This is a genomic window from Paenibacillus pabuli NBRC 13638 (genome assembly GCF_001514495.1).
Classification (GTDB): Bacteria; Bacillota; Bacilli; order Paenibacillales; family Paenibacillaceae; genus Paenibacillus; species Paenibacillus pabuli.
This window is the reverse complement of record NZ_BCNM01000036.1, coordinates 1-46579: the sequence shown is the minus strand read 5'-3', so window position 1 is coordinate 46579 and position 46579 is coordinate 1. Positions and strand designations below refer to the sequence as shown.

At 44.3% G+C, this 46579-nt stretch carries 43 protein-coding genes; 42 read left to right on the top strand and 1 reads right to left on the bottom strand.

Annotation, left to right across the window (positions count from 1 at the left end; genetic code table 11):
* Positions 1 to 7: 7 nt before the first annotated feature.
* From PPA03S_RS30775 to PPA03S_RS30605, 35 genes are all read left to right on the top strand, one after another.
* A complete protein-coding gene (locus PPA03S_RS30775; protein WP_082704371.1) occupies positions 8 to 1147 on the top strand; it encodes a helicase-related protein in 1140 nt (379 codons plus the stop codon).
* A gap of 311 nt (positions 1148 to 1458) precedes the next feature.
* The gene (locus PPA03S_RS30770; RefSeq protein WP_167666125.1) at positions 1459 to 2394 is read left to right on the top strand and encodes a ComF family protein; all 936 of its coding nucleotides are present in this window, start codon (positions 1459 to 1461) and stop codon (positions 2392 to 2394) included.
* A gap of 285 nt (positions 2395 to 2679) precedes the next feature.
* On the top strand, positions 2680 to 3087 hold the full coding sequence (locus PPA03S_RS30765; protein ID WP_062329759.1) for a TIGR03826 family flagellar region protein: 408 nt from the start codon (positions 2680 to 2682) through the stop codon (positions 3085 to 3087).
* Positions 3088 to 3356: 269 nt separating this feature from the next.
* Complete coding sequence (gene flgM / locus PPA03S_RS30760; RefSeq protein WP_062329757.1) at positions 3357 to 3641, top strand: flagellar biosynthesis anti-sigma factor FlgM; 285 nt, start codon at positions 3357 to 3359, stop codon at positions 3639 to 3641.
* Between the two features lie 8 nt (positions 3642 to 3649).
* On the top strand, positions 3650 to 4150 hold the full coding sequence (locus tag PPA03S_RS30755; RefSeq protein WP_062329755.1) for a flagellar protein FlgN: 501 nt from the start codon (positions 3650 to 3652) through the stop codon (positions 4148 to 4150).
* Between the two features lie 18 nt (positions 4151 to 4168).
* The gene (gene flgK, locus PPA03S_RS30750) at positions 4169 to 5731 is read left to right on the top strand and encodes a flagellar hook-associated protein FlgK (protein WP_062329753.1); all 1563 of its coding nucleotides are present in this window, start codon (positions 4169 to 4171) and stop codon (positions 5729 to 5731) included.
* Between the two features lie 23 nt (positions 5732 to 5754).
* On the top strand, positions 5755 to 6663 hold the full coding sequence (flgL, locus tag PPA03S_RS30745) for a flagellar hook-associated protein FlgL (protein WP_062329752.1): 909 nt from the start codon (positions 5755 to 5757) through the stop codon (positions 6661 to 6663).
* 89 nt (positions 6664 to 6752) lie between these two features.
* Positions 6753 to 7202 (top strand): flagellar assembly protein FliW, encoded by a 450-nt coding sequence (fliW, locus tag PPA03S_RS30740; RefSeq protein WP_062329750.1) that lies wholly within the window; start codon positions 6753 to 6755, stop codon positions 7200 to 7202.
* Entirely contained in the window at positions 7202 to 7435 is a 234-nt protein-coding gene (gene csrA / locus PPA03S_RS30735; RefSeq protein WP_062329748.1) for a carbon storage regulator CsrA, read from the top strand. The genes fliW and csrA overlap by 1 nt, the downstream gene beginning before the upstream one ends.
* 186 nt (positions 7436 to 7621) lie before the next feature.
* A complete protein-coding gene (locus PPA03S_RS30730; RefSeq protein WP_062329746.1) occupies positions 7622 to 8389 on the top strand; it encodes a flagellin N-terminal helical domain-containing protein in 768 nt (255 codons plus the stop codon).
* Positions 8390 to 8542: 153 nt separating this feature from the next.
* Positions 8543 to 8920, top strand: coding sequence for a flagellar protein FlaG (locus tag PPA03S_RS30725; RefSeq protein ID WP_062329744.1), 378 nt, complete (start codon positions 8543 to 8545; stop codon positions 8918 to 8920).
* A 19-nt stretch (positions 8921 to 8939) separates the two neighbouring features.
* Entirely contained in the window at positions 8940 to 10484 is a 1545-nt protein-coding gene (fliD, locus tag PPA03S_RS30720; RefSeq protein ID WP_062329742.1) for a flagellar filament capping protein FliD, read from the top strand.
* A gap of 13 nt (positions 10485 to 10497) precedes the next feature.
* Positions 10498 to 10881, top strand: a complete 384-nt coding sequence (gene fliS / locus PPA03S_RS30715; RefSeq protein WP_062329741.1) for a flagellar export chaperone FliS — start codon at positions 10498 to 10500, stop codon at positions 10879 to 10881.
* The gene (locus PPA03S_RS30710; protein WP_062329740.1) at positions 10878 to 11225 is read left to right on the top strand and encodes a hypothetical protein; all 348 of its coding nucleotides are present in this window, start codon (positions 10878 to 10880) and stop codon (positions 11223 to 11225) included. Before fliS ends, PPA03S_RS30710 begins: the two co-directional genes overlap by 4 nt.
* Positions 11226 to 11336: 111 nt before the next feature.
* Complete coding sequence (locus PPA03S_RS30705; protein ID WP_062329738.1) at positions 11337 to 13127, top strand: motility associated factor glycosyltransferase family protein; 1791 nt, start codon at positions 11337 to 11339, stop codon at positions 13125 to 13127.
* Positions 13128 to 13179: 52 nt separating this feature from the next.
* The gene (locus PPA03S_RS30700) at positions 13180 to 14199 is read left to right on the top strand and encodes a UDP-N-acetylglucosamine 4,6-dehydratase family protein (protein ID WP_062329736.1); all 1020 of its coding nucleotides are present in this window, start codon (positions 13180 to 13182) and stop codon (positions 14197 to 14199) included.
* On the top strand, positions 14196 to 14897 hold the full coding sequence (locus tag PPA03S_RS30695) for an acylneuraminate cytidylyltransferase family protein (protein ID WP_062329734.1): 702 nt from the start codon (positions 14196 to 14198) through the stop codon (positions 14895 to 14897). Before PPA03S_RS30700 ends, PPA03S_RS30695 begins: the two co-directional genes overlap by 4 nt.
* A gap of 36 nt (positions 14898 to 14933) precedes the next feature.
* Positions 14934 to 15962: an N-acetylneuraminate synthase gene (gene neuB, locus PPA03S_RS30690; RefSeq protein ID WP_062329732.1), complete on the top strand. Its 1029-nt coding sequence runs from the start codon at positions 14934 to 14936 to the stop codon at positions 15960 to 15962.
* Positions 15959 to 17098 carry a UDP-N-acetylglucosamine 2-epimerase gene (neuC, locus tag PPA03S_RS30685; RefSeq protein WP_062329730.1) on the top strand — a complete coding sequence of 380 codons (1140 nt, stop codon included), beginning with the start codon at positions 15959 to 15961 and terminating at the stop codon, positions 17096 to 17098. Before neuB ends, neuC begins: the two co-directional genes overlap by 4 nt.
* Before the next feature lie 52 nt (positions 17099 to 17150).
* Entirely contained in the window at positions 17151 to 17792 is a 642-nt protein-coding gene (locus PPA03S_RS30680; protein WP_062329727.1) for an acetyltransferase, read from the top strand.
* A gap of 7 nt (positions 17793 to 17799) precedes the next feature.
* Positions 17800 to 18945, top strand: coding sequence for an aminotransferase class I/II-fold pyridoxal phosphate-dependent enzyme (locus PPA03S_RS30675; RefSeq protein ID WP_062329726.1), 1146 nt, complete (start codon positions 17800 to 17802; stop codon positions 18943 to 18945).
* 58 nt (positions 18946 to 19003) lie between these two features.
* Positions 19004 to 19846, top strand: a complete 843-nt coding sequence (locus PPA03S_RS30670; RefSeq protein ID WP_062329724.1) for a TylF/MycF/NovP-related O-methyltransferase — start codon at positions 19004 to 19006, stop codon at positions 19844 to 19846.
* Between the two features lie 29 nt (positions 19847 to 19875).
* Positions 19876 to 20985, top strand: a complete 1110-nt coding sequence (locus PPA03S_RS30665) for a GNAT family N-acetyltransferase (RefSeq protein ID WP_062329722.1) — start codon at positions 19876 to 19878, stop codon at positions 20983 to 20985.
* 14 nt (positions 20986 to 20999) lie between these two features.
* Positions 21000 to 21242 carry a phosphopantetheine-binding protein gene (locus PPA03S_RS30660; RefSeq protein WP_062329720.1) on the top strand — a complete coding sequence of 81 codons (243 nt, stop codon included), beginning with the start codon at positions 21000 to 21002 and terminating at the stop codon, positions 21240 to 21242.
* Entirely contained in the window at positions 21239 to 21982 is a 744-nt protein-coding gene (locus PPA03S_RS30655) for an SDR family NAD(P)-dependent oxidoreductase (protein WP_062329718.1), read from the top strand. Before PPA03S_RS30660 ends, PPA03S_RS30655 begins: the two co-directional genes overlap by 4 nt.
* Positions 21979 to 23340 (top strand): AMP-binding protein, encoded by a 1362-nt coding sequence (locus tag PPA03S_RS30650; protein WP_062329716.1) that lies wholly within the window; start codon positions 21979 to 21981, stop codon positions 23338 to 23340. The genes PPA03S_RS30655 and PPA03S_RS30650 overlap by 4 nt, the downstream gene beginning before the upstream one ends.
* Positions 23327 to 24403 (top strand): LuxE/PaaK family acyltransferase, encoded by a 1077-nt coding sequence (locus tag PPA03S_RS30645; RefSeq protein ID WP_062329714.1) that lies wholly within the window; start codon positions 23327 to 23329, stop codon positions 24401 to 24403. Before PPA03S_RS30650 ends, PPA03S_RS30645 begins: the two co-directional genes overlap by 14 nt.
* A gap of 22 nt (positions 24404 to 24425) precedes the next feature.
* Entirely contained in the window at positions 24426 to 25652 is a 1227-nt protein-coding gene (locus PPA03S_RS30640) for an acyl-CoA reductase (protein WP_062329712.1), read from the top strand.
* Between the two features lie 26 nt (positions 25653 to 25678).
* The gene (locus tag PPA03S_RS30635; protein ID WP_062329711.1) at positions 25679 to 26572 is read left to right on the top strand and encodes a polysaccharide deacetylase family protein; all 894 of its coding nucleotides are present in this window, start codon (positions 25679 to 25681) and stop codon (positions 26570 to 26572) included.
* 54 nt (positions 26573 to 26626) lie between these two features.
* On the top strand, positions 26627 to 27721 hold the full coding sequence (locus PPA03S_RS30630) for a DUF2920 family protein (protein WP_062329709.1): 1095 nt from the start codon (positions 26627 to 26629) through the stop codon (positions 27719 to 27721).
* Between the two features lie 453 nt (positions 27722 to 28174).
* Positions 28175 to 28372, top strand: a complete 198-nt coding sequence (locus PPA03S_RS30625) for a cold shock domain-containing protein (RefSeq protein WP_024631599.1) — start codon at positions 28175 to 28177, stop codon at positions 28370 to 28372.
* A 418-nt stretch (positions 28373 to 28790) separates the two neighbouring features.
* Entirely contained in the window at positions 28791 to 29354 is a 564-nt protein-coding gene (gene hpf / locus PPA03S_RS30620) for a ribosome hibernation-promoting factor, HPF/YfiA family (RefSeq protein WP_062329707.1), read from the top strand.
* Between the two features lie 833 nt (positions 29355 to 30187).
* Positions 30188 to 32692, top strand: a complete 2505-nt coding sequence (gene secA / locus PPA03S_RS30615; RefSeq protein ID WP_062329705.1) for a preprotein translocase subunit SecA — start codon at positions 30188 to 30190, stop codon at positions 32690 to 32692.
* 241 nt (positions 32693 to 32933) lie between these two features.
* Positions 32934 to 34047, top strand: a protein-coding gene (prfB, locus tag PPA03S_RS30610) for a peptide chain release factor 2 (RefSeq protein ID WP_157284435.1) whose coding sequence is annotated in 2 segments (ribosomal slippage) — positions 32934 to 33005 and positions 33007 to 34047 — 1113 coding nt in all. Because the reading frame shifts where the segments join, the coding sequence is not laid out codon by codon here.
* Positions 34048 to 34145: 98 nt separating this feature from the next.
* Positions 34146 to 35051: a YitT family protein gene (locus tag PPA03S_RS30605; RefSeq protein WP_062329702.1), complete on the top strand. Its 906-nt coding sequence runs from the start codon at positions 34146 to 34148 to the stop codon at positions 35049 to 35051.
* Between the two features lie 217 nt (positions 35052 to 35268).
* Here PPA03S_RS30605 and cls read toward each other — a convergent pair whose 3' ends face one another.
* Entirely contained in the window at positions 35269 to 36717 is a 1449-nt protein-coding gene (gene cls, locus PPA03S_RS30600) for a cardiolipin synthase (RefSeq protein ID WP_062329699.1), read from the bottom strand.
* A 331-nt stretch (positions 36718 to 37048) separates the two neighbouring features.
* On the opposite strand from cls, the gene argC reads away from it, so the two are divergent.
* From argC to argH, 7 genes are all read left to right on the top strand, one after another.
* Complete coding sequence (gene argC / locus PPA03S_RS30595) at positions 37049 to 38098, top strand: N-acetyl-gamma-glutamyl-phosphate reductase (RefSeq protein ID WP_062329698.1); 1050 nt, start codon at positions 37049 to 37051, stop codon at positions 38096 to 38098.
* A gap of 115 nt (positions 38099 to 38213) precedes the next feature.
* Entirely contained in the window at positions 38214 to 39452 is a 1239-nt protein-coding gene (gene argJ, locus PPA03S_RS30590) for a bifunctional glutamate N-acetyltransferase/amino-acid acetyltransferase ArgJ (protein WP_062329696.1), read from the top strand.
* A gap of 321 nt (positions 39453 to 39773) precedes the next feature.
* On the top strand, positions 39774 to 40613 hold the full coding sequence (gene argB, locus PPA03S_RS30585) for an acetylglutamate kinase (RefSeq protein ID WP_062329694.1): 840 nt from the start codon (positions 39774 to 39776) through the stop codon (positions 40611 to 40613).
* A gap of 396 nt (positions 40614 to 41009) precedes the next feature.
* Positions 41010 to 42266 (top strand): aspartate aminotransferase family protein, encoded by a 1257-nt coding sequence (locus PPA03S_RS30580; RefSeq protein ID WP_245683771.1) that lies wholly within the window; start codon positions 41010 to 41012, stop codon positions 42264 to 42266.
* Between the two features lie 235 nt (positions 42267 to 42501).
* Complete coding sequence (argF, locus tag PPA03S_RS30575; RefSeq protein WP_062329692.1) at positions 42502 to 43470, top strand: ornithine carbamoyltransferase; 969 nt, start codon at positions 42502 to 42504, stop codon at positions 43468 to 43470.
* Between the two features lie 328 nt (positions 43471 to 43798).
* Complete coding sequence (locus PPA03S_RS30570; RefSeq protein ID WP_062329690.1) at positions 43799 to 45034, top strand: argininosuccinate synthase; 1236 nt, start codon at positions 43799 to 43801, stop codon at positions 45032 to 45034.
* Between the two features lie 105 nt (positions 45035 to 45139).
* Complete coding sequence (gene argH / locus PPA03S_RS30565) at positions 45140 to 46543, top strand: argininosuccinate lyase (RefSeq protein ID WP_062329763.1); 1404 nt, start codon at positions 45140 to 45142, stop codon at positions 46541 to 46543.
* Positions 46544 to 46579 lie beyond the last annotated feature (36 nt).

Genomic DNA, 46579 nt, shown 5'->3' with positions numbered 1-46579 from the left:
ATGGGCCGTGCCGCGCGGCGATGCACCGCGTGGCACGGCCGTTGGCCCCACCGAGGGCGGACTTGCCCGGTGGGGGCTGAGCCCGGCGCAGAGCGCGGCGGCTGCCGCGGCGCTGGCGTTTTTGGCCCGGTCATCCGCAGGGGATGGGCCGGGGCGGTTTTTGCTGTGGGCCGTGACCGGGGCCGGCAAAACCGAGATGATATTCCCGTTGCTCCAATACATATTGGAGCGGGGTGGACATGCGCTTGTCGCTACGCCGCGCCGGGACGTCGTGCTGGAGCTGGCTCCTCGCCTGGCGAAAGCATTCCCCGACATCTCGCTCGCTACGCTATACGGAGGCAGCACCGAGCGCTGGAAAGACGCGCAGCTCACACTCGCGACCACACACCAGTTAATGCGTTTTTATCAGGCGTTCGATCTGGTCATCATCGATGAGCTCGACGCGTTTCCCTACCATAATGATCCCATGCTTGCTCATGCGGCGGCGTCCTCGTGCAAGCCTGATGGCCATTTTGTGTACTTGTCTGCTACGCCACCAGCCCGACTGCAGCGGGAAGCGGCACGAGGGAAACTCAATTACGCCAGAGTTCCGGTACGCTTCCACCGCTATCCTTTGCCCGTGCCACGTTTGTTGAAGATGCCCACAGTCGCCGAATGTATTCGGAAGCGCGAACTGCCCGCTTCTCTTACAAAGAGCATCCAGACCTCCTTGCAACGAGAAGCTCAGGTATTTGTATTTGTGACACGAATCGCTCAGATTGAGGCATTTGTAACGCTCATGCGTCGCCTGTTTCCGCAGATCCATATCGAAGGAACATCATCCCAAGATCCGGACCGTGCGAGCAAAGTTATTGCTTTTCGTGAACGGTCGATCCGTCTGCTCGTGACCACCACCATTCTGGAGCGGGGCGTCACCATTCCGCGCAGCGATGTATTTATTTTGGATGCGGATAACGGTCTCTTCGATGAAGCTTCTCTGGTACAGATGGCGGGCAGAGCAGGTCGCTCCATGGATGATCCGGCAGGAAGGGTCGTCTTCGCATCATCCCGTCGTACGCGCTCCCAGGTAAAAGCGGTGGCACAGATTCAAAAAATGAACACCATCGCAAGGCGCAAAGGCTACCTCCATCCCCCATCACACCCATAAATACGAAAGGAGGCTGCAGTCCGATGTCCAACTGGTTAACTAACCTGACCGACCATCTTCACCATCTCACCCATCGTCTGCATGGCTTGTTCGCCCCACCGGGAGCAACTTGTCTAACCTGTGGTACCCGAGCGTTACTATCTCCAGTCTATCCCGGCATCTGTCCGCGCTGTGTGCAGCAAATTCCATGGATTCGTTCCATCCGCTGTCTGCGTTGTGGTCGGGGGATCGGCTGCCCGGACTGCGTTCGCCCACATATGCAAAACCGTTCTTTCATATGCAACCGCAGCGCCGTCCAGTATAACGCTCTTATGAAGGAATGGATTGGAATGTATAAATTTAGAGGACACGAGCGTTATGCGCCATTATTAACTGTTCTTATTGTTCAAGCCTTCCAAGCCATGAGTGAAGAATTCAACCCTGTTTTGGCAAAAGAAACCCTCGCCCCCACGGCTCATCCTGCCACGCCTGCTCAGTACCATGTGGATGCCAGCTCACATCCACCCGGCTCGATTGCGTCAACAACCGCACTCGTTCACCGACCCGACGGGCGCGAAGCAGCAGCCGCGCCCGTCCACGAAGCTGCTGCGCGTAAAACAATCAGCGAGCCCGTTCACTCGCCTACCGTGTTTGCGCCCGCGCAGACACACGCACAGCATAATAGCTCATACGCGTGCTGCACACACGCTTATCCCGGAGCAGCGCCGCGCAGCCGCCAGTCGCTGCTTCAACACAATAAGCCGCGATGGCGGCCAGACGCGGTGACCTATGTCCCCGTCAGCAACGAACGCCTGGCCGAGCGCGGCTTTAACCAGGCCGAGCGGCTCGCTGCAGGACTCGCCGCAGCCGTCCGACTACCTGTGGTTGATCTGCTGCAGCGTCGGATCAACACCACCAAACAAAGCTTCAAGACACGCGGCGAGCGCCTTCAGACCATGCAGGATGCATTTACAATGCAACGTGGTGGAATGGAGGCGATGTTTGATCTCTATAAGGCTACTTCTTATCTCAAGCAAAAGGACATGCAAACACAGCGAGCAATTTCATACGCTAGTGGGGAGGAAGTATCTTCGCATAGCAGATCAACGGCACAAGCTTGGCCTTTAACCCCCTTACGCTTGTTGGTGATTGATGATATTTACACAACGGGTAGCACCTTGGATGCATGTGGACAGGTGATCCTGAACGCTGGATCTTCCATGAATATTCCAATCGAGATTTACACGCTGACGTTGGCCAGATCTTAAGTTTGAAGAATCCATATATTGACTAGATTATCTGTCTGATATATAGGGGATCGTTTTACTGATTCACGAATACATACCTGAATTTATGTTCATCAGTTCTTTAGCTGAGACTAATTAATGTGTATTTCTGCAAAATAACTTGTTTAAGTATCTATAAGATTGCGCATACATGCATTTTGAGTCCTTGCTTTGTTTGTAATAGACTATGGACTTGATGAGAGAAAATAAGGTAATGTATAGTTATTATCCATCCGGAAAAGGAAGTTTGAGAGGGGCGTTTTAGCAATGAATCTGGGTAATTGTCCTCGCTGCGGCAAATTATATGCGTTAAATTTTCGTGATGTATGTTCAAGCTGTATCAAAGAAATTGAGAAGGAATACCAAGCTTGTGTAGACTATCTACGCGAGAATAAAGGCACTAATATACAGGAATTATCCGATGCAACAGAAGTTTCAATTAAAAATATTACCAAGTTCATACGTGAGGGACGGATTTCCATCGAAAACGCCCCCAATATGATGTATCCTTGTGAAGTATGTGGAACGTTGATCCGCGAAGGGCATATGTGCGACTCTTGTAGAAGTCGCTTGACGAAGGACCTGGCTGGGGCAGCGCGTGAGGTAGGCCAGAAGGATAACGGCAATATAGGCGGACGAACCTACAATGCTGTCGACAAACTGCGCGATTCATAGGAACGAGGGCTTAAATACAGTTTTTGCTATAACAAATGTTTTGGAACGTACCGATAAACTTATTAAAGATTATCGGTTTTTTTTATTATCCTAATTGTTCGTTAACATAAAGATAATGTAAGAAGAAACATTGATCGACGAATGTTCAAGGGAGACAGACCGCATTTCAGCAGTAGTTTTTCTTGCGATTATAGAATTTTTCAGCTTGGCTGAAAACGTCTGAATTCTATAATCTAATAAAATCCTAAGGTAAAGGAAGTGTAGTTCGTATGAAAATCAATGAACCGAATAGAATTGGTGCTATCAATTCCTATCAGAGGAACGTTGAATCCAATCAGCAGGCTGATGCCAAAAAGAGCCGCCGTAAGGACGAAGTATCCATTTCTCCGGAGGCGATGAAGATGCTTGAGGAACAAGGTCGTACACAGGATGCAGGACGTATACAACGTATTCAAGAATTAAAAGAACAGGTAAATTCGGGAACTTATCAAGTAGACAGCCAGAAGCTTGCCGAGAAGCTCGCTCCATACTTTAAGAACTTCCCTAATCAATAGGAGGACACATGGCAATTGAATCGATAATTGATGTACTTGAACAGCTGGAAGCCGCACATGTGGATATGTTTGAGCTGGGGGAGCGGAAGAAGGAAGCGGTAGTTGCCAACAAAGTTGATATACTGATCTCTCTAATTAATCATGAATCCAAACTTCTTAAAAGGATTGAGTTGATCGAGCAGCAAAGACTTCAGGCTGTCCACCAGTTTCTGGAGGGGCGTGGCATCAAGTCCAAGTTGAATCTGACTATTAGTGAGTTGACGAGACTGGTTTTTGATGCGGCCGAGAAAAAGAAGCTTCTTCAGGCTCAAACTTCATTAACAGATGTGTTGCAAAAGGTGAAACATCTTAATGAAGCCAATCAGCAGCTTATTAAGCAGTCGCTCTCGTACATCGACTTTTTTATTGAGACAATGTCATTTCATTCTGAATCAGAAGCTACGTATCAGAATCCTTCTGAGAAGCCTTATGGTATGGCTCGCTCCGGACTCTTTGATACTCGGGCTTAATAATGGGGGAAAAACAACATGGCTTCAACATTCCATTCAATTGAAACGGCCAAACGCAGTCTGATCACACAAACGGCCGCTTTGAACACAACAGGACATAACGTTGCCAATGCGAATACACCAGGTTATTCACGACAAGTTGTCAACATGACGGCAGCAGATCCAATTGATGCAGTGGCATTTTACCGTACAACAGCACCAGGTCAGCTTGGAACGGGTGTGGAGTTCAACTCAATTATGCGTGTTCGTGAATCTTTTTTGGACGGGCAATTCCGTAATGAGAACACCTCACTTGGAGGATGGACCATTCGTAATAGTACACTTGAAAAGCTTGAAACCATCATGAATGAGCCTTCGGATACGGGGATTCGCACAGTGCTGAATAACTTCTGGAACTCTTGGTCCGATCTTAGTCAAGATCCACAGGATGTTACAAACCGCAAAATTGTGAAAGAGACAACTTTGGCGTTAACAGATGGTTTAAATCAAATCAGTCTCCAATTGGATGCACTGACTAGTGATTTGACCAATAACGTTTCGTTAAAAACCACTGAGATCAACTCATATTTGCAGTCCATAGCGGATCTGAACAACAACATCGTAAAAGTGGAGCAACTCGGAGACAATGCCAATGATTTGCGTGACCAACGTGATTATGCCGTAGACCAGCTTTCCAAGATTGCAGGCGTTCAGATAACAGAACTGGACAGTGGCTACCAGGTAACGATTGCAGGTCAAGTAGCGGTCACTGGAGCTGCGGTGGTTCCTGTCACGGCTGATATTCTAGAGAATGCCTATCAAGCGGGGACTTTAACTGGCGGCGAAGTTTACGGAATGATCCATTCCCGTGATCAATATGTAGCAGACTATCGTAATCAAATCAATCAACTGGCGAATACGCTCGCAACCGGGGATATTGAGATTACCATTCCTGCTGGATCCGTATTGCCTAGCGGCACGGTTTTCAACAATGTGACCTATTCAGATGCCAATAACAATAGAACGTTAACGTCAGATTTGAAAGTGACGGTTCAAGGGATTAATGGGCTTCATAAACTGGGTTATACGCTTAGTGGTAATACACCAACTGCGGGCGGGGACTTTTTTACAACCAAAGACGGTTCAGGAACGATCACGGCTGGAAATATTACATTAAGTAAAGATATCCAAAATGATCCGAATAACATCGCGACTTCGATGCGTACGACCGGAACAGGTACAAGTGAGAGTGTAGTACTGGGGAATAATAGCCTGGCGCTGGCTTTAGCTGGCTTAAAAGATGCGAAATTTGATTTTGGATCAGCATTGTCCAAACCAACCACGGTAGATGACTTTTTCGGCGCAATTGTAGGACAACTTGGTGTACAGACCCAAGAAGCTAACCGTCAAGCAAAAAATGCTCAACTCCTCACTGAACAGGTTGACTTGAACCGTCAATCGGTAAGCGGAGTATCGCTAGATGAAGAAATGAGTAACTTGATCAAGTTTCAGCACGCGTATAGTGCAGCTGCTCGTTTTATGACTGCTTACGATGAACTGCTGAACAAACTCATTAACAGCACCGGTGTAGTCGGTCGCTAAGACGTAGAAAGGGGGAACCAATAATGGCTATTCGCGTAACCTCAGGAATGATGAGCACTCAGATGCTTAGCAACCTGAACCGCAACCTGAACCGAATGGATAACATGTCCAACCAGATTTCCACAGGGCGCAAAATCAATAAACCATCCGATGATCCCGTTGGTGTGACTTACGCGCTCCGTTACCGTGCAGAGTTGGCGGCGAATGAGCAGTACCAATCTAATACGGATGCAGCGGTAAGTTGGCTGGATGCGACGGATTCAAATATGCAGCAAGCTAATGATGTAATGAAAAGGTTGAAAGAACTGGCAGTCCAAGGATCTAATGGAACGTTGTCTGACTCAGATCTTGAAGCTGTTAACCTTGAAGTAGAACAATTGAAGAAACACCTTGTGGATATAGGTAATACGCAGATTCGTGGAAAGTTCATCTTCAATGGTCAAACGTATGACAAAGCCCCTTATGAATTAACGGGTACAGTGACAGATTATGCGGATGTAGAGACAGATACACAAGGAGTGCTGTATTCTATTAGTGAGCAGGTTACTTTTCAAATTAATACTTCAGGTTCCGAATTTTTTGGTAATAAAGGCGAGACCGATAATGTCTTTAAAATTATTGATGATCTTTCAACAGCCTTAAATAGCGGGAGTAATACTGCAGTACAACAGCAATTACAAAATATTGAGTCGCGTTCCACCAAAATGCAAGCATGTCTTTCAGAGGTGGGTGCACGAACCAACCGTATTGAATTGGTACAAAATAGGTTACAAGATCAAGATTTGAATTTTACTACTCTTCAATCCAAGACAGAGGATGCCGATGTGGCTAGTCTTATGATTCAGGCTACTTCCGCGCAGACGATCTATGAAGCGGCGTTGAAGTCTTCTGCTCAAATCATGCAACCATCGCTGATGGACTTTATGAGGTAACCATTTGATTTTAATCCAGTATAGACTGTAAGCTATGGACAGTAAGTAGTCCGTAGCTTTTTTTACGAATTTGGGGGAGGATGAACATAATGAGTCAACATAACAGAACGGAGACTCCACAGGAGCAATTGGTGAAAGAAACATACATTTTCCCGAAAGGAATCCTAGGTTTTGAAGAACTGAAATCATTTGAGTTGCAGCAACATGATGAAGTATTTAGCTTGTTTGGTGCAGTTGAAGAACATTCAGTGGCCTTTGTGACTGTAAATCCATTTGATTTTGACCCGGAATATGAGTTCGAACTTTCTCCTGAAAGTGTAGAAGATCTCGGTGTAACAGATGCAAGTGATATACAGGTTCGATGCATAGTCACGTTGCATGAAGAGATTCGACATGCAACAGCTAACTTATTGGCTCCCGTTGTGTTTAATACACACAAAAAAATGGGCAAGCAAATTGTACTGCAAAATACATCATACAAAACAAAACATGCATTATGGAGAAATGAAGGTTTTCTCAATAAGGACGGTGGTATCTGATGCTGGTACTTACTCGCAAAAAAGGGGAATCTATTGTCATATCAGATGATATCGTATTGACAGTGCTATCTGTAGAAGGGGAGAATGTGAAACTTGGTATAGCAGCCCCAAGGGATATTGATATCTATCGTAAGGAAGTTCTCGACGCGATTGAGCAAAACAATCATAATGCGGCTATGAATCTAGAGGAATTGCAAAAAACGATAAAAGACTTGGGAGAGCTAACTAAATAACGTTTAAAAAAGTGCCTCCCTAGAACGATGTTAAAAAAACAGAAAAAAAATTGAGATGGCTATAAACAAATTATGTCATGTCGTCGATATATATATTAAGGCGGTAATCTTCAGGGCGGCCGACCTGTGAAGACGCTAATACCACATGGATGTGGGCATATAACCATTTCAGGGAGGAAATAAACAATGATTATCAATCACAACTTACCAGCGGTTAACACACACCGTAATATGGGTCTGAACAACTCTGCAGCAAGCAAAAACATGGAGAAATTGTCTTCCGGTCTGCGTATCAACCGTGCGGCTGACGATGCTGCAGGTCTCTCCATCTCCGAAAAAATGCGCGGTCAAATCCGTGGTTTGGAGCAAGCTCAACGTAACGTTCAAGACGGTATCTCATTCGCACAAACAGCTGAGGGCGCAATGAACGAAGTATCCTCCATGTTGACTCGTATGAAAGAACTGTTGGTACAAAGCTCTAACGGTACCTACCAAGCAAGTGACAAATCCAATATCAAAATGGAACTTGGGCAACTGGGCGCACAAATTGATGCAATCACTTCTAATACAAAGTTCAATGGTATCAAAATCACTTCCAATGTATCTATTCAAGCGGATGATAGTACTTTTAAAATTACAATTAGTGGTATTAGCACTTCCGGTTTCAAAGGCTTGAAGTCGGGTGTATCGCTTGATAGCGCAACAAAAGCAATTGAAACTGTTGCGAAACAACGTGCTAAACTGGGTGCTGTACAAAACCGTCTGGAGTATACCTCCAACAACTTGGGTACAACTGTTGAAAACCTGACTGCATCCGAGTCACGTATCCGTGATACTGACATGGCTAAAGAAATGGTTGCTTTGTCCAAAAACAACATCTTGCTGCAAGCTTCTCAATCCATGCTTTCCCAAGCAAACTCTGCTCCACAAGGCGTTCTGTCCTTGCTTCGTTAATTTTCGAATGTTTTTTAAAGTCCTGTATTTCTTATACAGGGCTTTTTTTTATTTTGAATTTACCATAAAAGTTCCCATGTCTTTAGCCGATATATATAGTAATGAATTAATTAGTCATAAAAAAAAAATAATATAAAATTGTGGAGGATTCAAATGGAGCCAGTTAAATCGACAGTGCCATTGACAAAGGGTGTTTTGTCGCATACCTCTGTTTCCCCAACGAAAGATTTAAAAGAAAAAGCTACTTCTTCCGATTTTCCTTTAATTCTTTCAGGAAACGGACGTACAACCAATAATACAATTGAGAACCAAGAGATGGCTATTGAAGAGCTTAATAAAGCTATAAACGCGATTCAAGGACCTCAAAGATCCCTTGAGTTTTCCATTCACAAAGAAACACATGCTGTTATGATTAAAGTTATGAATAAAGAAACAGGAGAGCTCATTCGTGAAGTTCCGCCTGAAAAAATTTTAGATGTTGCTGCAAAAATGATGGAATTTGCTGGTTTAATGGTTGATAAGAAAATTTAGTGTGAAAGGATGGTTTAGAATGGCAGTTACTAGAATTTCTGGTCTGGCATCCGGTATGGATATTGATGCAATGGTTAAAAAGTTAATGCAGGCAGAAAGCCAACCATTGAACAAGCTTAATCAGAACAAACAACTTATGGAATGGAAACGTGAGGGGTATCGTGAAACTAGTGTGAAATTAGTTACATTTGCTCAAAATAAAATCAATGATACTTTCAGTAAGTTAACCTCTCTTAATGCTCAAAAAGCTTCGGTTAGCGGCAATACAAGTGCAGTAACCGTAAAGGCATCTACATCTGCAGTAGGTAATATGGAAATAGAGGTTACACAATTGGCCAAAGCTGCTTCTACTAAGTCTTCATCGGTACCAACTAAGGGAGGTTCGGAGAACGATTGGGGTAAGGTGCTGTTATCAGATATTAGTGGATCAGGAGTAGCAAGTAGTGGAACTTTAAATGTCCAAATTAATGGAGTTGATATTGCGATTGATGGCGCAACAGAGACCTTGGATTCTTTCGTGAAAAAAATTAACGCTAACACCAAAGCTGGTGTAACAGCAATATATGATTCCGCTACAGGAAATATGTCGATCTCTAGCAAAACAACAGGTGTTGATTCCAATAGCATTACTCTTAATGGAGATGTTTTTACAGCTTTCAAGCTAAACAGTCAACTTTCTGGTGGTGTTGATGCGAAAGTTAAAATCAACGGTCTTGAAGTAACTAAAGCATCAAATAGTTTTAACATAAATGGGGTTGATATCACACTTAATACGTTGAGTAACGGTGAAACTACACGGGTTGCAGTTACAAAAGATATTGATAAAATTGTGGAGACTGTTCAAAGTTTTGTTGATTCTTACAACGAACTTATGTCTTTCTTGAATGGGAAAGTCAATGAAGAACGTTACTCAAAATATACTCCATTAACTAGTGACCAAAAAAGTGATATGTCTGATGATGAGGTTAAACTGTGGGAAGATAAAGCTAAAAGCGGGATGCTAAAACGTGATAGTATCTTAGAGGGTACCATTTCTCAAATGCGTACTGCACTTGTCCAGACTGTCAAGCTGGACAGCCCCATAACATTAGAAAACGGGGCTAAGACAACAAGTGAAATTAACATGACTCACATCGGTATTACTACAGGCACATATGAAACTAAGGGGAAATTAATTCTTGATACTGACAAGTTGAGAGCCGCTCTTGAAGAGAATCCCGATATTGTTAGTAGTTACTTGGGAAACAATTATTCTTCCTCATATCTCAACAACGATTATAATTCTTCTGATGGAGTATTCTCCCGATTACGTAAAATATCGAATAAAACATTAGATAGTTTAGCAAATACAGCTGGGACTTCTAGAGTTAGTACGGAACTTACTGCTTCATTTAATGTAAGTAGTAGCATGGGGGAATCATTAAGGCTGCTTGATATCCGCATAAGTGATTTCACAGCAAGATTAAACATGAAAGAAACAAACTATTTTAAAAAATTCACTGCTATGGAAACTGCTATTAATAAGTACAATAATACCTCATCAAGTTTGTCCAGTTTTATGTAAGGAGGGCGGCACATTGATTAATTCTCCATACCAGAAGTATCAGCAAACTCAGGCTCAAACCGCTTCAAAACCTAAGTTGCTAATTATGTTATATGATGGGGCAATTCGTTTTGTTCAGGCTGGTATTGAGGGTATAAAACAAAAGGATTATGAAGTAGCAAATCGTAATTTGATTAAGGCCCAAGCTATTGTTCACGAACTTATATCATCCTTAAACTATGATTACTCTATTTCCAACAATCTAGTGGCTGTCTATGAGTATATGCTACATCGATTAATTGAGTCTAATGTAAATAAAAAGACCGATCCAGCGGAAGAGGTATTGGAACATTTAAAAGAACTTAGAGATGCGTGGGTGGAAGCGAGTAAATCTTTAGGAACAGGATATGCTTTATGACTGATCAAGAAAAATTACAGATCTTCGTTAATGAATATAGTCAATTATCCCATTCCACCATCGCGAATATTTCGGAATTGAATGAAGATCAATTGCTGGATTATGCTGAGCAAAGAGAATATATTGTTAACGAGATGGAGGCCTATCGCTCGTTGATAACAGATGAGATAAAAACCAGGATTAATGAGTTGATCATTGAGGAAAGAATTATCGTTGAAAGAATGTTGGAAATAAAAGATGAAGCAGCCGAATGGCTGGAAAAACGGGGGAATATTCGGTCTCAACAGATTGCATATCAACAATCGTATTCTGCAGACAGCGTCTTTATAGATTATCGAAAATAGTTAGAGTAAAGCGTCGGTTAAAGACCGATGCTTTTTCTATTTTGCTTCATTATTGACAAAGAAAGGCCGATAATAATTAATATGAAGAAAAAGCAGATGGGTGGATGATTTATGAATCAGGCTAATCTCGAAGTATTGGAGCACAGGTTTCCGCATATATCAGAAAAATTGAAGAGTGCCAATCCATCGAAATTACGACAAGAGAGAGTTGTATATGAGCGATTTGACAAAGATGAGTTATGGCTACAGGCGGTAAAGGAACTGGTAGAAGAATCAAAAATCGTATTTGTATACGGTTTTGGGCAGGGATTAAGTATCGCTGATCTTTTAGAAGAGTTTCCAGATCGGTGGCTGTTTGTATACGAACCGGATGAAGCATCCTTCAATAGCGCTATGACCGAATATGATATTAGCCTATTATTAAGTCATCCTAATCTATATTGGATTTCTGTTGGCGATGATCAACTGAGAATGTTGTTTCATTTATTGTGCAGTTATATGCAAGAAAAACTAGCTTTTATTGGATTACGTAAGTTTTTGGAAGATCATATTGAAGTACTTCATGATGTGAAAAAAGAGTTTTTAGTTTACAAAAATGATTATCATTCCAATAAATACGTAGAAAACCGTTTTAGAAATGAGTGGACACAAAACTATCTTTATCATTTGCATGAGTCACTTACAACCCAATCTATCGAAAAAATGTATGAAGCTTTTAAAGGGAAAACGGCTATTATTGTATCGTCAGGTCCTTCCTTAACAGAAGATATAGAATGGATTAGGAAAATCTCAAAACATGCACTGATTATCGCAGCTGGTTCGAGTGTACAGGCTTTGGTGAAACACGGAATTGAGCCTCATTTATGTGTTATCATGGATGGCCATGAAGTAAATAATAAAATTTTCTCTAATGAAAAAACCCTCCAGCCCACGTTGTTATTCACTTCATCGTCTTATTATGGAATTTCTGAGCGAAAAGAGAAAAATAAAATTTATAGCATCATGGAAAATGACCAAGTTTCCCAATACTTTCTGCAAATAAACAAAAGCAATCTCTTAATGCTGCCTACGCCAAGTGTTGCAGGAACTGCAATTCAGACTGCCATATTTTTGGGCGCAACACAGGTTGTCTTTGCTGGACAGGATTTATCTTACCCGGGACTAAAGGTCTATAGCGATGGGGTGGAGCATTTTTCTCAGGACACTAAAGTTGAAATGCTACAAAGAGCTGTTAGACAAATTGAGAATGTGCAGGGCGGTATGAATTCGACAGACGCAAGCTTTATGTCCATGAAGGAATCAATTGAAAGTTTAATCAAGTACTTCGATCATATTGATTTCTATAACTCGACTCGTCTTGGAGCTGTCATTGAAGGTGCTCCTTTCCAAGCTATAGAAGAAATTTATGAAGGTCTTAAGGGTGAATTGATAGAGAAAGACGTAATTGAAAACTGGATGAACGATCATCCAGTAGCAATAAACCATGAACAATTCGCAAGTGTGAAGGCGAGGATAGAACTCGTAGCAACAGAGGTAGTCCATTTAAAGCCAGAGATCAGAGTCCTTCGTAAATTGATAAACAATGTTGAAGGACTTAGTAGAACTAAGCCATTAAAATGTCATAATGTGATATTCGATATAGAAGAAAAGTGGGGAAGCATAGTAAACAGAGAATGGTTTGCACCAATTTTTGAATCTTTGATTCCACTACAGCTTGCACGTTTTGATCGGATGCTGCCTACAATTGTTGTTGAACAGAATATCATTCTCAAAGCAAGTTATATACGGGAATACCTTGGTGGAATTTTAGAGGAACTGGAAGAACAACTTCCTCACTTGGAAGAGCTTTTGTTGGAAAGTGGGAGAAGAATGGATAGTATTCATAATATAATGGATGCCTAGGTTCATAAAAACAACATAATTAATCAATCTTTTGAACCGGAGGTTTGTATATATGTTTACCGATAAAGTTGTGCTGGTTACGGGTGGCACCGGGTCTATTGGAAGTGAGATTGTACGAAATCTATTAACCTATCGACCAAAAGCAATTCGAATTTTCAGTCGTGATGAAAGTAAGCAATTTGAATTGCAACAAGAACTCAAAGAGTATGGTAATATCAGGTATCTAATAGGGGATATAAGAGATAAACAGAGACTTGGGTATGCCATGGAGGATGTGGACTTTCTTTTTCATGCAGCAGCATTAAAACATGTTCCTGCATGCGAGTATAATCCCATGGAAGCGGTAAAAACCAATGTTATTGGTGTACAGAATATTATTGAAACAGCCATCGAGCATAATGTTGAGAAGGTCATAGCTATAAGCACGGATAAAGTGGTCAATCCAACCAATACCATGGGAGCTACTAAATTGTTGTCTGAAAAGTTGATTTCTGCAGCGGGTTTTTACAAAGGAAGCAAAAGGACGATATTTGCATGTGTACGGTTTGGTAATGTAATGGGTTCCAGGGGATCAGTAATCCCGCTGTTCAGAAATCAAATTGCAGAGGGGAGACCTGTAACGGTTACACATTCGGACATGACTCGTTTTATGATGTCTATCCCACAGGCTGCTCAACTGGTAATTGATGCTGCGAAATATTCTCAAGGTGGAGAGGTGTTTGTATTGAAAATGCCGATCCTTAAAATTACAGACTTGGCCAAGTGCCTGATTGATTCCTATGAACAGTCTGAAGGCAGAAGCTACTTGGGTAAAGTCATTGAGACGGGGATTCGCCCCGGAGAAAAATTATATGAGGAACTTATGACACTGGAAGAATCAGAGAGAGCACAGGAAAACGGACAAATGTATATAATTCCGTCCGTTTTTAACACACAAGAACATTATTACACTGGATTCGAAAAAGCCATACATGAGGAATATTCCTCAAAAACAGCTAGGCAAATGCATACATCTGAAATTAGGGAACTTATTGAGGCAAACGGATTAGGTTTCTCCAAGGTGTTGATATGAAAGGCTCAACCAGATGTTTGGCTGTGATCCCTGCAAGAGGAGGATCAAAGGGCTTGCTTCATAAAAATATAAGATTATTGGATCACAAGCCATTAATTAATTACACGATTGAAGCAGCGATGAACAGTCATTATATTGATGAGGTAGTTGTCTCTACAGATAGCGTAGAAATTGCCCGTATTGCCAAGTCGGCTGGTGCTAAAGTTCCTTTTATCCGCCCCGTTGAGCTGGCAACAGACCAAGCTGCAAGCATTGATGTTCTGAAGCATGTCGTCCATTATTATGAACAGGAGAAGAAATCTCCCTTTGAACATATTATGTTGCTTCAACCGACTTCTCCGTTGCGAAATGCTAATGATATTGATCAGGCTTATCAAACATTCATAAATAATGAGGGAGATTCATTACAGAGTATTACTATAGCTGATAATCATCCTTATCTACTAAGAGAGTGGAATTTTGGAAAGCTTGAGCCTTATTTGAAGGAACAGACTGATAATCTTAGGAGGCAGGACTTATCGGAATTGTACGTATTGAATGGTGCAATATATATCGTTGAAAGAGATTTGTTAATGATTCAGAATACGATGACGGGTTCGAATAATTGTGGATATCTTATGCCTCAAGAACGATCTGTTGATATAGATAACGAACTCGATTTAAAATGGGCTGAATTTCTTATACAAATCTCAAAATAGCTGCAAAAAACATGGTGAGAGGAGGAAACATTCGAAATGAGCAATTTTCAATCAAGAATCAGCGGAGGGTCCGTTTACATTATTGCTGAAGTAGGAGTCAATCATAATGGATCATTGGATCGAGCGCTCGAATGTGTAGACCAAGCTGTGTTGTGTGGAGCAGATGCAGTTAAATTCCAAACTTTTAACAGCAAGAAGCTAGTAACCAGGCATGCTCAAAAAGCGGAGTATCAGATGGAAAACACCGGAGAAGCAGGGAGCCAATTGGAGATGTTGCAGCAGCTTGAGCTAAGTCATTCGGATTTTATAGAGATTAAAAGTTATTGCGACAAGAGAGAGATTGACTTTTTATCCACTCCTTTTGATGAGGAAAGCGCCGACTTTCTAAACTCCATCCAAGTTGATGCGTTTAAAATAGGCTCTGGAGATATGAATAACATCCCTTTTCTCCAAAAGGTTGATCAATATGGACGTCCCATTATTCTTTCAACGGGAATGGCGGAGTTGATCGAAATCAGGGAGTCGTTAGAGGTTATTACTAAAAGTAATGTTTCTTTGCTTCACTGCACCTCAGATTACCCTGCTCCTGTCGAGGATGTGAATCTTCTTGCAATCAATACTATGGCAGTTGAGTTTAAGAAAGTTATTGGATATTCAGACCATACAAAGGGTATCGAAGTCTCTGTTGCGGCTGTAGCAGTAGGTGCACAAATTATAGAAAAACACTTTACCCTGGATCGTACTTTGCCTGGCCCAGATCACAAGGCTTCCCTAGTGCCAGAAGAATTTACTGCTCTGGTAAAGGCGATTCGTACAGTTGAACAAGCAATGGGGGATGGAGTTAAACGCTGTATGCCGTCCGAAGAAAGCACAAAGTCCGTTGCCCGAAAGAGCCTTGTAGCGGGGCGAGCTATGCAAGCTGGTGAACAAATAAAAGAACAGGATATAGTCATCAAGCGTCCTGGAATAGGGATCCCACCCAAGTATTATTTCGACTTTGTTGGTAAAGTACTTTCAAGAGATGTGGAAGAGGATCAGCTCTTGTCAAGGGAAGACTTTCAATGAAAAAAATAACTGTTATTACCGGGACTCGTGCCGATTATGGGATATACTATCCTGTTCTGAAAGCAATTGAAGAAGAAAAGACGCTTGATCTGCATCTTCTTGTAACGGGAATGCATTTGTCCCCTCAATTCGGTAATACCATTGAACTAATACGACAGGATGGATTCCGAATATCTGCTCAGGTGGATTGCCTCTTGCAAGGTGCGACGCATGGGAACATGTCCCGTTCAATAGGATTGGCTATATTGGGGATGACACAGGCACTGGAATCCATTCAGCCTGATACAGTGATCGTATTGGGGGACCGGGGAGAAATGCTTGCAGCAGCGGTAGTTGCTGCACATATGAACATTCCACTTGTGCACCTACACGGTGGGGAAGTTACGGGGACGATAGATGAATCTGTTCGCCATGCAATCAGTAAACTGGCTCATATTCATCTGGTGGCCACTGTGCAAAGTAAAGAAAGGTTGTTGAAATTGGGTGAGGATCCTTGGAGAGTTCATGTCGTAGGTGCTCCAAGACTTGAGACGATGATGAACACTGTTCTTCCAGACCACAAAAAAACAATGGATAAATACAGTATCCATATTCATTCTAAAGGCTATATTTTATTCGCTTATCATCCTGTTACAACGGAGTCCACGGATCTGCAGATGATAACTAGTATGTTAAATGTATTGGCAAATAGCGAATACGATATTATATGTATTATGCCTAACTCCGATGCGGGATCGGATGGACTTATAGGGGTCTATAATCAATTCTCTACAAAGAGGATTCAATTAGTTACCAATTTCGAGCCATTTGATTATCTGGTCATGTTGCAAAATGCTGAAGTCCTAATTGGAAATTCATCCTCTGGAATCATTGAGGCGGCTTCCTTTCATATTCCTGTTATCAATATCGGCACACGTCAGGGTCGTAGGGAACGTTCTTCCAATGTTATAGACATTAATGAGAGTGATGAAGCACTTAAAAGGGCACTGGAAGAAGCTACTTCACCTCATTTTCGGCAGGTTGTGTCCTCAACCAAAAATGTCTATGCAAAGGATAATACAAGTCGACTAATTGTAGATATTCTTAAAAAAATAAAGAATAATGAAAAATTGATTCAAAAAACAATAACGTATTGATCTGGGGAATCCGTATCATTAGCCTTGGTAGGAACATGAGGGGGGATTTTTTCTGGGATATATTATCTTTGGGGCAGGTGGACATGGAAAAGTAGTATTGGATAACCTGCGATCAAACGGTGAAGATATTATCGGGGTTATGGATGACCGTTGGTCTGAAGAAGAGTGGAGGGGTGTTCCGCTTCTTGGCGGTTTGGATCAATTCGACCGGGTTGTCAGGCAGCATCCGAATTCATTATATATCATAGCCATTGGCCAGAATGCTGCGAGAAAAAAAATAACTACATTGTTTGAAGAAAAAAATGTTCGTTTTGGAAAGGCGATACATTCAAGTGCCGTGATCAGCGCTGATGCGCACATTGGAGAAGGAACCGTAATTATGGCTAACTCAGTAGTCAATGCTGATGCTACTATAGGTAGACATGTCATTATTAATACGGCCGCGACAGTTGATCACGACTGCAGTATAAAGGATTACGTTCATCTGTCACCAGGTGTTCATTTGGCGGGCGGAGTTGAAATTGGTTTCTCCACACATGTTGGCATTGCTGCATGTTTAATTCCACAGGTTAAGATTGGAAGAAATGCCGTGATTGGTGGGGGAGCCTGTGTAATTCGTAATATCCCAGACTGCGTTCTGGCAGTTGGCTGTCCAGCTAAAGTGATCAAACAATTCCAAGAGAGTAAGGAATGAAAAGCAGATGACTGAGCATAAGCGTATTTATTTAGCTTCTCCTCATATGAGCGGTTTGGAACAACAATATGTTAAAGATGCATTTATAACAAATTGGGTTGCCCCCTTGGGACCGAATGTCGATGCTTTTGAGAAGGAAGTCGCGGAGTACGTTGGAAGTGCGGGGGCTGTTGCTTTAAGTTCAGGTACGGCGGCAATCCATTTGGCATTATTGTTGTTGAATGTGCAAGAAGGCGATATCGTATTTTGTTCTTCGTTAACCTTTGTTGCCAGCGCTAACCCTATACTGTACCAAAAGGCGACTCCTGTATTTATTGATTCGGAGCCTGAAAGCTGGAACATGTCTCCAATCGCTTTGGAGCGTGCAATGAAAGAGTACGCAGACAAAGGTAAAAAACCCAAAGCTGTAATCGTTGTGAATTTGTATGGCCAAAGTGCAGACTATGATCCATTAATTCGGCTTTGTGAGTATTATGAAGTGCCGATTGTCGAGGATGCTGCGGAATCTTTAGGGGCTTCGTATAAAGGGAAAATGAGTGGTACATTTGGACGATTTGGTATTTTTTCGTTCAATGGAAACAAGATTATTACCACATCTGGTGGTGGAATGCTGGTTTCAGAGGATCAGGCGGCATTGAATAAAGCCCGTTTCTTGGCGACTCAAGCCAGAGATCAAGCTAAGCACTATCAGCATAGTGAGGTCGGCTACAATTATCGACTGAGTAATGTACTCGCAGGAATTGGGCGAGGACAGATGGAGGTTCTCGAAGAACGCATTGCACGCAAGCGAGAGATTCGTCAGCATTATGCGAAGCAGTTGGCAACTATCTCTGGTGTGACGATATTGGCGGAGCAGACTTATGGGCGATCGACCTATTGGCTGACTACGATGCTCCTCGATCCACAGCAGACCGAGGTTAGACCTGCACAGGCCATTGATGTTTTGGACTCAAACAATATCGAATCTCGTCCGATATGGAAGCCACTGCATTTGCAGCCAATTTTTGAGGAGTGTTATTACTACTCCCATATTGAAGGGGAAGATGTCGCGGGTAAAATCTTTGAGCAGGGAATTTGCCTTCCTTCTGATACGAATATGACAGATGCTGAATTGGAAGAGGTTATTGTACTGTTGCGGCATACCTTAAGCTGAAATGAAGAGACAGCAGCTTGAAAATTAAGCTGACATATAGTTAGATGGGGGAATAAAGATGGGTGAAAAGCTTGTGATTTTTGGAGCTGGTGATGGTGGCTTTCAAGTAACTTTATCTTTAACTGATAAGTTTGAGATTATTGCTTATGCTGATAATGATCCGCAAAAGCAGGGGAAGACAATGTTCTCCAAGCCTGTCATTAAGCCTGAGCAGATTACTTTTCTGGATTACGATTACGTGGTTATAGCTAATTTACATGGTCAACAGGTTAAGAAACAGCTTTTAAAAGACTGTAATGTCAATGAAGAGCAAATCATTGATTACTACCATAGTCATATGTTTGATTCTCGTATAACAGTACTTCGTCATGTCGCAGAAGAAATCAATATACGTAATATTGCTGGAGCAATTGCTGAATTAGGCGTTTTTAAAGGAGAGTTTGCCAAATATATAAGCAACTCTTTTTCTGATCGTCAATTCTATTTATTTGATACTTTTAATGGATTTGATGAAAGAGATATAACAAAGGAAAGAGAAGGAGGCTTTTCAAACTCTAAAAAAGGTGAGTTTATGAATACTAATATTCAACTTGTTTTGGATAAAATAAAAAATCCATCCAGATGTGTCGTGAAAAAAGGTTACTTCCCAGAAACGACAGACGGTCTCGAAACTGAACAATTTGCATTTGTCAGCTTAGATGTGGATTTATATGAACCTATATTAGCAGGTCTCGAATATTTCTATCCTAGGCTTTCTCCTGGAGGTTACATTTTTGTTCATGATTATAACAGCACTAGGTTCTCTGGGGTCAAGCAAGCAGTGAAAGAGTTTAGCAAAAAACATCCGATTAAACTTGTCCCACTCAGTGATATTTCTGGAACTGTAGTTATCGTTAAATAAATCTTAACTTAGTAAGGAAGTGGGTTCGGTTGGACGTTCGTCTCTTTCAAAAACATGAGTCTGCTGTATTAATGCAAGCACTTAACGATTTATGGGCCAAAAACCACATCTTATCCAGGGATGAGCGATTACTGAATCATATGTTTGGGGATAACCCTGTTGTACAGCGGGTCTTTGGTGAAAAGCATTACGGTTTTCTGGGAGCATGGCTGGGTCAGGAGATCGTTGGATTATTCGGATTGATGGCATTTGATTTTAATCTATATGGAAAACATTATTTCGGCTTTGCGCCAACTAATTGGATTGTGGCTCCAGAGCAGCGACATACTGGTGCTGGTTTAAAGTTAATGCGAGCCATGATGAGTTATAATCCTGCGGTTGTTCTGAATTTAGGTATTAACTCGAATGTCGCCCGGCTTTATAAAGGAATGGGAGGTTATCAGGTCATTCCTGATGTTCCACGCTGGATCGGAGTTTATGATTATGAACAAACGTCACAAAGACTTTTAAATGGAAATGCCCATGCCATTCGATATTTTGATACGATAAGAAAGAGGCAACAGCGAACAAACTATCGAGTTACTGCTTCGTTCGATGCTGATCGTTGGGATAAGTTCCACACACAATGGTCTGTACAATATGTTGGGTTTTCACGTAATTCGGCATTTATTAAGTGGCGCTATATCAATCATCCCACATTTGATTATCGCATCTTTACTTGTGAAGACCAATCCGGTAATTTTAAAGGGCTTCTGGTCATTCGGATTGAATCTATTCTCGAACCTGAAGTGAAGATTGGTCGGATCGTGGAATTTATCGCAGCAGATCAAGATAGTGCGGTGCAACTCGCCAATCAGATAGTGGGGATTTGCGAACAAGAAATGCTTTTGTTTGTAGATTTTTATTGTTTTTCTTCGATGACGACCTGGGGACTCGAAACGATTGGGTTCAAGCGAGCTTTCAAAAATGATGCAGACAAATGGGTGCTTCCAACGAGATTTCAACCGCTCGATCTTGACGTAACTTATATGATGGGGGCACTTTACACTTCCAAAGAACTGCAAGGGAAAATCCCTTCGGCTAATGACCATACCTGGTACATTACTAAGGGAGACGCCGATCAAGATCGCCCAAATTAAAGGAGGACTTACAAATGGATAACTTTAACAAACTTCGTCAAGCCTTTATTGATGCACTGGGACTGACGGAAGATACCGACTTTGCAACAGTTAAGTACAGCGAAATAGATGAGTGGGATTCCATCGCTCACATGGCTCTGGTAGCGCAGCTTGACGATACCTTTGATATTATGCTGGATACGGAAGACATTATCGAAATTAGCTCTTTGGATAAGGCTGTTGAAGTTTTGAGCAAATATGGAGTTCACTTTGAATGATGCTTAAAGATCAAACGATTTTTATTACAGGGGCTTCTCGAGGTATTGGTCGTCAGGTAGCAATGCTGCTAGCTGAAGCAGGAGCAGATGTTGTTATTAATGGCAGAAATATTGAGGCATTGGAGAAATTGAGGGAAGAAATTGAACAGCAATCTGGTCGAACAGTTCTGGTTCTTCCTTACTCGGTTGATGAAGTTGCCCAAGTGAGGGATGCGTTCCAGCAGATCAAGAGGACTTTCGGGAAATTGGACGCTCTTGTAAATAATGCTGGGGTTCTCCAAGATCGTGTGTTGGGAATGATTGATGAGCAAACAGTACATCAGACCTTGCAAACGAATCTAGCTTCTGTGATTTATCATACACAGTATGCAAGTCGCATGATGAGTGTTCGTAAACAGGGGAGCATTGTTAACATTTCTTCAATCATTGGAACTAACGGGAACGAAGGACAGGTTCTTTATGCTGCAAGTAAGGCAGGAATTATAGGGGTCACAAAATCAGCATCAAAAGAGCTTGCTCCTCAAAATATTCGAGTAAATGCTGTCGCGCCAGGTTTTATTGACACCGATATGGCTAGAAGCTTGCCTGAAGAAAAATTTAACGAGCGTCTATCCAGTATCAAAATGAAGCGTATTGGAGCGCCGAAAGATGTGGCAAACGTGATTCTTTTTCTGTGCTCCGATCTGTCTAATTATGTAACAGGACAAGTGATTGGGGTTGATGGAGGAATGCTAATATGAGCTTTTGGAATTTTGAGAAAACCTCAAATCCGGCACTCATTGATCTGCATACCGCTAAATCAGTCAGCTATGAGCAGCTACAATCGGGTGTGGAAAAACGAATTCAACAATTGGCACATAGACGCGCTGACAAGAGCCTTGGCTTGATTTACATTCGGAATGCAGTAGCTGATCTGACTATGTATTTGGCTGCTCTTCAGAAAGGTGATGCGGTATTGCTATTGGACGCTGCATTGAACGTTTCATTAAGGGAGCGTTTGGAATCAGTCTATAAACCGGACTGGATTTTTGACTGCGAGCTGCAATGGAAGAATATAAAGTCGGTTCATTCTTCCATTCATCCTGAATTGGCGGTGCTGCTGTCTACTTCAGGTTCTACCGGCAATCCGAAGCTTGTAAGATTATCGTATCGAAATCTACAAAGTAACGCGGAAGCAATCGCTGAATACCTGAAGATTAATTCGTCTGATCGGCCTATCACGACCTTATCACCGGCTTATTCATATGGATTATCTGTGATCAACAGCCATCTTCTTCGCCGTTCTACTCTTTTATTAACTGATGAATCAATTGTTCAACCTGCATTCTGGGAGAACTTTAGAAAATATGAGGCCACCTCTTTTGCCGGGGTCCCTTACCTATATCAGATGCTGCATCGCTTACGATTTGACCGTATGGAATTGCCTTCTTTGCGTTACTTTACTCAAGCAGGAGGAAGGTTGTCACTCCCACTCGCGAAGTATTTTCTCTCGGTAGCTTATCACAAGAGTGCATCATTTATTATCATGTATGGTCAAACCGAGGCTACGGCACGTATTAGCTATCTACCCTTTGAACAGGCTGATAAAAAACTGAGCAGTATTGGGGTGGCAATCCCTGGCGGGGAACTTCATATTGATGAACAGTCGGGAGAACTGATCTATAAAGGGCCCAATGTAATGATGGGCTACGCAGAGAACCGTGAGGATTTGGCGCGAGGAGATGAGCAGCATGGAAGTTTACATACCGGAGATATGGCATACTGTGATGAGGATGGCTACTTCTGGATTCAAGGACGAATGAAAAGATTTATTAAAATCTATGGACTGCGTATGAATCTTGATGATCTTGAAAAGTCTTTGGAACAGTTGCTGGAAACCACTGTGGCTTGTGTTGGAGCGGACGAGCAGCTATTGGTTTTTGTAGAACAGAAACAGCATCCGGAGCTTATTCAGCAGATTCGTCAATTTCTCAAAAATAAGTACCATATTCATCATACCAGTATTAAGGTTCTAACTCTTTCCCTGCTGCCGCGATTGGAAAACGGAAAGCTGGACTACATAACACTTGGAAAAGAGGGATCTAATGCTGGAAATTGAGTCAATACTATCACATTCTGGCCCTTATCATCTGGCTCAAAAAGGCAAGCAAATAATGCTGTTAGATGAGTTGAATGCACTTACTCAATTCCATGCGGAAAACAGTGAGGCATACGGAAATATTCTAAACAAGACAAATCTGAAATTCCAAGCGCAAACATTAGAAGAAGTACCATATCTGCCGGTTCAACTGTTTAAAATGGTCGATTTGTTTTCATTACCGGATTCGGAGAGGTTTAAAACGCTGAATTCTAGTGGTACGACCGGTCAGCAAGTTTCACGTATCCATATAGATCGTTACACGGCTTCTTTACAGACTAAAGCATTGAATGTCATTGTACGCAGTTTTTTGGGCAAAAATCGCCTCCCTATGATTATTGTTGATTTTGACTTTCTGAAAAATCGCCACCAGTTCAGTGCTAGATCAGCCGGTACGATTGGCTTTTCCCAATTTGGTCATCACCATCTCTATCTTTTGGATGAATATATGAATATTCGTTGGGATGAACTAGAACGGTTTTTGGAGGAATTCAAGAATCAACCGATCTTTCTCTTTGGTTTCACGTTTATTGTATGGCAAAATTTTTTGGAAGAATTACGAAAACAAAATACTTCCCTAGACCTTAGCGGAAGTATTTTGATTCATGGCGGAGGATGGAAAAAACTCCATGAGCATACCGTCACGGATCAAGTTTTTAAAAACGTTCTTAAAGAACGCCTCCGTATCGACCAGGTGTACAATTACTATGGAATGGTTGAACAAGTGGGGTCCATTTATATGCAGTGTGAATGCGGTTATTTGCATACTCCTGATTTTGCGGATGTTTTGATACGTCATCCGCATCATTTGAAACCACTGCCCTATGGAGAGAGTGGACTCATTCAAGTGTTAAGCATGCTGCCGCGAAGCTATCCTGGGCATAGCTTGTTAACTGAAGATATTGGAGTGATTTTGGGAGAGGATGACTGCCCCTGCGGGCGAAAAGGCAAATATTTCAGTGTAGCAGGGCGATTGCCTAAAGCCGAGATACGGGGATGCAGTGACACTATGACCTCAACATGATGAGAGAAGAAGGTGAGAGAATATGCAAATTTTGGCTCCTTCATTAGCTGTGAAAAGTGACTGGAAGCAGGCAATTTCGACTGTGGCATCCCAAGCCAATCTTCAGCCGTTTACTGCCGAAGTCATTTCATTTCTGGAAAGTTTGTCGAAGAGTATTTTACTGGATCACCAAATGAGAGGGTATCCCGAATTGATGGCTGTTGCATACTGGCTTCGTCGTGGGCATATTCATCAGTTATTTGAGAAATTTAAAAGTTTTACGGAAACCAGATATTTGGCTGCAAGAGGAATGGTTGTTCATTTTGCGCCTGCTAATGTGGATTCTGTTTTTGTTTACTCTTGGGTGATGTCACTTTTGATGGGAAATAAAAATATTATTCGTCTGTCTCAGAGAAGGCAGCCTCAGATGGAAATTTTGATACAGAAAATCAATGCTGTTCTTATGCTACCTGAGTATGTTCAGACTGCTCAAAGAACGCTTTTTGTGAGTTATAAACATGAAACTGAATATACGGCCTTTTTGAGTCAATACTGCCAATTGCGTGTGCTGTGGGGTGGGGATCAAGCTGTTCGAAGTATCCGTGCGATTCCCATTCCTCCCAATGCAGTAGAACTCGTTTTTCCCAATCGTTACTCCAAGGCTGTGCTTCAAGCAAACAAAGTTTTGGAACTGGCTGAGTTGGAGCAACGGCAGTTGGCTAAAAAATTCTATAACGATTCGTTCTGGTATCAGCAAATGGCTTGTTCTTCGCCTAAAGAAGTGTACTGGGTAGGGGAAACAAATATAATACAAGTAGCTAAAACTCAATTTTGGAAAGCAATAGATCAACTGATGCATGAGGAACATTATCAGAACGATCCAGCGTTAAATATCCTTAGATTGACTACTGCAGATTACTACGCAACGAAACCTGGTGTCGGACCGGTTATTCTTGGTGATTATTCTACTCCTGTTCGGGTTTCAGTTAAAGAAGTGGATGAATCGTTTATATCTATGCACTGTGGAGGGGCCTTATTTTTAGAGTTTGAAATCGAGCGACTCGCCGACATAACCCATAATATTCGAATGCAGGACCAGACAATTAGCTACTGGGGATTTGAACGTTACGAATTGGTCAACATGGTGGATCAGATTCAAAATCGGGGCGTTGATCGTGTTGTTCCCATCGGTCAGGCATTGGCGTTTTCTCCAGTTTGGGACGGATACGACTTAATGGTGTATTTTTCAAGGGAGGTCGTTATCGGCTGATTTTTTGAATTAGAGGAGGAAGGGTTTTGGATCTAGCCATTATGTACCACTATATATGCGAACCTGAAGAATGGAAGGGTAGTGTGCCAATTTCCCCGAAAGCTTTTGAAAAGCAGCTGGATGATTTGGCACGTCAATATGAATTTGTTCTTCCACAGGATCTAAGGAAACCAGGTAAAAAACCAAGATGTGTACTCACCTTTGATGATTCAACCAGGGATCAGTATCTACATGCTTTTGAAATTATGCGCAAAAAAGGGATTCCCGGCTATTTTACAGTGATGTCAGGACCTCTTCAACATCAGGTTGTCCCTGTTTTTCATTTGGTGCACGCCGCACTCTCTCTAATTCCAGAATTGCGGCTTTGGGAAGAGCTGAATTCGTTAGTGGCGCAGCAATCTGAAAAACTGGAGCAAGCTCACAAAATTTATGAGTACGAGTCTTCTGTTTTGCGCAGATACATTAAATACACCCTGAACTTTATCTTGACTGCAGAGCAAAGCCGCAGTTTTCTTGAGACTATTGTTTATCATCATTTTGGTACGAAATCGCACTTTATTGAAAAAATGTATATTGGGGTTAATGAATTTGCTGTAATGAAGCAAGCGGGCATGGAATTAGGAGTACATTGTACTTCACATCGCCCATTTGATGGGAATGCTGAACTGTATTATAAGCACGAAATTGAGCATTGTGCAAATTTCATGGAGGAGCATCTGGGTGTTATTCCTCAATGGTATACACCTCCATTTGGAGGTGGGGAGCATCAGGGGAAAATGATCGCAGAATTAGAAGGGATTTTACGTTCTGCTGGTTATCAAGGCGCCTTTCTCACAAAATCAGGATACATTGAGAAATCGCAAGAATTCTGGTTGAAAAGATTGGACTGTAACAAGTTAATAGGGGATTTTGGTAGGTAAGTTGATCTCTAGTTATCTAAAATAATGATGTAGTTATATGAAAGGAGATAAGCTATGGCTCAATCCCACAAGCTGCAAATCGAAGCTCATCCCAGTGTTTATAGTTACTCTTCCAATCGGGAATTACATATTGAATTTTCTATTCCAGAACAAGGGGTTAATTCTCAAACGGCTTTAATGCTAATCGTTCCAGGCTTTGGTGCTGATATAGATTCAAAAGTGTATCAGAAAATGCGAAAGATATTTGCCGATGAATACAACCTAGTAACGATTCAATGTTCCTATTTCGGCAGTAAGTTTATGCAAAATAATTATCAGGCGAAGTTCGCAGATTTGCCTAAATTGAAACAATCTATGAACGTGGCAGATTGGAATGCTTTTGTGAAAAATCCGGATGAACTTCCATTAATCTTGAAGGATCGCATTCTAGATGTAGAAATGATAGCAAACTTAGGGGAGACAATCGATCATTTCAATGACATGGGCTATATGCAAGCAATTGATATTATAACTGCGGTTGAGGCAGTTCGCCTTATCTTGAACGATAACAATTTGGAATATAATAGAGAAAGGTTAATTGGTTATGGGCATTCTCACGGTGCTTATTTGCTGTATTTATGTAATCGCTTGAGACCTAATTTTTTTAGTTTTTTAGTGGATAATTCGGCCTGGATGCACCCCTTGTATTTATCACATCACCGTATCCTTTCTTCAAAATTAGCGCAATTGAAAATTATAACGATCTTTGACTACATGGCTGGTAAAGTTTTGCCCTATCCCCAGGATCTTCATCTTAATATTTTGTACGCTACGTACTATCAGAAGATCTCAACTCAGATTCTTTCGTTCATCGGCGAAGACGATATTTTAGTTGATCCTAATGAAAAAAGTGCATGGGTTTCTCTTTTTCCTAATACAGAAGCGATCAGAGTTCGCCAGACCGATGTTGATCATATTAAGTACAAGTCTAGTGGGCATGGGCTAAATGCTGATTTTGTGGAGTTATTTCGGTATGCGATGACAAAGGAGATAATTAAATCCAATGACTTTACCAGAGACGGACTTCTAGAAGAAACTTTTGGGCATATTACATTCAAAGTTAACTATTCGGGCGGGCTGCCTGTGTTCTCGTTTAATTTCTCGCCTTAAAGCTTAAAAAGAAACAACAGATCGCAAGGTGTACAAACAGCTTATAGCCAATAAATTATCACTTTCCTGTTGCCTACACTGTACTCGGAAGTAAAGTTATTAGAAAATGTAAAAAAGAGACTCTTAACCCTTTGGGTGTTTATCCAGGGCATCATCCTGCCTGTCAAGGAATGGGCCTTATTACGCCATGGTTATACCTTAGCTTTGATTTAGGCGAGAGTTCATTCTGTAGAAGTGTCGTTCGGAAAATTCGATCATAGTCTTTATATTGATGGAAGATTTTGCTTGGTAGAAGATATTCAAAAAATAGAAAAGAAATTATACAAAATAATTCCAATAAAACATTTTCTTTACCAATTGACAATGGATAACTTTGGGTGGTATAGTCTGAATTGTGGGCTAAGGCCTTGGCCAGAGCTTCACTTCATTTGATGACGAAGGGAATGTTAGTGCATGCAAGGTAAAGTAAAATGGTTCAACGCAGAAAAAGGTTACGGTTTCATTGAAACTGAAGACGGCGGCGACGTATTCGTACATTTCTCCGCAATTCAATCCGAAGGCTTCAAAACTTTGGAAGAAGGTCAATCCGTTGAATTCGACATCGTCGAAGGCGCGCGTGGACCGCAAGCAGCTAACGTAATCAAATTATAATCATCCGGACAATCCGACCTACATATATGGTTAGATGGTTACCAAATTGAATTAACGCTTGCATCAGACTCCGGTTTTTCCGGGGTCTTTTTTTGTTTTAATAGATTCGAAATGCGAGATCATTCAAGGAACAATATTCCAAAGAATTTGATAGATTCAAGAGATAGATTGAAGTCCATTTTACATAATAGATTGAAGGAGTTCGTAAACGGTTAATTACATCATCAAGCGCCTAATAAGACCATCCATGTTAATGAATGATTATGCTTCAAAATGGTGAAATATCGCGAAATATGGCGGTAAGCCTATGTTGGCTGATGTGGCTTGAACAGATGTCATTATTCGGTCACCTGGGGTTTTTACATGGCGCTTACATTCGTGTTATAATGAAGTGGCAAAGGAAAAGGAGGAGTGCCCTATGAATTTAAGTATTCGAGGTCAACAAATCGAGGTTACCGATGCTTTGAAGGATTATGTCGACAAAAAGTTGAGTAGACTCGAGAAGTATTTCGATGCACCCCTTAACTCTGACGGTGCTGTTACATTGAGCACGACGAGAGGCTTGCATACGGTAGAGGTGACGATCCCTTTGAAAGGCTTTGTGCTCCGTGCCGAGGATGAGAGCGACGATATGTACGCTTCCATTGACTCCGTGGTAGACAAGCTGGAACGTCAGATCCGTAAACACAAAACGAAAATTAACCGTAAGTTCCGCCAGGAAGGCGGCCTAAAAACTTTCTTCGTGGAAGATCCGACAGGCACAGTAGCTACTGCTGAACTGGATGCGGATACAGAAGACGATGACCTGGAAGTGGTACGGACGAAACGGTTTATGTTGAAACCAATGGACGTGGAAGAGGCTATTCTCCAAATGAACATGGTTGGCCACAATTTCTTTGTATTCTCGAACATCGAGAATGAAGAAGTCAGCGTGGTGTACAAACGGAACGATGGGAAATACGGTTTAATTGAACAAGGTTAATGGATTGAGTTAAAATACTAAACTAGTTTGGTAACTGAACCATTGAATTGAAATGTAAAAATGATTTTTTAAATGATAATGAATGAAGACAGGGGCCTTATCTCCTGTATTGGACTTCGAACTAACAAGAGCCTCCATCCTTTATGGGATGGGGCTCTTTTGTGCGTGGTGGGACAGGAAAAAAGTTGCTGATGCAAGATTGTGAAACTATTTCCCATGCTGCTGCGTCTAATAGATAGTAGGAATGAGACAGATATCCGTATAAGCGTATCTTAAATGTTCAATACGCACGAAGATGTCATTGCAGATTATTTTCAGATAGATTCTTTTTCTCTATAATGAGATTTTCATCCAAATTTACCACCGAATTTCGCTAACATGGCTTATCTTACTGGAAAATGAAACGGCGTAATGTAAGGCTTCCGCTAACGACTATGATTTTTTGCACTTATTCTCTTTCCGAGAGGCTTCAGAAGTTCAAAGAAGTGTGCCGTGGCGTGTTGCGGGGACCCTTACAAACTGTTACAATTTATACAAAGAGAATCATTGTCCTGATGAGGAATTGTCAACGAATGATCACTAATCATAATCAATGACAGGCACAGCACCATGAACATGATTCATAAGGGTCGGCATTCGGCTTATTTCTAATAAAACGGATCCGGTTGAATACCGAATCAGCTTCATGAGGAACCTTGGCAAGCCTGGAGTTGATTCATCCATATTATTTTTATATCGTTTGTCACCCCCGGGCAAGTGGATTCATATCCATCCGATGGTGTCGCGTGGCGGCAGCAGGGGGTCTATTCTGTTTTGCACGAAAGGGGTATACCATGCTAGGACTTGTCAAAAAGATCTTCGGCGACATGAACGAACGTGATGTTAAACGTCTGATGAAGACAGTCGATGTGATCAATAAACTGGAACCACAATTTCAGGCTCTGTCTGATGAACAACTGAAATCCAAAACGGATGAATTCCGTGCCCGCATTGAAAAGGGTGAAACGACGGATGAACTTCTTCCGGAGGCATTTGCAACCGTACGTGAAGCATCTCGCCGTGTACTGGGCAAACGTCACTATGACGTACAGATGCTCGGAGGCATTGCCTTGCATGAAGGCCGGATTTCTGAGATGAAAACGGGTGAAGGTAAGACCCTGGTAGGAACGCTCCCGGTATACCTGAATGCATTGATGTCCAAAGGTGTACACGTGGTAACGGTCAATGATTATTTGGCTCAACGGGATAGCCAGGAAATGGGACAAATTTATGAATTCATGGGCATGACGGTAGGGGTTAACCTGAGCGGCATGGACCATGCTTTGAAGCAGCATGCTTATGCATGTGATATTACGTATGGAACCAATAATGAGTTCGGCTTTGACTATCTGCGTGACAACATGGTGTTGTACAAAGAGCAGATGGTACAACGCCCATTGTTCTTCTGTATCATTGATGAAGTGGACTCCATTCTGGTCGATGAGGCACGTACGCCTTTGATCATTTCCGGACAAGCTCAGAAATCGACAGATCTGTACTATGCAGCTGACCGTTTCGTGAAACGTCTGGTACCAGAAGAAGACTTTACGGTAGACATCAAGGTGAAGTCCGTAGCGCTGACTGAAGCTGGTGTGGCGAAGGCGGAGAAAGCATTTGGTATCGAAAACTTGTATGATCATGCCAATGTTACACTCAACCACCACATCGTACAGGGATTGAAAGCCAATGTAATCATGCGTCGGGACGTTGACTACGTGGTGAGTGATGAAGAAGTGCTGATCGTCGATGAGTTCACCGGCCGTTTGATGGCAGGGCGTCGTTACAGCGATGGATTGCACCAAGCGATTGAAGCCAAAGAAGGCATTGAAGTACAGAACGAGAGCATGACTCTTGCTACGATTACATTCCAGAACTATTTCCGGATGTACCGCAAGCTTGCGGGGATGACGGGTACAGCGAAGACCGAGGAAGAAGAATTCAAAAAAATCTACGGTCTCGAAGTATTGCAGATTCCAACCAACCGCCCGAACAAACGGAATGATATGGCTGATGTGGTGTACAAGAGCATCGACGGCAAGTTCAAAGCGGTTGTGGAAGAAATCGTGGAACGTCACAGCAAGAACCAGCCGGTTCTGGTTGGTACGGTATCGATTGAGAACTCCGAGCGTCTTTCGGACATGCTGAAACGCCGTGGTGTCCGTCACCAGGTTTTGAATGCCAAGTACCACGCTGAAGAAGCGGAAATCATCTCAGGTGCAGGTCAAGCAGGAGCGGTGACGATTGCAACCAACATGGCTGGACGGGGTACGGATATTATCCTGGGCGAAGGTGTTGCTGAAGTGGGCGGTCTTCATATCATTGGTACAGAGCGTCATGAATCTCGCCGGATTGATAACCAGCTGCGCGGACGTGCAGGACGCCAGGGTGACCCGGGTTCCACACAATTCTACCTGTCACTGGGTGATGAATTGATGAGACGTTTCGGTGCAGACAATGTACTGAACATGATGGAGCGTCTTGGTTTTGAAGAAGACCAGCCGATTGAGAGCCGGATGATTACCCGTGCGGTAGAATCGGCGCAAAAACGGGTTGAAGGTAACAACTTTGACGTACGTAAAGTCGTTCTCCAATATGATGATGTTATGAACCAACAACGTGAAATTATATATAAACAGCGCCGCGAGGTGCTTGAGTCCGAGAACATCAAACAGATCGTTATGGATATGATCAAGCCTACCATTGAACGCATCGTGGAAGCGCATTGCGGTGATGATATTCCGGAGAACTGGGAACTGCAGGAAGTTGCGGACTACATGAACAGCAAATTGCTGGATGATGGCTCCGTAACGAAGGATGACCTGTGGGGCAAAGAAGCAGAAGAGATTATCGAGTTCCTGTTTGAGAAAGTTCAGAACAAGTACAATGGGCGTGAAGAGCGAATCGGTGAAGAGATGGTTCGTGAGTTCGAGAAAGTGGTTGTGCTCCGTGCAGTAGACAGCAAATGGATGGATCACATTGATGCAATGGATCAATTGCGTCAAGGTATCCACCTTCGTGCCTACGGCGGTACAGATCCGCTGCGTGAGTATCAATTCGAAGGCTTCGAAATGTTCCATCAGATGATTGCTTCGATTCAGGAAGAAGTGGCAACCTATGTGATGAGAGCGCAAATCGAGAGCAATCAGGAACGTCAGGCGGTTGTTGACGAAAGCCAGATCTCGACAAGCGGCGAACCTACGGAGAAACGTCCGGTAAAGGTGTCTGATCAAATTGGACGTAACGATCCTTGTCCATGTGGCAGCGGCAAAAAGTTTAAACATTGCCACGGTCAAGAGTAGTTAAAAGCTCAACTTAAATAGAATGACATGAACGGCTCCTTGCAGCCGGGTATTCCAAATGATCAAGTGAAGGATGCACAACCTGTAATTGGTGCATAGTTATAACTATGTGACCATGATCATGGAGAAGAGGATTGCCGATATGAAGGTAACCTGGTCTCCAAGGTGAAACATCGGATACTTGATCTGAAGGAATACCCTGGATGCGGGGAGCTTATCTTAATGAAAAGAGGAATTGCACATGATCGATCCAAGCGTGAAGCAGGACCTGCGTGAAATAGGCAAGAAACTAACCAATCTTAGGGGGTCTCTTTGACTTAGATCTGAAGCAAGAGATGATCGAGAACTTCGAAGTGAAAATGTCCGCCCCGGATTTCTGGGATGATAATGACAAGGCCCAATCCTTAATCGCCGAGCTGAACGCGGTGAAGGGATCGGTGGACCAATATACCAAGCTGCAGCAGGATTATGACGATGCGGTCATGATGGCTGAGCTGGCTGACGAAGAAGGCGATGATGACCTGGCTGTGGAAATCGGCAACAGCGTGACGGCCATTGTGAGCAAGGTAGAAGAGTTCGAGCTGCAGCTTCTTCTGAATCAGCCGTATGACAAGATGAATGCGATTCTGGAGCTTCACCCGGGTGCTGGTGGTACCGAGTCCCAGGACTGGGGACAGATGCTGATGCGGATGTATACACGCTGGGCCGAGAAACGTGGCTTCAAGGTTGAGGTGCTGGATTATCTGGCAGGAGATGAAGCGGGAATCAAGAGCGTTACGCTATCCATCAAGGGGCACAATGCTTATGGATACCTGAAAGCCGAAAAGGGTGTTCACCGATTGGTGAGGATTTCACCTTTTGACTCCTCTGGACGCCGGCATACTTCCTTCGTATCCTGTGATGTGGTTCCTGAGATTGATGACACGATTGAATTGGACATTCGAACAGAAGATCTCAAGATCGATACGTATCGTGCGAGTGGCGCGGGTGGACAGCATATCAATACCACTGACTCCGCGGTACGGATTACTCACCTTCCAACAGGTGTGGTTGTAACGTGTCAGAATGAGCGTTCACAGATCAAGAACCGTGAGCGAGCGATGACGATGCTTCGTTCCAAATTGTATGAACGTAAAATTGAAGAACAAAAACAACAGCTGGACGAAATCCGAGGAGAACAGTCGGATATTGCGTGGGGTAGCCAGATTCGGTCCTATGTATTCCATCCCTATAGTATGGTAAAGGATCACCGTACGAGCGTAGAGACTGGAAACACAGGAGCAGTCATGGATGGCGACCTCGATGGATTCATCGATGGTTATTTGCGCAGCCAGATTAAAGTAGAAACCGATTAATCAAAAGTTCCTGTATGGACCCGATACGTGTAGGCGTATGCTGGTGTATACAGGGGCTTTTTTTTGAGCATATATACACAAAAGGAGAGCACGATGACATGCAGCAGCAACAGCATTTACACAATAACCGCAAAAAGAGGTTGACCACCTTAATCCCCCTGAACGGGCCCTGGAGAAATGTCGTGGATACCGCATCCATCATTTTAGGTTCGTTTTTGATTGCCGTGGCCTTTAATTTATTTTTACTTCCGAACCAGATTGCTTCGGGCGGGGTATCCGGGTTATCGATCTTGGGTAAACAATGGCTGGGACTTGAACCGGCATATACGCAGTGGGCTATTAATATTCCGCTTCTGATCGCAGGTTTCCTCCTGATTGGCAAGCAGTATGGTATCCGTTCGGTGCTCGGCAGTATCGTTCTGCCTCTGTTTGTTTTTCTTACGAAAGACTGGGCCATTCCAACGACCAATCCGCTGCTCGGTTCTCTTTACGGAGGTATAGGGGTTGGACTCGGTATTGGAATCGTCTATCGGGGAAGAGGTTCAACAGGGGGTATGAGCATCCTCGCCAGGATCGTACAAAAGTACAGTGGACTGAGTTATTCTCTTTGCGTTGTGATTATGGATGCTACAGTCATTATTATGGCTGCCTTTGTATTGTCATTGGAGCAGTCGCTTTATGCGCTGATTGGGTTGTACGTTACGGGGAAAGTCATTGATGCCGTCGAGATGGGGCTGGGGTATTCCAAGGTGGCGTACATTATCTCTAACCAGATCGAACCGATAACGAAGGTGATTCTCGAAGATCTGGATCGCGGATTAACGAAGCTGGAAGCAAAAGGTGGATACACCGACGATCAGCGAACCGTACTGATGGTGGTCGTTGGACAGAATGAGGTGCCGAGACTGAAAGCCTTGATCCGGTCCGTAGACCCGGGAGCTTTTGTCATCATTAGTAATGCGCATGAGGTGCTCGGCGAGGGCTTTAAGCGTGAAGACACGTAAGCATAGGTACGTACCACATTATATTTCATAATAATCTATCAAATAAAAGCAGGGACGTATCTCAGCCAATCTGGTGAGGACGCCCCTGCTTTTTCTATTGGGATTACCCATTATGCAATTGAATTTGAACTTTCCGCAAAGGACGTTAGGAACAGAGAAAATCACAGGATACCATGAATCGGCAGATTGTCCAGTCGAGTCTACAATGCTTCTGCTATTACAAAATTGGAGACAAGAGACGAGAGATCGCTTCTTTGAAGCGGATTTTCACACTGCGTTTATTGTATTCCTCCAGCGTCATCTCACGGGATACAAGAAGATCATGATCGAATGTCTGCACAAGTGCAGTCGCAATCGCCTCATCATACATAAATGCATTTACCTCAAAGTTCAGTCGGAAGCTGCGGTAATCAATATTAGCAGTTCCCACAGATGCGACCATACTGTCGATAATAAGCGTTTTGGCATGAATAAAGCCATTATCGTAGATGAATACGGTAGCCCCTACTTTTAACAACTCACCGATATAAGATAGCGTAGCCCAATAGACGAAGGCGTGATCCGGTTTATTTGGAATCATAATGCGAACATCGATCCCTGACAGGCACGCAAGACGAATGGCTTCGAATACACTGGCATCTGGAATAAAATAAGGCGTCTGAATCAGAATGGAGTGCTTGGCTCCATTAATCATCTTCAGATAACTGTTCTTGATATGCTCTGTCTCTGCATCCGGTCCGCTGGATACAATCTGCATGGCAGTTGTTCCTGTGCCCTCAATATGAGGGAAATGCGCCGGAACGTACGGGGTATCATGCTGTTTGGACGCTTCGTTCCAATCCAGAAGAAAACGGGTCTGGAGCGCATGAACAGCGTTACCCTGAATACGTAAATGAGTATCGCGCCAGTATCCGAACTTGGAATTCAAGCCGAGGTATTCATCCCCTACATTAAATCCGCCTGTATATCCAAGATTGCCGTCAATGATGACGATTTTGCGGTGATTTCGGTAGTTCATACGCAGGTTGATCAGACTGAATTTGGATGGGAAAAAGACTTCAACCAAGCCGCCTGCTTCGCGCAATTCTTTGAAAAAGCGTTTGGATACCCGACGTGAGCCGAGCGCGTCATACAGCAGACGGACTTTGACGCCTTCCCGCGCTTTGCGGATGAGTGCATCCCGGATTCGTTTGCCGAGTCGGTCACCTCTATAAATGTAGTATTGCACATGAACATGATCCTGAGCTGCTTCGATATCATCGAGCAATCGTTGGAATTTGTCTGTCCCGTCGGTAATGATCTCGACTGCATTATCCTCGGTCAGCAGGGCATCGTTCTGCTTCAGGTTCATATAGATCATGTCCTGACTGCTCTCTGTCGCTTGGTTACGAAACGGTGTCCGATTGTCGTGCAGCTGTTCAAGCTGGCTGGCAATACGTTCTTCAAGCCCGAGCTTCTTGCGCTCTTTCCACTGGAAAAGCCGGTAGCGCGTCAGATTTTGCCCTGTTAATAGATAGAGTACAAACCCGAATACCGGAATAAAGTTCAAGACGAGCAGCCAAGCCCAGGATGCACTGGCATCCTTTCGTTCGAAGAAAACGACCGCTGCAGCGAAAATAATATTCAGGCCCAGGAGTACAACAAGTAAAATGGATTCGATATGCACTGTAGTCCCCCATGTCTCATAATGACCATCATGAATCCATTCATAAACCCTTCGTCGTGTAAATTGATTATGAATTAGACCCTGGTTGTAATGTTTCCTATAATACGTATTTTAGCAGAAGTATCCCGGTTCGTCCGCAGATGTTGGAAAGATATGTTCGGGAGCCATAAGAATCCATGTAAAATTGATGACAGAGTGTTGTATTTATATAACTAGAGTCGTATAATAATACACAAATATGCATAGAAGCGACGGAATTGCTGTATGAATCCTCATGGGGAGACAGGAATGCAGTATAAGCAGCGCATACAACGAGATTGGGGGAGCGAGAGTGAATAACAAATTAAAAGTAGCAATCGTCGGTTCCACCGGCTATGGCGGGGTGGAGCTGATTCGTTTTTTTCAGAACCATCCGCAGGTTGAAATTACTTCGGTAATCTCTTCATCCAGCAGTGGTGAGTCCATCGCCGATGGATTCCCGCATTTGACGGATGTGATTCAGAGGCCGCTCGACGGCGTAGACCCGGCTGAGATCGCAAGTCGTGCAGATTTGGTGTTCACAGCGACCCCGTCAGGTGTAAGTGCGAAGCTCGTTCCGAGCCTGCTTGAAGCAGGTTTGAAGGTCATTGATCTGTCTGGAGATTTCAGACTCAAGGATGGAACAGTGTATGAAGAGTGGTATAAACATCCGGCACCCTCTGCTTCATTGCTGGAACAGGCGGTTTACGGTATGGCAGAGGTGTATGGTGATGAAGTGAAGGGCAAGAACTTTATTTCCAACCCAGGCTGCTATCCAACAGCGACGTTACTTGGATTGATTCCGGCTGTCGAGGCGGGATGGATTGACCCTGCGAGCATCATTATTGATGCCAAATCCGGCGTATCGGGCGCGGGACGGGGAACAAGTCTGACGAATCATTATGCAGAGATGAATGAGAATTTCAAAGCCTATAAACTCAATAAACATCAGCATATTCCCGAGATCGAGCAGGTGCTGGGTAACATTACGGGAACACCAGTCACAGTAACATTCACCACTCAACTGGTGCCGATGACGCGTGGAATCATGAGTACGATGTATGCCAATTTAACTGGTGAACACAGCGACCGTGAAATCGTTGATCTGTATCGCAAATATTATGAGAATCGACCTTTCGTGCGTGTACGGGAGCCAGGGATCTGGCCTTCAACGAAAGAAGTATATGGATCGAACTATTGTGATATCGGATTTGCGGCTGACCCTCGTACAGGTCGTTTGACCATTATTTCGGTTATCGACAACCTGGTAAAAGGTGCATCCGGGCAAGCGATTCAAAATATGAACCTGATGATGGGATGGGAGGAGAACCTCGGGCTGAACATGACACCGGTATATCCATAAGGTTTGAATCATGGGGAGAGCGTCCAGACGCAATTCCATAACCATGTGGGGAAGACGGATCAGGAAAAGCAGCGGACAATCGGCATGCAGCCGAACGCATAACGGGGGATAACATATGGGAACGAATGTGAAGCAACAGGCTTTTACGATAGTTGAGAACGGAACGATTGTAACCCCGCGCGGGTTCACTGCTGGCGGACTGCATTGTGGTTTGAAAAAGACATCTCGCAACGATATCGGAGCAATCCGCTGTGACGTGCCAGCCACCGCTGCTGCGGTGTACACAACAAACGTGTTTCAGGCAGCACCGCTGAAAGTCACGCGTGAGAGCTTAAGCAATGGACGCCTTCAGGCCGTCATCGTGAACAGCGGGAATGCCAATGCGTGTACTGGACAACAAGGCGAAGAGGATGCCTACGCCATGCGTACGGCGGCTGCACGTGAATTGGGGGTAGCGGAAGAGGATGTTGCTGTTGCTTCCACAGGTGTTATTGGTGAATTGCTGAAAATGGACGCTGTGCACTTGGGGATTAGCGGTCTTCCGGCACGCATGGGCAAGGAAGCAGAAGAAGCGGAGCATTTTTCCCAAGCTATTCTGACAACCGATTTGGTGAAAAAAGAAGCCTGCGTCGCCGTTGAAGTAAACGGCAAAACGATTACGATTGCAGGCGCCGCCAAGGGATCGGGGATGATCCATCCGAATATGGCAACGATGCTCGCCTTTATGACCTCAGATGCGGTCGTTGGCGCAGAAGCGTTGCAGCACCTGCTCCGCCAGGCGACCAATCATACATTTAACATGATTACGGTGGATGGAGATACGAGCACGAATGATATGCTTGTAGCGATGTCCAGTGGTCTGGCAGGCAACGAAGAACTGACGGAGAAGCATCCGGATTGGGAAGCTTTTGCTGCCGGGTTTACTTATGTGTGCGAAGTGCTTGCCAAAGCCATAGCGCGTGATGGTGAAGGAGCAACCAAGCTGGTAGAAGTACAGGTAACGGGTGCTGTAAGTGATGAATCTGCGCAAGCAATTGCCAAGACTGTCATTGGGTCCAGCCTGGTGAAATCTGCGATGTTCGGCGCAGATGCTAACTGGGGACGAATTATTGCAGCTGTAGGGCGTGCAGGACAGCCGGTGAACCCGGAGACGGTGGATATCCGTCTGGGAGAGATTTCTGTACTTGCACAATCCCGTCCGGTTGTGTTCGACGAAGAAGCAGCACTGGCCTATCTGCAGACGGATACCGTACGGATTGTGGTTGATCTGCACCACGGCGAGGGAAGAGCCATCGCTTGGGGCTGTGACCTGACGTACGACTATGTACGAATTAACGCAGCATACCGCACGTAATAAGTATTATGCATTTATTTTACTGAAGCTAACAGCTTCCCTACGAGAAGCTGTTTCGTAAATATATAGAAAATGTATAAGGATTGAACTTTATTTGGTAGTTGATAACTGGCGAAGGCAGTGGAGAAGACGGAATCGATTCTGTAGAAGCGAAGCGTTCGCCTTTGTCTCCGAGTTTTCCCCTTAGAGAAGGGGAATCCCAAAAACTTGGAGACAACAGCGATCGAAAGAACGATCCGGATTCGGAACGGTCAGCCACCGAATATCGCATCAATTAAGTGTTAAGCCCTTTAGAACTTTTTAAATGAAAGGAGTGCCCTCATGAATTCAACCTTGCAAAATGAGAGTATCGGAACGGAATCCGGTGCCGAGAAGCAGACTTTTGTCATGAAATGCGGAGGCAGCACACTGGCGGCATTGCCTGAATCCTTTTTTGCAGATCTGCGTGACTTGCAGTCCCAGGGAACTCAGCCTGTCATCGTACATGGCGGCGGCCCTGCGATCTCGGATAATTTGGCGAAGCTCGGCATTGAGACCGAGTTTGTGAACGGGTTGCGCAAAACGACAGAACCCGTGCTGGACGTCGTGGAGATGGTTCTGGCGGGGAGTATTAACAAACAGATCGTACGCCTGATCCAACGTGTCGGTGGACGTGCGCTGGGATTGTCGGGTGTGGACGGTGGTTTGATCCAGGCGAAACCGGTGAGCAACCATGCAGAGATTGGCTGGGTAGGTGACGTGACGGGCGTTAAGGCTGAGATTATTCAAGGTATTGTGGGTATGGGCTATATGCCAGTTATCGCGCCCGTTGGCGTAGATGCATCCGGTCAGCGCTATAACATTAACGCGGATACAGCCGCAGGTGCAATAGCTTCCCATCTCGGAGTTAGCCGGATGATTGTGGTGACGGATGTTCCTGGCATCATGAAAACTATAGGTGGCAAGAAAAAGGTACTGTCATCCGTTTCGGTACAAGAGATCGAGGATATGATCCAAACCGGAGAAATCTATGGCGGCATGATTCCAAAGGTACGTGCAGCCATCGCTTGTATTCACGGCAAAGTGCGTGAGGTCATCATCGTTGATGGCAGCGAACCACAGATCCTGAGCCGTGTGCTTGGCGGAGAAACGATCGGAACCCGAATTATCCGTATGCAGTAATCTGCTCTCAATGCGCTAGAGTCTTAATAGTCTTATATTATATAAAAAAATATGTACACGATTTTTGTGAATCTGGCATAGCACGATAAAGAAGAGTGCAGAACCAATCTGAAGAAACAAAAATGCGAGAACGGAGAGGACAGAAATAACCTGAAGAAGCGGAGCGTGCGCCTAAAAGCTTTCTGAAAGAAAGCTGCATCGTAAGCATATGCTTATCACTGGATTTCCACCTTTAAAAATTAATTAAAGAAATCTGGGGATAACAGCGATCGGAAGGTTGTTCTGTCATCGAAGTTGGAGTATGCATATGTTCGGAAGGTGGACTGCAATCGAAGTGGTCTAGTGTTATGTTTTATTCACATTAGAAGTGTACCAACAAATAAGGAGTGATAGGTGATGGCAAAAGGCAATGAACAGCCAGGTTCTGGCACAGCAGTAGCGGGCTTAGCGGCGACAGGGGCAGCGACACAAACGGAAAGCTCTCTGTTCCCAACGTATGCGCGTTATCCAATCAGTCTGGTCAAGGGTAAAGGCAGCTGGCTATGGGATGACCAGGGCAATCGTTATCTTGATTTCATGTGTGGGTTGGCTGTAACGAGTCTGGGCCATGCACCGGAGAAAGTGGGAGCCAAGCTGAAAGCTCAGATTGATGAGCTCTGGCATGTATCCAACCTGTTCCAGATTCCTGGCCAGGAAAAAGCGGCAGCTTTGTTGACAGCAAATACATGCGCAGACGCCGTGTTCTTCTGCAACAGCGGTGCAGAGGCGAATGAAGCGGCCATCAAACTGGCTCGTCGTTATCACCAGAAGGTAAAAGGCACAGGACGGTACGAAGTCATTACCTTTGCCCAATCCTTCCATGGACGCACACTCGCAACCTTGACCGCAACCGGACAGGATAAGGTGAAAGAAGGATTTTTGCCGCTGCCAGCCGGATTTGTAACTGTACCTTTGCATGACACAGCGGCGCTCGAAGCGGCGATCGGACCCAATACAGCAGCGATTATGCTGGAAATGGTGCAGGCCGAGGGTGGCGTGCATCCGGTCAAACCGGATTTTGTTCACCACGTGCGGAAACTGTGTGAGGAGCATGGACTGTTGTTGATTGTAGACGAAGTGCAGACGGGAATGGGACGTACAGGCAAACTGTTTGCGCATGAACATTATGGCATTGAACCGGACATTTTCACGGTAGCCAAAGGTATTGGTAGTGGATTCCCTGTAGGTGCGATGCTGGGTAAAGGTTATCTGAAAGATGCGTTCACCGCGGGCAGCCATGCAACGACGTTTGGCGGTACACCGCTGGCTTCCTCTGTTGTCATTGCAACGATTGAAACGATGCTGGAAGACAACCTTCCAGAGCGTGCAGCTGAAATGGGCGAATACCTGATGAACGCTCTGCGGGAGCGTTTGGCAGGCAACTCGTTTGTAAACGAAGTTCGGGGTATGGGGCTCCTGGTCGGAATTGAATGTGCTGAAGCGGTAGGCGACATCGTGCTCGCTGGTCAGAAGCGAGGCATTCTCTTTGTATCCGCAGGACCGAATGTCATTCGTCTGCTGCCAAACCTGTATGTGAGCAAGGAAGAGATCGATGAGGCTGTTTCCTTGGTCGCTACGTTGATCGAAGAGCATGTGGCGAAGAAGAACGCTTAACTGGACTTATAAGTAATTCGTTAGTAGGGTGGGCCCAACGTGTTACAAACTTTTCTGACTCGGGGCCTTCAACGGCCTCGAAGCGGAGAAAATGATGAATCATGAATCCCTGTAGCCGCGCGGTAACCTTGCGGAAATTGAACATAACCAGCCAGCAGGCTGATCTCAACCCATTTGTACTCATTCTTCTGCCCATGCGGGTGCAGGGAACCGGAAATAAGGAGGACAACTTAATATGACACAAGCACAACAGACGGAAAAAATCCAGAAGGTGGATCTTAGAGGCCGGGATTTTATTGAATTTACAGATTATACAGCGGAGGAAATCCGTTATTTGCTGGACCTTGCGATTGAGATTAAAGGCAAGCAAAAAAACGGTGTCCCATATCAGCCGCTCAAAGGCAAAACGATCGGACTCATTTTTGAAAAATCATCTACACGTACGCGTGTATCCTTTGAAGTCGGCATGTTCCAGTTGGGTGGACACGCGCTCTTCTTGAGCAAAAACGATATCCAGCTCGGTCGCGGGGAAACGACACATGATACGGCCAAAGTTCTGTCACGTTACCTGGACGGCATCATGATCCGTACCTTTGGACACCATAATGTGACTGAATTGGCACAACATGCGGACGTTCCGGTTATTAATGGCCTGAGCGATGCCGCACATCCATGCCAAGTGCTTGCGGACTTCCAAACCGTGCTGGAGCACAAAGGCAAGCTGAAGGGTCTCAAAATGGCTTATGTCGGAGACGGCAATAACATGGCGCATTCCCTTATGCTTGGTGCAGCGAAGATGGGTATGCATGTTGCGGTAGCGACTCCGGAAGGATATGAGCCTGACAGTGCAGTTGTAGAGCAAGCGCGAAGCATTGCGCAGGAGAGCGGTTCACAGGTGACTGTAACGTACAGTGCACAGGAAGCTGTGAAAGATGCAGATATCGTGTACACGGATGTATGGGCGAGCATGGGTTTTGAAGAGGAACAGAAGATTCGGGAGCAGGCATTTGCCGCGTATCAGGTGGATGAGGAACTGATGAAAGGTGCAAAGCCGGATTACATGTTCCTGCACTGCCTGCCAGCTCACCGCGGAGAAGAAGTGAGTGCTGGAGTTATTGACGGTCCAAACTCCCTGATCTTTGATCAGGCGGAGAATCGTCTGCATGCACAGAAAGCATTGATGGCTGCGTTAATGAGCGAATAGACGCTGTTTGCCTGAATGGGTTGATTTTAGGCGCAGATTTCGCGATGATAGATTCATCTATAATTATACTATAAAAAATTTGTTAAACAGAAGCATACACAAAAACGGAGAGACAGAAAAAACCTGAAGAAGCGAAGCGTGCGCCTAAAAGCTTTCTGAAAGAAAGCTGCATCGGAAGCATAGGCTATCCCCGGATTTCACCCTAAATGAAAGGGAATCAAAAAATCTGGGGATAACAGCGATCGAAAGGGTTTTCTGGCTCGTAGTGTTTAGTGTATGAAGGCTCTGCTTAACTTATCGCAACTGAACTTGGGGAGGACCATCGAACATGGCTAAGGAAAAAATCGTACTCGCGTATTCCGGCGGGTTGGACACATCCGTAATTTTGAAATGGTTGAAAGAAACATATGATGCAGAGATTATTGCATTTACGGCAGATATCGGACAAAAGGATGAATTGGATGGCCTTGAGGAAAAAGCACTCGCTACAGGCGCTTCCAAAGTATACATCGACGACCTGCGCGACGAGTTCGCGAAAGATTTCATCTATCCCATGTTCCAAGCAGGTGCCCTCTATGAAGGACAATACTTGCTCGGTACAAGTATCGCACGCCCACTGATTGCTAAACGTATGGTCGATATTGCTCGTGCAGAAGGCGCTACAGCGATTGCCCACGGCGCTACAGGTAAAGGGAATGACCAGGTTCGCTTTGAGTTGAACGCAGCTGCGCTGACACCAGACATTCAAGTCATCGCACCTTGGCGTCTGGAAGAGTTCCGCAACCAGTTCCCGGGACGTGCCGAGATGATCGCTTACGCTGAAAAACATGGCATTCCGGTAACCGCATCGGCGGCTAAACCTTACTCCACAGACCGTAACCTGCTGCATATTAGCTATGAGAGCGGTGTGCTCGAAGATCCTTGGTTCGATCCAAGTACGGACAACAACAAGGACATGTTCCTGCTCAGCAGCGCACCTGAAGATGCACCGGATCAAGCGGAATATGTTGTACTTGATTTTGAAGAAGGTAACTGTGTGGCATTGAACGGTGAGCGCTTGAGCCCACTGCAAGTGATGGAGCAACTGAACGAGCTGGGTGGCAAACATGGTATCGGCCGTGTGGACATGGTTGAGAACCGTTTTGTCGGCATGAAGAGCCGCGGCGTATATGAGACACCAGGTGGAACCATTCTGTTCACGGCACACCGCAAAATGGAATCCATCACGATGGACCGTGAAGTCATGAACCTGCGTGATAGTCTTATCACACGTTACAGCACACTGGTATACAACGGTTTCTGGTTCGCACCGGAACGTCTGGCGCTGCAAGCGCTGGTGACCGAGAGCCAGAAAAATGTAACAGGTACTGTTCGTGTGAAACTGTACAAAGGAAACATTATCGGCGCAGGCGTGAAAAGCCCTGTCAGCCTCTACAACCCGGACATTGCGACAATGGAAGCTGATCCAACGCAAGCATACGATCAAGGGGATGCAACAGGTTTTATCCGCCTGAATGCATTGCGTTTGAAAGTAAACTCCGGTGTGGAGCAAAACAAAAACTAATTTCATCAAGCATATAGAGCACCACGATAATAACTGACAAGGCGGGCCGTTCTTGCACATCTGGCAGGAGCGGCTTTGTCCATGAGCGAAAGGGGAGTACTCACTGTGAGCAAACTGTGGGGAGGACGTTTTACCAAACAAACCAATCACCTCGTTGAGGAATACACAGCGTCAATCAACTTCGATAAAGCGTTGGCTGAGGAAGATATTCAAGGAAGCTTGGCGCATGTAACGATGCTGGGCAAATGCGGCATTTTGCCGGCAGAGGATGTAGAGACGATCAAGGAAGGTTTGATCACCGTGCTGCACAAAATCCGTGCAGGCGAAGTGGAATTCTCCGTATCGGATGAAGACATCCACATGAATATTGAGAAAAATCTGATCGATACCATCGGCCCTGTAGGCGGCAAATTACATACGGGACGCAGCCGGAATGACCAGGTGGCAACCGATATGCACTTGTACTTGCGTGAGCGCGTGGTTGGATTTGTTGGCATGCTGCACTCGTTGCAGGAAGCGCTGATCGGACAAGCCAAAGACAATCTTGATACGATTGTACCAGGATATACGCATCTTCAACGTGCACAACCGATTCTGTTCGCCCATCACCTGATGGCGTATGTATCGATGTTCCAACGGGATGCAGAGCGTCTTATGGACAGCTACAAACGCATTAACGTGCTGCCACTGGGTGCAGGTGCGCTTGCAGGCACAACGTTCCCGATTGACCGTCATTTTGTGGCGGAACAGCTGGGCTTCGATGGGGTATATGAAAACAGTTTGGATGCAGTCAGTGACCGTGATTTTATTGTGGAGTTCCTGGCAGCAGCTTCACTGATCATGACTCACTTGTCCCGTCTGAGTGAAGAGTTGGTCTTGTGGAGCAGCACGGAGTTTGGTTTTGTTGAATTGGACGATGCATTCTGCACGGGCAGCAGCATTATGCCGCAGAAGAAAAATCCGGACGTTCCCGAACTCGTTCGTGGTAAAACCGGTCGTGTGTACGGCAACCTGATCGGTTTGCTGACCGTACTGAAATCTCTTCCACTCGCGTACAACAAGGATATGCAGGAAGACAAGGAAGGCATGTTTGACACGGTAGCAACGCTGGAGGGGGCACTTCAATTGTTTGCTCCGATGATTGCCACGATGACGGTGAATAAGGGTCGGATGCGTCAAGCGGTCAATCAGGACTTCTCCAATGCGACGGATATTGCGGACTTCCTCGTGGGCGAAGGTTTGCCATTCCGCCAAGCGCATGAAGTGATCGGTAAAACGGTGTTGTACTGCATCCAGAACGGCAAGTATTTGCTGGATCTGACCATCGATGAATTCCGTCAGTTCTCCCCGCTGTTCGATGAGCGGATCTATGACGTGCTGCAACCGGAAGCGGTTGTAAATGCTCGTAATGTGTATGGCGGCACAGCTTCGAACCAGGTAGCTGAGGCGATTGTACGCAGTGAGAAGGTACTGGAAATGACAGAGCAATGGATCACTAATCGGGGTTAATGCCACAGCTAATATATAAAAAGGTATAAAATATAC

Bases quoted from the DNA above. Each gene is read 5' to 3' on its own strand.
- PPA03S_RS30630 (WP_062329709.1), top strand. From the start codon at position 26,627: ATGGCTCAATCCCACAAGCTGCAAATCGAAGCTCATCCCAGTGTTTAT.
- argJ (WP_062329696.1), top strand. From the start codon at position 38,214: ATGGGAACGAATGTGAAGCAACAGGCTTTTACGATAGTTGAGAACGGA.
- PPA03S_RS30725 (WP_062329744.1), top strand. From the start codon at position 8,543: ATGGAGCCAGTTAAATCGACAGTGCCATTGACAAAGGGTGTTTTGTCG.
- PPA03S_RS30655 (WP_062329718.1), top strand. From the start codon at position 21,239: ATGATGCTTAAAGATCAAACGATTTTTATTACAGGGGCTTCTCGAGGT.
- PPA03S_RS30770 (WP_167666125.1), top strand. From the start codon at position 1,459: ATGAAGGAATGGATTGGAATGTATAAATTTAGAGGACACGAGCGTTAT.
- PPA03S_RS30625 (WP_024631599.1), top strand. From the start codon at position 28,175: ATGCAAGGTAAAGTAAAATGGTTCAACGCAGAAAAAGGTTACGGTTTC.
- secA (WP_062329705.1), top strand. From the start codon at position 30,188: ATGCTAGGACTTGTCAAAAAGATCTTCGGCGACATGAACGAACGTGAT.
- PPA03S_RS30605 (WP_062329702.1), top strand. From the start codon at position 34,146: ATGCAGCAGCAACAGCATTTACACAATAACCGCAAAAAGAGGTTGACC.
- flgK (WP_062329753.1), top strand. From the start codon at position 4,169: ATGGCTTCAACATTCCATTCAATTGAAACGGCCAAACGCAGTCTGATC.
- PPA03S_RS30650 (WP_062329716.1), top strand. From the start codon at position 21,979: ATGAGCTTTTGGAATTTTGAGAAAACCTCAAATCCGGCACTCATTGAT.
- PPA03S_RS30580 (WP_245683771.1), top strand. From the start codon at position 41,010: ATGGCAAAAGGCAATGAACAGCCAGGTTCTGGCACAGCAGTAGCGGGC.
- fliD (WP_062329742.1), top strand. From the start codon at position 8,940: ATGGCAGTTACTAGAATTTCTGGTCTGGCATCCGGTATGGATATTGAT.
- PPA03S_RS30570 (WP_062329690.1), top strand. From the start codon at position 43,799: ATGGCTAAGGAAAAAATCGTACTCGCGTATTCCGGCGGGTTGGACACA.
- neuB (WP_062329732.1), top strand. From the start codon at position 14,934: ATGAGCAATTTTCAATCAAGAATCAGCGGAGGGTCCGTTTACATTATT.
- PPA03S_RS30765 (WP_062329759.1), top strand. From the start codon at position 2,680: ATGAATCTGGGTAATTGTCCTCGCTGCGGCAAATTATATGCGTTAAAT.
- flgM (WP_062329757.1), top strand. From the start codon at position 3,357: ATGAAAATCAATGAACCGAATAGAATTGGTGCTATCAATTCCTATCAG.
- PPA03S_RS30730 (WP_062329746.1), top strand. From the start codon at position 7,622: ATGATTATCAATCACAACTTACCAGCGGTTAACACACACCGTAATATG.
- PPA03S_RS30710 (WP_062329740.1), top strand. From the start codon at position 10,878: ATGACTGATCAAGAAAAATTACAGATCTTCGTTAATGAATATAGTCAA.
- PPA03S_RS30675 (WP_062329726.1), top strand. From the start codon at position 17,800: ATGACTGAGCATAAGCGTATTTATTTAGCTTCTCCTCATATGAGCGGT.
- flgL (WP_062329752.1), top strand. From the start codon at position 5,755: ATGGCTATTCGCGTAACCTCAGGAATGATGAGCACTCAGATGCTTAGC.
- fliW (WP_062329750.1), top strand. From the start codon at position 6,753: ATGAGTCAACATAACAGAACGGAGACTCCACAGGAGCAATTGGTGAAA.
- PPA03S_RS30670 (WP_062329724.1), top strand. From the start codon at position 19,004: ATGGGTGAAAAGCTTGTGATTTTTGGAGCTGGTGATGGTGGCTTTCAA.
- argF (WP_062329692.1), top strand. From the start codon at position 42,502: ATGACACAAGCACAACAGACGGAAAAAATCCAGAAGGTGGATCTTAGA.
- PPA03S_RS30695 (WP_062329734.1), top strand. From the start codon at position 14,196: ATGAAAGGCTCAACCAGATGTTTGGCTGTGATCCCTGCAAGAGGAGGA.
- PPA03S_RS30755 (WP_062329755.1), top strand. From the start codon at position 3,650: ATGGCAATTGAATCGATAATTGATGTACTTGAACAGCTGGAAGCCGCA.
- PPA03S_RS30705 (WP_062329738.1), top strand. From the start codon at position 11,337: ATGAATCAGGCTAATCTCGAAGTATTGGAGCACAGGTTTCCGCATATA.
- argB (WP_062329694.1), top strand. From the start codon at position 39,774: ATGAATTCAACCTTGCAAAATGAGAGTATCGGAACGGAATCCGGTGCC.
- hpf (WP_062329707.1), top strand. From the start codon at position 28,791: ATGAATTTAAGTATTCGAGGTCAACAAATCGAGGTTACCGATGCTTTG.
- PPA03S_RS30700 (WP_062329736.1), top strand. From the start codon at position 13,180: ATGTTTACCGATAAAGTTGTGCTGGTTACGGGTGGCACCGGGTCTATT.
- neuC (WP_062329730.1), top strand. From the start codon at position 15,959: ATGAAAAAAATAACTGTTATTACCGGGACTCGTGCCGATTATGGGATA.
- PPA03S_RS30660 (WP_062329720.1), top strand. From the start codon at position 21,000: ATGGATAACTTTAACAAACTTCGTCAAGCCTTTATTGATGCACTGGGA.
- PPA03S_RS30640 (WP_062329712.1), top strand. From the start codon at position 24,426: ATGCAAATTTTGGCTCCTTCATTAGCTGTGAAAAGTGACTGGAAGCAG.
- PPA03S_RS30645 (WP_062329714.1), top strand. From the start codon at position 23,327: ATGCTGGAAATTGAGTCAATACTATCACATTCTGGCCCTTATCATCTG.
- csrA (WP_062329748.1), top strand. From the start codon at position 7,202: ATGCTGGTACTTACTCGCAAAAAAGGGGAATCTATTGTCATATCAGAT.